Source organism: Streptomyces smaragdinus (assembly GCF_009604385.1).
Lineage (GTDB): Bacteria > Actinomycetota > Actinomycetes > Streptomycetales > Streptomycetaceae > Streptomyces > Streptomyces smaragdinus.
Window position 1 is genome coordinate 113,229 of record NZ_WEGJ01000009.1, and the last position, 56,863, is coordinate 170,091.

A 56,863-nucleotide genomic window follows, 5' to 3' on the forward strand; every position below is an offset into this window, starting at 1 on the left:
GACGTCTCGTGGAGCGTCATTTCAGCGTCAGAATTCAGCCCGTAACGCCCATGGAGCACATCCCGCGCACGACCCAAAACCGCAGGTCAGGCACCCTTCCCCGCTGGCCGCAGGATCACCACGCACTCCACATGATGCGTCATCGGAAAGAGGTCGAACGCCCGCATCCACCGCGGCTCGTAGCCCGCGTCCGCGAAGTACCGCAGGTCGCGGGCCAGGGCCGCCGGGTCGCAGGCCACGTAGGCGATGCGGCGCGGGGTCAGGGACGCGAGGCGGTGGACCGTGTCGCGGCCCGCGCCGGCGCGGGGCGGGTCCAGGACGATCAGGTCCGCCTCCGTGATGCCCGTGCGGGGCAGGACGCGTTCCACCTTGCCGTGTTCGATGCGGACGCGGTCGAGGTCGCGCAGATTGTGGCGGGCGTCCTCCACCGCGCGCTTGCCGGACTCGATGCCCAGCACCGCGCCCTTGTCCCCGACGCGTTCCGCGAGGGCCGCGGCGAAGAGGCCGACGCCGCAGTAGAGGTCCAGGGCCATGTCGCCCTTCTTCGGCATCAGGCCCGTCATCACGGCGTCGACCAGCAGCTCCGCCGCCTTCGGGTGGACCTGCCAGAAGCCGCCGTCGCCGACCCGCCAGGTGCGGTCGATCGCCCGCTCACGGACGAAGGGGCGGCCGTGGACGCGGTGGACGCTGCCGTCGCGCTCGTGGATCCGCAGCACGGAGACCGGCTTGTCCAGCTCCACGATCGGCAGCCGCTGCCCGGGGCGCGGCGTGAGGATCACCTGGCGGTCGCCGGAGCCGGTGGCCGCGATCGCCTCGACGGTGTCCATACCGGGCCAGGCACGCTTCTCGACGCCGAGCTCGGTGACCCCGGGGGCGGCGATCAGGCAGTGGTCGACGGGCTGGACGTCGTGCGAGCGGTGCTTGCGCAGCCCCGCCCGGCCCTCGTCGTCGATCGCGTACTGCACCCGGGTGCGCCACGCGGGCACCTCGCCCCTGGCGACCTTGTCGCCCGGCGCCGGCTCCACGGTGCCGTCCCAGCCGGCCTCCTCGGGCGTCAGTCCCGCCAGCCGCTCCAGCTGCTCGGCGACCACGGCGCCCTTCAGCCGGCGCTGCCCGCCGGGCGCCACGTGCTGCCAGTCGCAGCCCCCGCACATGTCCGGCCCGGAGAACGGGCACGGCGCCGGCACCCGGTCCTTCGCCGCCTCCAGCACCTCCACCGCGTCGGCGCGCAGGAACCGCGCCCCCTCGTCGCCCTCCGTGACCCGGGCGACGATCCGCTCGCCGGGCAGGGTGTGCCGGACGAACAGGACGCGGCCCTCGTCCGTACGGGCGATGCAGTGGCCGCCGTGGGCGACCGGGCCCACCGTGACCTCGTACTCCTCGCCCACGAGGGAAGGCTTGGCGTCTGTGGTCACGGGATGCTCCTGAGCTGGATGGTGCGGACCGTTCAGTCTAAGCCGCTACGAGCGGGGGTCCGCGCCGTTCTTCTTCTGGGGGGCCGCCGGACCGCGGCGGACCGACCCCGGAGCCGTCCACTCCGCGCGCCTGCGGGCCCGGACCTTCGCCGCCTCCGAGGACTCCAGCTGGTACGGGACGGACGTGACCATCACGCCCGGGGTGAACAGCAGCCGGCCCTTCAGCCGCAGCGCGGACTGGTTGTGCAGCAGGTGCTCGTACCAGTGGCCCACCACGTACTCGGGGATGATCACGCTGACCACGTCCCGCGGGCTCTCCTTGCGCAGCCCCTTCACGTAGTCGACGACCGGCCGGGTGATCTCCCGGAACGGCGAGTCGAGCACGGTGAGCGGCACATCGATGCCGCGCTCCATCCACTCGCGCTGCAGCTCGCGCGTCTCGGCCGCGTCGACGCCGATGCTGAGCGCCTCCAGGGTGTCGGAGCGCATCAGCTTGGCGTACTGCAGCGCCCGCAGCGTCGGCTTGTGGATCTTGGAGATGAGGACGATGGAGTGGACCCGCGCGGGCCGTACGACGTCGTCGTCCTTCTCGTCGGTGACGGCGAGCTCGTCGGACACCCGGTCGTAGTGCTTGCGGATGGCGGACATCGTCGCGTAGAAGACGGCCATGCCCAGCACGGCGACGTAGGCGCCGTGGGTGAACTTCGTCAGCAGCACGACCACCAGCACCAGTCCGGTGAAGAACGCGCCGAAGGCGTTGATCGCGCGGGAGCGGTGCATCCGGCGACGCTCGGCCGGGTCGGTCTCGTCGGCCAGATGCCGGTTCCAGTGCCGGACCATGCCGATCTGGCTGATGGTGAACGAGACGAAGACGCCGACGATGTAGAGCTGGATCAGCCGGGTCGAGTCGGCCCCGTACGCGTAGACGAGTATCCCGGCGAAGATCGCCAGCAGCACGATGCCGTTGGAGAACGCGAGCCGGTCACCGCGGGTGTGCAGCTGACGCGGCAGGAAGCGGTCCTGGGCGAGGATCGAGCCGAGGACGGGGAAGCCGTTGTACGCGGTGTTCGCGGCGAGGAACAGCACCATGGCCGTCACCGCAGCGAGGAAGACGAACAGGATCGAGCCGTCGCCGAACACGGCCGCCGAGATCTGGGCGATGACCGGGTCCTGGTGGTAGCCGTCGCCGGCCGGGGAGCCGTTGATCAGGATGTCCTTGGCCGGGTCCTCGGCCATCTTCACGTCGGTGGCCATGGCCAGCAGGATGATGCCGCTGAACATCACGACGGCCAGCCCGCCCATCAGGGCGAGGGTGTTCGCGGCGTTCTTGCTCTTGGGCTTGCGGAACGCCGGTACGCCGTTGGAGATCGCCTCGACACCGGTCAGCGCGGCGCAGCCGGAGGAGAAGGCCCGCAGCAGCAGGAACACCAGCGCGAAACCGGCCAGGCCCTTGTGCTCGGCCACCACCTCGTAGCTCGCGGTGGGGGCGTGCATGTCGTGGTCCAGGACCATGCCCTTGAACGCGCCGACCGCGATCGTCAGCAGCACACCGAAGACGAACAGATAGGTCGGGATCGCAAAGATCTTGCCCGACTCCTTGACGCCCCGCAGGTTCATCACGGTCAGCAGGCCGATGACGGCGAGCGCCACGGCGACCTGGTTGTCCGCGACGAACGGGACGGCCGAGCCCAGGTTCTCGATGCCGGAGGCGACGGACACGGCGACGGTCAGGACGTAGTCGACGAGCAGCGCGGAGGCCACCGTCAGCCCGGCGCGCGGGCCGAGGTTGGTGGTGGCCACCTCGTAGTCGCCGCCGCCGGAGGGATAGGCGTGCACGTTCTGCCGGTACGAGGCGACGACCGTGAACATCAGGACGACGACGCCGAGCGCGATCCACGGGCTGAAGTGGTACGCGCCGAAGCCCGCCACCGCCAGCACCATCAGGACCTCGCCCGGGGCGTACGCCACCGAGGACAGGGGGTCGGAGGCGAAGACGGGCAGCGCGATGCGCTTGGGAAGAAGCGTTTCCCCGTGCTGGTCGCTCCGCAGGGCGCGGCCGATGAGGATCCGCTTGGCTTCGTCGGTCAGTCTGGACACGGGTCGATCGTATGGCCGACGTAAGTGGATCGAGAACGCAACCCCGCCGAGTGCCGGATTCATACGCATGCGGGTGTCCCGGTGTGGCCGGTCGTCGCATACGCTGTGTAGTTTGAACGCGCAGAAGCGCTGAGAGCGACGGCCGGAAGGACGGGCGTGCACATCGTGATCATGGGCTGTGGCAGGGTGGGTTCCACCTTGGCACGGACCCTGGAACAGCAAGGCCATACGGTCGCTGTCGTCGACCAGGACCCCACCGCCTTCCGTCGCCTCGGCTCCTCCTTCGGGGGCCGCCGGGTGACCGGCGTCGGGTTCGACCAGGACACGCTGCGCGAGGCCGGCATCGAGGAGGCGGGCGCCTTCGCCGCCGTGAGCAGCGGTGACAACTCCAACATCATCGCCGCCCGGGTCGCCCGGGAGATGTTCGGCGTGGAGAACGTCGCCGCCCGGATCTACGACCCCCGCCGCGCGGAGGTCTACCAGCGCCTGGGCATCCCCACCGTGGCCACCGTCCGCTGGACGGCGGACCAGATGCTGCGCCGGCTGCTGCCGGCCGGCGCCGAGCCGCTGTGGCGCGACCCCAGCGGGCGGGTGGAGCTGGCGGAGGTGCACTACACGAACGCCTGGATCGGCCACAAGGTCGCCACGCTGCAGGAGGAGACGGGCGTACGGGTCGCGTTCCTCACCCGGCAGGGCGAGGCGATGCTGCCGACGTCCAAGACCGTGCTGCAGGACGGCGATCTGGTGCACGTCATGCTCCGTACCGACGAGCTCGAGCAGGTCGAGGCGGCGTTCGCCAAGGGACCGGAAGAGGATGCACACCGATGAGGGTCGCCATCGCCGGCGCCGGCGCCGTGGGCCGCTCGATCGCGGCGGAGCTGCTGGACAACGGGCACGAGGTGCTGCTGATCGACAAGACGCCCTCGGCGATCTCCGTCGAGCGGGTGCCGCGGGCGGAGTGGCTGCTGGCCGACGCCTGCGAGATCACGTCGCTGGACGAGGCGGCGCTGCAGCGGTGCAACGTGGTGATCGCGGCCACCGGTGACGACAAGGTGAACCTTGTGGTGTCGCTGCTCGCGAAGACCGAGTACGGGGTGCCGCGGGTGGTGTCCCGGGTCAACAACCCGCGGAACGAGTGGCTGTACAACGAGGCCTGGGGGGTCGACGTCGCCGTCTCCACGCCCCGGCTGATGTCCGCCCTCGTGGAGGAGGCCGTGAGCGTCGGCGACCTCGTACGGCTGCTGCGGTTCTCGCACGGCGACGCGAACCTCGTCGAGCTGACGCTGCCGCCGGAGTCGGCGCTGACCGGGACGCTGGTGGGGGATGTGTCGTGGCCCCAGGACACCTCGCTCGTCACGATCATCCGGGGCAGCCGGGTGCTGACGCCGAAGCCGGACGACACGCTGGAGGCGGGGGACGAGCTGCTGTTCGTGGCCGCGCAGGACCGGGAGGAACAGCTGGAGGAGCTTCTGTCGGTACGGCAGGGGTCGTAGAACGAACTGAAACGCCGGCCGGATCCAGCCCGGCCGGCGCTTGAGGCCAGAGGCGCGAAGCGCCGATTCGGGGGTCCGGGGGCGCAGCCCCCGCAACCCAACCGCAGCGTTCGCGTCAGCTCTCGGCGCGCTTCGCCGCCGCCGCCCGCTCCTTCTCCGCGGCCTCTTCCGCCTCCATCTCCGCGATCACGTCGATCGGCGGCGGGGCCTTGGCCAGGAAGATGTACGTCAGGTACACGCACAGAAGCATCGGCGGGATACCCAGGGCCACCCGGAGCCAGCCCAGCTGCGTCGCGTCGCCCCAGAAGTAGATGGGGAACGTGATCGCCGACTTGGCGAGCAGGATCAGGCCCCAGGCCCAGCTGGACTTCGTGTACGCGACCTTGCGGCCGGGGTTACGCGTCCGCCAGGAGAGGTTCTCCCGGAACACGGGGCCCAGGATCAGCCCGATCAGCGGCACCCCGGCGGCGGCGGTCGCGCAGTACGCCACGGCCAGGCCCAGCGTGTAGAGCATGCCGGGGAGGTAGAAGTTCTTGGCGTCGCCGGACATCATCGCGAAGACCGCGCCGATGGCCACGCCGAAGACGCCGCTGAAGGCGTGCTTGACGGTGTCCCGGCCGATCAGCCGGATGACGGCGAGCACCGCGGACAGGCCCAGCGCGATGTACGCCGCGAGGTGGATGTCCCGCTCGACGGTGTACGCCAGCACGAAGACCAGGCCGGGCAGCGTGGTCTCGACCATGCCCCGTACGCCGCCGAAGGCCTCGAAGAGCGCGGCCCGCGTCGCCGCGTCCACCCCGTTGTCGGGGGCGTCCGGGGCGTTCGGGGTCCCGGGGCCGTCCGGGCCGGTGACCGGCTCCACCGGCTGTTTGTCCAGGGATGTCAACGCCTACTCCTGTCCGGTGGGTCGCAGTTCGTACTTCGGGTTGAAGAGCACGCGCCTGCCCTGGCTTATCGATACCCGGCCGGAGACGATCATGCGCCGGCCCGGCTCGACACCGGCGATGGAGCGGCGGCCCAGCCAGACGACGTCGAGGGAGTCCTCGCCGTCGGTGAGCTCGGCCTGGAGGGCGGGGGTGCCCGCCCGTGGCTGCATGGTGACGGTGCGCAGCGTACCCGCGACCTTGACGACCTCGCGGTCGTGACACTGGCTGATGGGCGCGCAGTCCTTCAGGGCGGCGTCCTCGCCGGGCAGGACGTCCTCCTCCGGCACGGATTCGGCGGCGGAGATTCGGCTCAGCATCCGCCGGAACCTGCCGGCCGGGGGATGCGCACTGCGCGGACTCATGCGGGCAGGGTACCTGGCCGGGGCCCCCGATTTCACCCGCCGAATACCGTGGGTGACCCCCTAGTGCTCTTCGACGATCTGCCCGTCGACCAGCTCCAGCACCCGGTCCGCGAGGTCCAGCAGGGCCGCGTCGTGGGTAGCGACGACCGCGGTCACGCCCTCGCTGCGGACGACCGCGCGCAGCAGCTCCATCACCGCGTGGCCGGTGTCGGCGTCGAGCTGGCCGGTGGGCTCGTCGGCGATGATCAGGGCCGGCTTGTTCGCCAGGGCGCGGGCGATCGCGACGCGCTGCTGCTGGCCGCCGGAGAGCTCGCCGGGGCGCTGCTCCATGTGGTCGTCGAGGCCGACGAGGGCGAGCAGCATCCGGACGCGCTCGTCGCGCTCGTGCGGGTCGGTGCGGCGCAGGCGCATCGGGACGCCGACGTTCTCCGCGGCGGTGAGGATGGGGATCAGGCCGAAGGACTGGAAGACGAAGCCGATCCGGTCCCGGCGCAGCTCCAGCAGCCCGCTCTCGCCGAGTCCGGCGAGCTCCGTGCCGTCGAGGGCGATGCGGCCGCCGTCGGGGGTGTCGAGGCCGCCGACGAGGTTCAGCAGGGTGGTCTTGCCGGAGCCGGAGCGGCCCTTGAGGGCGACGAGCTCGCCGCGGCGGACGGTGAACGACACCCCGCGCAGCGCGTGCACGGCCGTGTCACCGCTGCCGTACGTCCGGCGGACGTCCTCGACGACGACCATCGCGTCCCCGTCCGGCCCCCGCCCCTCCAGCACCGCGCCCCGCTGCTGCCCGATTCCTGCGCCCATGGGCTGACTCCCCCCGTGTACGGCTGTTCTACGGCCCGACGCTACAGCCCGCCCACGACGCCGTGGAAGGCGGGCGGACGCCCCCGTGACCGATCCGCAAGCTCCGGGGCACGGGAAAGGCCCTCCCCGGGCGGAGAGGGCCTTCCCGTTGACTTCAGCGAACCTCGGTGATCTCCGGCCCCCGCTGCAGCGAATCGATCCCGCCGGCGAACCGCGACGCCTCGGCGTCGTCCTGCTGCACCCCGTCCGGCACCATCTGCGCGTCGGTGGGCAGCTTCAGCACGATCGGGTCGCGGGGCGCCATGGGGGACTCACCCCGTACGACGACGGCGTCCCGGAAGATCGACTCGAGCACCCCGGCGGCGGCCGGCTGCACGGCGCCCTGCCCGGAGATGACGCCGCGCAGGAACCACCGCGGCCCGTCGACGCCCACGAAGCGCACGACCTGCACGCCGCTCTTGCCGTCGGGCAGCTGCACGGGCACCTGCGCCCGCAGCTCCCAGCCCAGCGGCCCCTCGATCTCGTCGACGATGCCACCCTGCTGGGTGATCCCGGAGGCGATCTCGGAGCGGACCTCGCCCCAGATGCCCTCGTTGCGCGGCGACGCGAACGCCTGCAGCTGGATCGCGCTGTCCCGGAGCACGACCGTCGCGGCGACGATGGACTCCCCGGCCACCTCGACGCGCAGCTCCATCCCGTCCACGCCGGGCACGAACACCCCGCCGAGGTCGATCCGCCCCTCCCCGGGCTTCTCCACCTCGCTGATGTCCCACGGCCCGTCGGGCCGGGGCGCGGGAGGCAGGGAGTACGAGGTCTCCTCCACCTCTGTCTCCGCCGCCTTCTCGTCGGCCTTCTTCAGGCCGTCCGCGTCGGCGGCGTCCTCTCGCTGCTTACGACGACGTCCGAACACGTCACAGTCCTTCCCGGTCGGCAACGACCGAAGCGTACCCATGGCCGGTCCCCGAATCCCCCAGCGAGGCGTGTCCTCCTGTGGATCCGTGTCCGCCCTCACCCCTGGCGGAGCCGGGAAGCTCCGCCACCTCATGGAACCGCACGGTCTCCACCCGCTGGACGATCAGCTGGGCGATGCGGTCGAACCGCTCGATCCGCACGCTGCGCCGCGGGTCGAGATTCTGCAGAATCACCTTGACCTCCCCACGGTACCCGGCGTCCACCGTTCCGGGGGCGTTGACCACGGTCACCCCGCACCGGGCGGCGAGCCCGGAGCGCGGATGGACGAACGCCGCGTACCCATCGGGGAGGGCGATCGAAACCCCGGTGCCGACGACGGCCCGCTCACCGGGGGCCAGCTCGACGCCGTCGGTCGTGACGAGGTCCAGTCCCGCGTCGCCCGGATGCGCGTACGACGGCAGCGGCACCTCGGGGTCGACGCGCCGGATCAGGACGTCGACGGGCTCACGGGTCACGGGTTCACCTCGAAGGCGCGGGCGCGGCGCACCTGGTCCGGGTCGGCCATGGCGGCCTTGATCTCCGTGTCGCGGCCGTGGGCGATGAAGTGGTCGACCTTCACCTCGATGAACAGGGCGTCCGCGCGGACGGCGATGTCGCCGTCGGGGCCGCCGAGCCGGCCGGTGGCCGTGGAGTAGATCTTGCGGCCGTCGACGCCGGTGACATGGGCGTCGAGGTAGAGCTTGGTGTCCACCGGGACGGGGCGCAGGAAGTCCGTCTCCAGCCGGCCGGTGACGGCGATGGTGCGCAGCAGCCAGCTGAGGGCGCCCAGCGTCTCGTCCAGGGCCGTGGCCAGCACCCCGCCGTGGGCGAGGCCCGGGGCGCCCTGGTGGGCCTTCTTGACGGTGAACTCGGCCGTGACGCTGACGCCCTCGCCGGCGCGGGCCGCGAGGTGCAGACCGTGGTCCTGGCCGCCGCCGCAGCCGAAGCACTCGTCGTAGTGGCTGCCCAGCAGCTCGCCGGGCGCGGGCGCGTCGGGATGGCGCCGGGGGGCGGCGGCGCCCTCGGGGGGCCGCAGGGTTTCGTTACGGGGACTCACGGTGCCAGACCCTACCGGCTGACGTGCAAAGCTTTGGTCATGGAGTCTTACGACGAGCGGCTGAGCGCGCCGCGTACCTGGTGGGTGGTCGCCGCCCTGGTGGGCCTGAGCCTGGGCCTGATCTTCCTGCCGTTCGGCGTCCTGGCCTCGCTGGCCGCGATCGTGTGCGGGGTGGCCGTCGCGGCGGTGTGCGTCTCGGCGTACGGATCGGCGCGGATCAGGATCGCCGGCGACTCGCTGGTGACGCCCACGGCCCGGATCCCGCTGACCGCGCTGGGGCCGGCGGAGGCGCTGGACGGGGCGGCGGCCCGCGACTGGCGTACGCACAGGGCGGACACCCGCGCGTACATGCTGCTGCGCAGCTACATCCCCACCGCCGTCCGGATCCCGGTCGTCGATCCGCAGGACCCGACGCCGTACCTCTATCTGTCGACCCGGTCGCCCCAGCGGCTGGTCAAGGCGCTGGATTCGGTGCGCCCGGCGGACTGAGCCGGGATCGCGGAGCTGTCCCACGGGATCTGGCGGGGCCTGAGGTCCGCGCGGACGCGGGCGGCCAGCCGGCGGGTGTCGCGGCGGTTCATGTACGCGCCCGCGGCGGCGCCGACGAGGAACGGCACCAGCACGGGCAGATTGCGGATCAGCCGTTTGAGGACCTGCTGGCGCAGCTGCTTGGCCAGCTCGCTCCCGAGCAGCGTGTGGACGCCCTTGGCCCGGTTCGCCGTGTGACCGCCGTCGGACGCCCACACGGACACGTAGGCGTAGGCGCGCTGCGCCTTGCTGCCCGGGGCCCGCAGACCGTAGACCTCGTGCAGCTCCGCCAGGAGCTTGATCTCGATCATGGCGACCCCGAGCACCTCGCCGGCCAGCTCCGCCGGCATGGCCGGCGGGACGGGCAGCATCGACGCGGCGCCGACACCGGCGCCCACGCCCGAGGTGCCTTTCACGGCCCCGGCCACGAGCTTGTCCGCAAGCTCCTCCGGGCCGAGGCCGGGAAACTGCCCGCGCAGGGTCGCGAGGTCTCGGACAGGGATACGCGGCGCGTTGTCGACGATGGCGTCCGCCGCCAGGCCCAGTGCCCGGCGGGCGCCGCGCACCGTCGCACGCGTCACTCTGCGGGCACGCCCCTCGGGGCGTGCCGTACCGTTCCCGTCCCCGCCCGCCACGGCTGCGCGCCGCCTGTCAGGCTGCGCAGTCGCGGCAGATGGGGTTGCCGTTCTTCTCCGCCGCGAGCTGGCTGCGGTGGTGGACCAGGAAGCAGCTCATGCAGGTGAACTCGTCCGCCTGCTTGGGCAGCACCCGGACGGCCAGCTCCTCGTTGGAGAGGTCGGCGCCGGGCAGCTCGAGGCCTTCGGCGGCCTCGAACTCGTCGACGTCGACGGTCGAGGTGGCCTTGTCGTTCCGCCGGGCCTTGAGCTCCTCGATGGAGTCCTCGTTGACGTCGTCGTCGGTCTTGCGTGGAGTGTCGTAATCCGTAGCCATGGTGGTTCTCCCCCTCTGGGTGGTCTGTGGTGTCTCCAGCGCTCGTAACGCGTGAGAGGCCGGACTTGTGCCCGACCCGAGGCGGAGATTTTGCCTCACATCAACGTCTGTTATGCGATCGACACCCGCCGGGACCCCTGAAGAGGTGATCCTGGGAGGTGGCGAACGGGACCGTACACGATCCTGCTGGCCCGCGCTCGCATGCCATCCCCGGTACTTCCCGTGAGCGACGCCCGGGTAAACCCGGATCAACCCGGGAAAATTCCGGACATCCCCGATCACTCAGCGCAGTCGCCCCCGCTGCCACGGCCTGTGATCGATCACACACCATAACCGGGCCTCAGACGGGCAGCACGACACGGACGACCAGGCCACCGCCGTCGCGGGGCTCGGCGACGACCGTGCCGCCGTGCGCCCGCGTGACGGATCGCACAATGGACAGTCCGAGCCCGACACCCTTGTCGCTGCCGGTGCGCTCGGTACGCAGTCTGCGGAACGGCTCGAAGAGGTTGTCCACCTCGTACGCGGGGACGACCGGCCCGGTGTTGCTCACGGTCAGCAGGGCCAGCCCGGCCTGCGCCTCGGTGGTCACCTCGACCCAGCCGTCCCGGGGCACGTTGTACCGCACGGCGTTCTGCACCAGGTTCAGCGCCACCCGTTCGAGGAGTACGCCGTTGCCCTGGACATACGCCGGCTGACGGACCCCGCGCAGCTCCACGGCCTTCTTGTCGGCCTCGGTGCGGACCTGGTCCACCGCCTGCGAGGCGACCTCGGCGAGGTCCACGGGCTTGCGGTCGACGATCTCGTTCTCCGAGCGGGCCAGGAGCAGCAGGCCCTCCACGAGCTGCTCGCTGCGCTCGTTGGTGGCCAGCAGCGTCTTGCCCAGCTGGGTGAGGTCCGGGGAGGCCGCGGGGTCGGACATCTGCACCTCGAGGAGGGTGCGGTTGATGGCCAGGGGGGTGCGCAGCTCGTGCGAGGCGTTGGCGACGAAGCGCTGCTGGGCGTTGAAGGCGCGGTCGAGGCGGTCGAGCATGTCGTCGAAGGTGTCCGCGAGCTCCTTCAGCTCGTCGTCCGGGCCGTCCAGCTCGATCCGCTTGTGCAGGTCGGAGCCGGCGACGGAGCGGGCGGTACGGGTGATGCGGCCCAGCGGGGAGAGCACCCGGCCGGCCATCAGATAGCCGAGGGCGAACGCGAGGAGCGTCATGCCGAGGAGGGCGAACAGGGAGCGGCGCAGCAGGGAGTCCAGGGCCAGGCGCTGCTGGGTCTCGATGCAGACCTCCTGGATACGGTTGAACTCCTGGACGGTCATGCTGGGCGCCGTCTGCGCCTGGGCGCAGTCCGTCAGCGGCTTGACCTCCAGGCCGCCGGGAATGTTGGACAGCCGGAAGTTCGTGGCGCCGCCGTCGTGCAGGGCCTGCGCCGCGAGCAGATAGATGATCGTGAGCAGCACCATGCCGGCCATCAGGAACAGCCCGCCGTACAGCAGCGTGAGCCGTATCCGGATGGTGGGGCGCAGCCACGGGTGGGCCTGGGCGGGCTGCGGGTCCCAGGTGGGCTTGGGGGGCGCGGGCCTGCCCTGCGGGGCGCCGGCGGGGGGCCGCGGCGGGGCGGTCGGGGCGGGGGCCGGTTCGGCGGGGACGTCGGTCACGGCGGTCAGATCCGGTAGCCGGAGCCGGGCACGGTGATGATCACGGGCGGCTCGCCGAGCTTGCGGCGCAGGGTCATCACGGTGACGCGGACGACGTTGGTGAACGGGTCGGTGTTCTCGTCCCAGGCCTTCTCCAGCAGCTGCTCCGCGGAGACCACGGCGCCCTCCGAGCGCATCAGCACCTCGAGGACGGCGAACTCCTTCGGCGCGAGCTGCACCTCGTGGCCGTCGCGGAAGACCTCGCGGCGGTTGGGGTCGAGCCGGATGCCGGCCCGCTCCAGCACGGGCGGCAGCGCCTGGGTCGTACGGCGGCCCAGCGCGCGGACGCGGGCGATGAGTTCGCTGAAGGCGAAAGGCTTGGGGAGATAGTCGTCGGCGCCCAGCTCCAGGCCCTCCACGCGGTCGCTGATGTCGCCGGAGGCGGTGAGCATCAGCACCCGGGTGGGCACGCCGAGTTCGACGACCTTGCGGCACACGTCGTCGCCGTGCACCAGCGGCAGGTCGCGGTCCAGGACGACCACGTCGTAGTCGTTGAGGTCGATCCGGTCGAGCGCCGCCGCCCCGTCGTACACCACGTCCACGGCCATGGCCTCGCGGCGCAGCCCGGTGGCCACGGCATCGGCGAGCAGCTGCTCGTCCTCGACGACGAGTACGCGCAAGGGGGTGTCCTTCCCAACGGGCGCCCGGCAGGGACGCGGCGGGGCGGCCGGGATCCGGGCGCCGTGCTGTGTCCATCCTGCCTGCAAAGGCCGTAAACCGGTCGTAAGCCCGGACGGATCGGGGCCCCGCGGGGACGGGCCGTGCGGACCGTGACGGGAAAATTCCGGGGAGCGATGTTTCCCGGGCGCGCGGCTTGGGGAGGACGACTGCACACCCGCCGATCACACACGTCCGGCATACCCGTGAGGCACGGCATCCAGAGCTGTAGCCGCCGGACTCCCTCGTGATCACCCGCCGTCGGCACACCCCCGTGCCCATCGACCTACCGCCGAGGGGGCTCACATGGACGCATTCACCGCTGGCCTTTTGCAGCGCATAAGGAACACCGAGTCGGACATCGACCGCGCCCGTGAGTCGGGCGACGACTTCCTGGTCGACCTCGAGACCGCCGAGCTGGAGGACCTGCGCAGGCTCGCCGCCGACCACGGTGTCGAACTCGCCGGCCGCAACTGACCCCCTGACCGCCGAGCCACCCCACGCCCCCGGTGCGACGTGCACCGGGGGCGTCGTACGTCCGGGGCTCAGTCGTGCCACGCCCCCAGCTCGTCCAGCAGCCGCTGCAGCGGCTCGAACACCCCCGGCGACGCCGCGACCGCCAGCTCGCCCGACAGCGGCTCCCCCGGCCGCGCGCCCGTGAGCGCCCCGGCCTCGCGGGCGATCAGGTCGCCGGCCGCCAGGTCCCACGGGTTCAGCCCCCGCTCGAAGTAGCCGTCGAGCCGCCCCGCGGCCACGTCGCACAGGTCGATCGCCGCCGACCCGCCCCGCCGGATGTCCCGCACCCGCGGCAGCAGCACCCGTACGACCTCCGCCTGCGTCGCCCGCCGGTCCCGCAGATAGCCGAACCCCGTCCCGATCAGCGCCTGCGCCAGCGGCGGCGCGGGCCGGCACCGCAGCGGGACACCGTCCGCGAACGCACCGCCGCCCAGCACCGCGTGATACGTCTCACGCCGCATCGGAGCCGCCACCACGCCGGCGATCCGCTCCCACGTCCCCGGCACCTCCCCCCGGGCCTCCACAGCGACGGACACCGACCAGTCGGGCCGCCCGTAGAGGTAGTTCACCGTGCCGTCCAGCGGGTCCACGACCCACCGCACCCCACTGCTGCCCTCGACGCTCGTGCCCTCCTCGCCCAGGATCCCGTCACCGGGCCGCTCCCGGGCGATCAGCCCGGTGATCAGCTTCTCGGCGGCGAGGTCCATCTCGGTGACGACGTCGACGCTGCTGGACTTCGTCGCGGCGACCCCGAGGTCGTCCGGGCGCCCGTCGCGCAGCAGCTCGCCGGCGGTCCGGGCGGCCCGCAGCGCCAGCTCCAGGAGTTCCTCCCTCACCGCGCCGCCTCCGCCGTCTCCGGACCCGCCACGACCGGCTTCCAGGCCCGCCCGGGGCAGCAGCCCGCCCGGCACACGTCGTGGCTGGGCCCCAGCGCGCCCAGCGCGCACCGCTGCGGCGTCCCGCCCCGCTCGGCGGCGGCCCGCTCCAGCACCAGGTCGCGCACCGCGGCGACGAACCGCGGGTCGGCGCCGACGGTGGCCGAGCGCACCACCGGCAGGCCCAGCTCCGCGGCCTTGGCGACGGCCTCGGTGTCCAGGTCGTAGACGACCTCCATGTGGTCGGACACGAACCCGATCGGGACCATCACGACGGCCGGCGCCCCCGCGGCGTGCACCGTCTCGAGGTGGTCGCAGATGTCCGGCTCCAGCCACGGGATGTGCGGGGCGCCGCTGCGCGACTGGTAGACGAGCTCCCACTCCCGCGCCACCCCGGTGGCCTCCCGGACGGCGTCCGCGACGAGCCGGGCCGCGTCCAGGTGCTGCGCGACGTACGCGCCGCCCTCGGGGCCGGAGCCGTCGGCGGCCGTGAGGGGGATGGAGTGCGTGCTGAACGCCAGCCGGGCGCCGGCCCGCACGTCCTCGGGCAGCTTGCCGAGGGCGTCCAGGACGCCGTCGATGATCGGCTCGACGAAGCCGGGGTGGTTGAAGTAGTGCCGGAGCTTGTCGACCTCGAGCTCGACGCCCTCCTCGGCGCGCAGGGTCGCCAGCGCCCCGGCCAGATTCTCGCGGTACTGCCGGCAGCCGGAGTACGAGGCGTACGCGCTGGTCACCAGCGTGAGCACCCGGCGGTGACCGTCGGCCGCCAGCTCGCGCAGGGTGTCGAGGAGGTACGGGGCCCAGTTCCGGTTGCCCCAGTAGACCGGCAGGTCCAGGCCGTGTCCGGCGAAGTCCTCGCGCAGCGCCGCCAGCAGCGTGCGGTTCTGCGCGTTGATCGGGCTGACCCCGTCGAACAGGAAGTAGTGCTTGCCCACCTCCTCCAGCCGCTCGCGCGGGATCCCCCGCCCGCGGGTCACGTTCTCCAGGAACGGGACGACGTCCCCGGGCCCTTCCGGACCGCCGAAGGAGAGCAGCAGCAGGGCGTCGTACGGTCGTACGTCGTGCGATTCGGACATACGCCGATCCTGCCACCTCCCCGCACCGCGGGCGGCGGCAGCCGGGGCGGAGTCCGGCGGTGCTCCTCGTGACCTGGGGTGATCCGTCCGCCGTTTAATCTGGAACGATCCGTCGCCCCCTGTCCCCTGTGAGCCGAAGTTGCTGGGTCCCTACCGTGCCGTCTACGCCCGCCCGGGCACCGTGGCCTTCTCCGTCGCGGGCTTCGTGGGCCGGATGCCGATGGCCATGGCCGGCCTCGGCATCGTCACGATGATGTCCCAGCTCACCGGGCGGTACGGGCTGGCGGGCAGCATCACGGCGACCCTCGGGTTCGCCACCGCGCTGCTCGGCCCGCAGATCTCCCGGCTCACCGACCGGTACGGGCAGCGGCGCGTGGTGCGCCCGGCGGCCCTGATATCCGTGGCCGCGCTCGGCCTGCTGTGCCTGACCGCCCGGGAGGGCTGGCCCGACTGGCTGCTGTTCGTCTTCGCGGCGGTCGCCGGCTGCATCCCGAACGTCGGCTCCCTGGTCCGCGCCCGCTGGGCCCTGATCTACCGCGACGAGGGCGGGGACCGGCTGCACACGGCGTACGCCCTGGAGTCCGTCGTCGACGAGATCTGCTTCATCGTCGGCCCGTTCCTGGCCATCGGCCTGTCCACCGCCGTCGTCCCGGAGGCCGGGCCGCTGCTGGCGGCGGGCTTCCTGCTGGTGGGCGTCTGGTGGCTGACCGCCCAGCGCGCCACCGAGCCGCCGCCCCATCCGCCGGGCCACCGGGCGGGGCCCAGCGCCCTGCGCGCGCGGGGCATACCGTGGCTGATGGCCGCGTTCGTGGCGACGGGGGCGCTGCTGGCGGGGACCGAGGTGTCCACCGTGGCGTTCGCCGACGAGGAGGGCCGCAAGGCCGCCGCGAGCGTGGTGCTGGCGCTGTGGGCGCTGGGTTCCGGGACGGCCGGGCTGGTGTTCGGTCTGGTACGTCCGAAAGGCCCGCTGTCCAGGCGCTTCCTGCTGGGCGTGACGGCCATGGCCGTGAGTATGATCCCCCTCCAACTGGTCAGTAGCCTGTCGCTGCTGACCGTGGCGCTCTTCCTCTCCGGCATGGCCGTCGCCCCCACGATGGTGACGACGATGGGCATGGTGGAGAAGCTCGTCCCGCCGGCCCGGCTCACCGAGGGCATGACGTGGGTGGGCACCGGACTTTCGGTCGGCGCGGCGTTCGGCTCGGCGGTGGCCGGCTGGGCGATCGACGGCGGCGGGTCCCGGGCCGGTTTCGCCGTCCCGGGGGTCTCGGGAGTGCTCGCGGTCGCGGTGGCGCTGCTGGGGTACCGCCGGCTGCGGTCGGCGCCCGCGCGGGAGGGGTCGGACATTGGCAGCGGACAGGAGCACGTGGCGTAACTGGGCGGGGAACGTCTCCGCGACGCCGGCCGGGAGCGTCACGCCGGCGAGCGCGCAGGAGGTCGCCGAGGCGGTCGTCGCGGCGGCCGGGCGGGGGCAGACGGTCAAGGCGGCCGGTACGGGGCACTCGTTCACCCCCATAGCCGCGACCGACGGGCTGGTGATCCGGCCCGAACGGCTGACGGGGATCCGGGCGATCGACCGGGAGGCCGGCACCGTCACGGTGGGCGCGGGGACGCCCCTGAAGGTCCTCAACCGGGAGCTGACCGCCGAGGGCCTGTCCCTGACCAATATGGGCGACATCATGGAGCAGACCGTCTCCGGCGCCGTCAGCACCGGCACCCACGGCACCGGCCGGGCCTCCGCCTCGCTGGCCGCGCAGGTGGTGGGCCTCGAGCTGGTCACGGCCGACGGCCGCGTGCTCCAGTGCTCGGCACAGGAGAACGCCGAGGTCTTCACCGCCGCCCGGCTCGGGCTCGGCGCGCTGGGCGTGCTCACCTCGCTGACGTTCGCGGTGGAGCCGGTGTTCCTGCTGACCGCGCGGGAGCAGCCGATGGGGTTCGACGAGGTGACCGGGCGGTTCGAGGAACTGGCGGCCGGCAACGAGCACTTCGAGTTCTACTGGTTCCCGCACACCGCCAACTGCCACACCAAGCGCAACAACCGCAGCGAGGGCCCGGCGAAGCCGCTCGGCGCCGCCGGCCGCTGGCTGGAGGAGGAGCTGCTGTCCAACGGCGTGTGGGAGGTGGCCTGCCGGGTCGGCCGGGCCCTGCCCGGGACCATCCCGGCGATCGCGAGGGTCTCCAGCCGGGCGTGGTCGGAGCGGACGTACACGGACGTGCCGTACAAGGTCTACACCAGCCCGCGCCGGGTGCGGTTCGTGGAGATGGAGTACGCCCTGCCGCGCGCCGCCGCCGTCGGGGCGCTGCGCGAACTGAAGGCCCTGGTCGACTCGTCGGACCACCGGATCAGCTTCCCCGTGGAGGTGCGGCTGGCGCCGGCCGACGACCTCCCGCTGTCCACGGCGTCCGGGCGCGACACCGCGTACATCGCGGTGCACATGTACCGCGGGACGCCGCACGAGGAGTACTTCGGGGCCGTGGAGAAGATCATGACGGCGCACGAGGGGCGACCGCACTGGGGGAAGCTGCACACGCGCGACGCGGAGTATCTGGCGTCCGTCTACCCGCGGTTCGGGGAGTTCCTCGGCGTCCGGGAGAAGCTCGACCCGGGCCGGGTCTTCACCAACGCGTACCTCCGGCGGGTCCTGGGCTGAGCCCGGGACGGGTCCGTGCCGCGCTGTGATCCTTCGCACGTACCGCGCAGGTTTATCCGCGGGCCGGCCCCGCCGGTGATCACGCTCCGCCACCAGGGGCACTCCGGGCGAAAATTCCCTCTTTCGGCGCACAGACGGACAGAAACGGGCAGCGACTCGGATCACTTGATTCCGAATCGGTTGATTCTGTGACGGACCGCGCTCGGTTTGCCCTCGCTGACGTGCGGGGAGGGATCAACTCCCGCACTCCGTGAGAAGTTAGGCGGCGCGGCGGCCCGACCTTCCGGCACGATTGGAGCCCGAATGGAGTACTGTGACGAACCCGTGCTCCGGAGTCCCGTCCATGGGTGACCCCACCGGTCACTCAGCGTTGCAAATCGGTAACCGTGTCATAACGGCGCTTCGGACCCAAGGTCCGACACGCCGGGCAACTCGGCAATGTTGTGGCAGGCCGAACCCGGGCAGGCCACACTCGACTAGCGGAACTCGATCAGCGGAAGCAGCGACGCACACGTGACGTCGGCAGGCACGACCCGGGAGGTCCCCATGCCCGAACTGCGCGTCGTGGCCGTCAGCAACGACGGCACACGGCTGGTGCTGAAGGCTGCGGACGCCACGGAGTACACCCTTCCGATCGACGAGCGGCTGCGCGCCGCCGTCCGCAACGACCGGGCCCGTCTCGGCCAGATCGAGATCGAGGTCGAGTCGCATCTGCGGCCCCGCGACATCCAGGCGCGGATACGGGCCGGTGCCTCCGCCGAGGAGGTCGCGGCGCTGGCCGGCATCCCCGTGGACCGGGTGCGGCGCTTCGAGGGCCCCGTGCTCGCCGAGCGCGCGTTCATGGCCGAGCGGGCGCGCAAGACACCCGTGCGCCGGCCCGGCGAGTCCACCGGCCCCGCCCTGGGCGACGCGGTCGCCGAGCGGCTGGTGCTGCGCGGCGCGGAGAAGGACACCGTCCAGTGGGACTCCTGGCGGCGGGACGACGGCACCTGGGAGGTGCTGCTGGTCTACCGCGTCGCCGGTGAGCCGCATTCGGCGGGCTGGACCTACGACCCGCCGCGCCGCCTGGTGCAGGCCGTGGACGACGAGGCGCGTTCCCTCATCGGCGACACGGACGACGCCCCCGAGCCGTCGTTCCCGTTCGTGCCGCGGATCGCCCGGCTGCCCCGGCCAGACCGGGACACCGACGGCTCCGACCGGGAGACCGGCCAGGGCCGCGACGGACGCGGCGTGCCCGGGAGCGGCAAGGACAAGGGCGGGGACTCGCTGACGAGTCTGCTGGAGGCGGTGCCCAACTTCCGCGGCGATCTGGTGGTGCCCGAGCAGGCACCGGCCGCCGAGGTGCCGGAGGCGCCCGTACAGCAGCCGCCCGCCGAGGTCGAGGAGCCGCCGGCGCCGGCCGCGTCCGCGGGATCGGCGGGGTCCGCGTACGCGGACGTGCTGATGCCGCGCAGCGTGCGCGGGCACCGGGACCGGCTCACGGGCCAGACGGACCGGCAGGCGGAGGCGGACGGCGTCCGCCCCGGCAGGCGGGCTTCGGTGCCGTCGTGGGACGAGATCGTCTTCGGGTCGCGGCGGAAGAAGCCGGAGTAACGGGCCGCGTAACGACCGCGAAGGGCCGGGATTCCTCCCGGCCCTTCGTCGTACGGACCACCGTCGGCCCGCGTCAGCCCGCGTCGGGGCCCGTCGCCACCGGGCGGGACGGGTCGCCCGACCACTCCGACCAGGAGCCGACGTACAGCGACGCCTCCACGCCCGCCACCGCGAGCGCCAGCACCTCGTGGGCGGCCGAGACGCCCGAGCCGCAGTACACGCCGACCTCCGCGCCGGGGACCGCCCCGAGGGCCGCGAAACGGGCGGCCAGGTCCGCCGGGGGGCGGAAGGTGCCGTCGGGGGTGACGTTCTGGGTCGTGGGCGCGTTGAGGGCGCCCGGGATGTGGCCGGCGACCTTGTCGATCGGCTCCGTCTCGCCCCGGTAACGCTCCCCCGCCCGCGCGTCGAGCAGCACCCCCCGCCGGGCCAGCACGGCGGCCTCGTCGGCGGTCAGCAGACCCCGCACGCGCGGCTCCGGGCGGAAGTCGCCGGGGGGCGGGGCGGGGGTGTCCGTGGACAGCGGGCCCTCCCAGGCGTCCACGCCGCCGTCCAGCACGCGGACGTCGGGATGACCCGTCCGGCGCAGCATCCACCAGGCGCGGGCGGACGCCCAGCCCTGCCAGCCGTCGTACACGACCACGCCGCGTCCGGCGGACACCCCGGCGCGCCGCATCGCCTCCCCGAAGGCGCCGGGCGGCGGCAGCGGATGGCGGCCGGCCGGCCCGGGCGGACCCGCGAGCTCGGCCTCCAGGTCGACGTACACCGCGCCGGGGATGTGCCCCTCGTCGTACGTCTCCCGTCCGGGCGGACCGCCCATCCGGTAGCGGACATCGAGCAGCAGCGGCGGTCGCGGGCCGGCGAGCTCCGCGGCGAGTTCGCGGGCGGAAACGAGTGGGCTCATGAGATGCATCATCGCGCAACCCCTATCCGCACATCCGCGGGACTCGAGCTCAGCTCGACGTGAGCGCCCGGACACCCTCCGGAAACGTCGCGGAAACCTCATCACGGACATTTCTCCGGCCCTTTGACCCCAATTCGCCGCACAGGGGGCGCGTTTTCCTCCGCCGGATGGAAATATCGTCCCCATGACCGAGGGAGCGACCGACCCGACTGCCCCACGGCCCCCTGGCACACCCTGCTGGGTGACCCTGCTGGCCCACAGTCTTCCCGCCGCCCAGGACTTCTACGGCGCCCTGTTCGGCTGGGAGTTCGAGTCCGGCGGAGACGTCCGCGTGGGCCCGTACACCCGGGCCATCCGAGCGGAGTCAGCGGGCCACGAGGTGGCGGGCATCGGCGAACTGTCGCCGGAGACCCGCCAACCGCCGGTGTGGACACCGTACTTCACCGTCCACGACGCCGACGAGGCGGCCGCCGGCGTGCGCAGCACGGCGGGCACGGTCGCGGTCGGCCCGCTGGACCTCGGCGAACGCGGCCGGATGGCGATGTGCGCGGACCCGGCCGGCGCGGTGTTCGGGCTCTGGCAGCCCGCCACGCACCGCGGCCCGGTCCGCACGCCACTGCCCGGCACCGCCGTGTGGAACGAACTGTGGGCGCCGGAGCCGTCGATGATGTCCCGGTTCTACGAATGGCTCTTCGGCTACGCGGTGGACAAGCAGGCGGACGGCTCCGTCATGCTCCTCGCCGCGGGCGAGGTGGTCGCGGCGATCCGCCCCATCGCGCCGACACTGCCGCCGCACACGCCGCCGTTCTGGGGCACGCACTTCGCCGTGACGGACGTCGACGGGTCCGCCGCGAAGGCGCTCGCCCTCGGCGGCCGCGTGCTGCGCGAGCCCTACGACGGCGCGGGCGGGCGGCGGGCGGAGGTCGCGGACCCGGAGGGCGCGGAATTCACGCTGGTCGCGTCTCGGTGAGCCGGTCCGGGGTTTTCGGAACTCCGGACGGGCCCCGGCGCGTTACGGTGCCGCCGTGGACCTCTTCGCACGCTCCTGGGACGCCCTGCGCGCGGCCGTCGGCCGGCTCGACGACGCGGACTTCGCACGGCCGTCCGGTTGTTCGGGCTGGCTCGTACGGGATCTCGTGTGCCATCTGGTCATCGGCGCGCAGGACGTCCTGATCACCCTCGTCACACCTGCCGAGGCCGAGCCGACGGCGAACGCCGCGGGCTACTGGAGCCTCGTCGGGCCGCCGACGGGCGAGGACCCGCTCGACGCGCTGATCCCCCGGCTGGCCGCCGCGTACGGCGATCCGCGGCTGCTCGTGTTCCATCTGGACGACGTCGGCGCGGCGGCGGGGCGGGCGGCCGCGCTCGCCGACCCGGCGGCCCGGGTCGGGACGCAGGGCAAGGTGCTGACCGTCGGCGACTTCCTGACCGCGTACGTCCTGGAGTGGACGCTGCACCACCTGGACCTGCCGGCGCCGGCCGGCGCGCCGCCCGCCGAGACGCTGGCGGCGTCCCGGGCGCTGCTGGAGGAGATCGCCGGGGTGACGTTCCCCGCCTCGCTCCCGGACCGGGACGCGCTGCTGGTCGCCACGGGGCGGCGGGCGGCGACACCGGCGGAGCTCGCGGCGCTGGGGGAGGTCGCGGGGCGGCTGCCGCTGTCGCTGGGTTAGCGGCGGCGGGACTTGCCGCGGGGGGCGGCGGGCTTGCGTCTGGGGGCGGGCTTCTTCTGGGGTTTCTGCGGCTTGTCCGCGGCGGTCTCCTGGCGGCGGCCTCGGGAGCTGTTGACCGTGCGCCCGCGGACGACGCCGATGAAGTCCTCCACCCGGTCCGTGGTCGCGTCCTCGCGCCAGGACAGGGCCACCCGGGACTCGGGCAGGCCCTCCACGGGGCGGTACGTGAGGTCCTTGCGGTGATGCAGCCGCGCCAGCGACTGCGGTACGGCGAGTACGCCCACGCCCGCCGCGACCAGCTGGACGGCGTCCGCGGTCGTCTCCGGGCGCTCCGCGGCAAGGCGGCCCGGGGGGTGGTCCCAGTCGAGGGTGTCGTCCAGGGGGTGCAGGACCAGCTCGTCGGCCAGGTCTCCGGCCGTGAGGGTGTCGGCGGCGGCAAAGACGTGGTCCTTCGGACAGACGACCACCGTCGTCTCGGCGTACAGCGGGATCGCGTGCAGGTCCGTACGGTCGACCGGCAGCCGCAGGAAGCCCGCGTCCAGCCCGCGCTCCCGCAGCACGCCGGGGGCCTCGGCGGCGGTGACCTGGATCAGCTCGAGCGGGATCGCGGGATAGCGCTCCTGCCACACCCGAACCCATTTGCCGGGCGTCACACCGGGCACGTAACCGAGGCGGAACACGGGGGGCTGATCGTCGGCGCTCACGTGCCCAGCGTATGCCCTGGTCCGGGCAGCGCGTCGCCGCGGGCCGCGGGCTCGTATCCTGGTCCCATGAACGCGCAGCCGAACGCCCAGACCATGAAGCCCGCCACGGCGGCCAAGAAGCTGGGCGTGTATCTCGACGCCACCCCCGAGGACTTCCGGTCGGGGACGGTGTCGCGCGCCGAGCTGAACGCCCTGCAGACCGATCCGCCGGAGTGGCTGCGCACCCTGCGCCGCGAGGGCCCCCACCCGCGGCCGGTCGTGGCGGCGAAGCTCGGGGTGTCCATCTCGGGCCTGGCGCGCGGGGGCGTCACCGAGGCGCTGACGACGGCGCAGATCGACGCGCTGAAGACGGAGGCGCCGGAGTGGCTGCTCCGGGAGCGGGCCGTCCAGGAGGAGGTCCGCAAGGAGACCGCGCGGATCAAGGCCAAGAAGGCGGAGAAGGACCAGGCGGCCTGAGATCCCGTCCGGCGGTCACCCGGCGGCAGTAGCGTGACCGCCATGACGCCACCCCGACGCGAGACCCTCACCGGCGGCACGGCGAACGCCGGCGCGGTCTACCGCCACGGCACCGCGGTGGACCGCCCGGCCCCCCGCACCGCCCCCGCCCTGCACACCCACCTCCGCGCCCTGGCGGCCCACGGCTTCACGGCGGCGCCCCGACCGCTCGCCCTCACCCCCGACGGCCGCGAACAGCTGACCTTCGTCCCGGGCGACGTCGCCCTCCCCCCGTTCCCGGACTGGGCGATGACGGACACCGCACTGGAGTCGGTGGGCCGCCTCCTGCGCCGGCTGCACGACACCGCCGCGGCGATCCCCCCGGACCCGGCGGCGGACTGGCCCCGCGCCCTGGCCGACCCGTCCGGCGGACCGATCCTCTGCCACAACGATGTCTGCCCGGACAACGTCGTCTTCCGCGACGGCCGCGCGGCGGCCCTGATCGACTTCGACCAGTCGGCCCCCGGCCGCCCCGTCTGGGACGTCGCCATGACGGCCCGCTACTGGGCCCCCATGCTCGACCCGGAGTCCGCGGCGGCCCTCTACCCCCCGGGCCTGGACCCCGTAAAACGCCTGCGCGTCCTGGCCGACGCCTACGACCTCTCCCCCGACGACCGTGCCGCCCTCCCCGCGGTCGTCGAACAGGCCACCGCCGTCTGCCGGACCTTCGTCGCCGACCGGGTCTCCGCCGGCGACCCCGCGTACATCCGCTCCCTCGCGGACCGCGGCGGCTGGCGGCGCTGGGACCGCATCCAGGACTGGCTGACGGCCCACCGCGACACGTTCACGGCGGCCCTGGCCGCGTAGGGACCGCCGCGCCGCCCGGCGGGAAACGTGGCCGACCGGCCCCTCACGGACCGGTGACGGGAACGGTCACCGTCGTCCCGTCGATGTCCGAGGTGCGAATGGTGAGGACCAGCCGCCACGCGCCCTTCGGGGCCAGGGTCGTCGAGGCCGTCCAGTGCCCCGGGCCCACCGACTCCAGGTCCAGGGCCAGCGGTCCGACATCGCGGGCCGGCAGGGACACGGCGGCGGTGAACTCGGCGGGCCTCGCGGGCGTGTCACCGGCGGCGGTCAGGGTCAGGTCCACGGCCGTGGAACCGTCCGGCCGCGGCGTCAGCACGGCGGTGGCCGTGCCGCTGCCCCCCGGCCCGCCGGTGTCGTACGCCGCGCCGCGGGTCACGGCCGACGGGCGGACGGCCCGGTCCGAGGGCGGGGACGAGCCGGCGAGCAGGACGGAGAGGGTGAGGACGACCGCGCCGATCGCCGCCTCCACGGCAAGGGTCCGGCGCATCGACCGCAGGGCCGCCGGGGCGAAACCGGCGCCACGGCCGGGCGCGTGCCGCCGGGTCCAGGCCCGGGCGCGGCGGGCCACGGCGAGGAGGACGACGATCACGGCCAGTTTGACCAGGAGATACCTCCCCCAGCCGGTGCTCGGCAGATCGTCCGCCGAGTCCACCTGCCGCAGCAGCAGCACGGTGCCGGTGGCGACGAGGACGACCACACACCAGCCGGCGAGCCGCGAGAACAGGCGCACGGCCGCGACGAGGGCGGACGACGGCGGGACCGGCCCGCCCCCCGGCAGCAGAGCCGCGAGCGCCACCAGCCCGCCGAGCCACAGGCCCATCGCCGTCAGATGCACCACGTCGGCGGTGAGGGCGAGCGGGACGTACCGGCCGGCGGCGGAGTGACCGGTGGCGGCGAAGGTGGCCGCCAGGGCGACGAGCGGCACGAACGGCAGGTACGAGACGGGGCGGGCCCACCGGCCGCCGGGGGACGGCACCGGCGTGACCCGGGGGTCGGCGGCGGCCAGGGTGAGCCCGGCGGCCAGAAGGACGCGCAGCGCCTCCGCCGCACCCGTCCGGCCGGACAGCGTGGCGGCCAGCGGGTCGGGGTCGAGCAGCGACGCGAGGCCGGTTCCGGCGGCGTACGGGCCCTGGGCGAGCAGGCTCACCGCGGCGGACAGGGTGAGGGCGATCCCGCCGGCGCGGGTCTGCCGCACGAGGGTGGCCCGGCCGGCGGACGTGCCCGGCAACAGGGCCGCTCCCGCGGCTCCGACGAGCAGCGCCAGGCCCGCGTAGCCGACGCCCCGGGCCACGCGCACCAGGACGGCGACCGCCGGATCGGCTCCCCGGTCGGCGCCGGCCAGCGGGGCGGCGGCGCCCGGCGCCTCCCCGACGGTGAACGCGAAGGCGCCGTGGACGGGGTGGGAGTCGGCGGAGGTGATGCGCCAGGCGACGGTGTACGTGCCCCGGCCCAGGCCGGGCCGCAGGGTCGCCGCGAGGGTCCCGGCGTCGCCGGGCACGGGGGCCGCGTCGCCCCGGTCCACCCGGGTCCCGTCGGCGGCCAGTACCCGGATCGCGTCGGGCGCGGCCTGGACGGGTTCGCTGAACCGTACGTCCACGGTGGCGGGTGCGCGGTGCAGGGCCGCCCCGGCCGCGGGAGCCGTGGAGACCACTTCGGCGTGGGCGAGGGCGGGGGCGGCCGACAGGGCGATCAGGGCCGTCGCGGCGAGCAGCGCGGCGGGCAGCAGACGCCGCAGGTGTCTCATGACCGGCGGCCGCGGGTGACCAGCGACAGGGCGGCGCCCCCGAGCGCCACGGCCAGGGCGGCGACGCCCAGGAACCGGGCGGTGCCGTCGTCCCCGGCCGCCGGGGCGGTGACGGCGGCGGTCTCCTTCGGGGCCGCAGAGGCGGTCGCGGGCCCGGCGAGCCGCAGGACGGGGGCCGGACGTTCGGGCTTGCCGCCGTCCGCGGCGGGCAGGTCGATCCAGCGCACGACCTCCCCGTCGTCGTACGTCTGCAGGGCCTTGAAGACCATGCTGTCGCCGGCCTCGGGCAGCGGGCCGAGGCTGACCTCGAACTCCTGGAACTGGCCCGGCCGTATCTCCCCGCCGCTCCACACGATGCGGGACACCGCGTCGGTGATCTCGCCGCCGTGCGCCTTCAGGGGCGTGGACAGTTCCCTCCGCCGGGTGGTGACCGTCCATCCGGGGAGGGGCTTGACGGAGACCGAGGCCACGGGCTGCTTCTCCGGGAGGGCGATCTCGACCCGCACGGTGGCGGAGTCGGGCCGCTCGTCGGGCACCCGGAAGGTCAGCTTGCTGTAGCCGCCCGGGGCGGCCGACTCCGGCGTGACACCGACATGGGCGGCGGCCGGCCCGGAACCCGCCAGCAGCACGAGGCCCGTGGACAGGGCGGCGACGGCTGCTCGGCGCAGGGCGTACTCGGTCATGGGATCTCCTCGGGGAGGGGCCGGAGTCCGGGGCGGGGACTCCGCTGAATTTTTACTATAAATACCACCCCGCGAGAGAACAAGAACCCCACGTCACACGCCACTTGGCGACCCACCCAGCCGGTCGCGTGGTCCAGAACACACCACACTCGGTTAATTTTTCTGATAAAAATCTTACGTAACTCCCCCTCGCACAGAGGAAGTCGACATGACGCGAACCAAGATCCTGGCCGGCCTGGCGTCCTTCTCGGTCGCCCTGGCCGTCCCCTGGTGGACCGTCCCCCAGGAATCTGCCCCCGCCCCCGCGGCCGCCGCCGCCCGTGACACGGCCACGGACGACCCGGCCTCCCCCGACGCGCCCGACCCCCACGCCGCCATGGACTGGAAGGCCATGGACAAGGAGATGGCGAAGCGCGACAAGTCCTTCCCGGCCAAGACCAAGGGCACCGGCGCACAGCCCCTCGCACCCAAGATCCTGGCGGACGGCACCAAGCAGTTCACCCTCACCGCACAGAACATCAAGTGGGAGGTCGAACCCGGCAAGACCGTGGACGCGATGGCCTACAACGGCCAGATACCCGGACCCGCCATCCGCGTGGACGTGGGCGATCGGGTACGGGTGATCCTGAAGAACGAACTCAGGGAATCCACCGTCATCCACTGGCACGGCATCCCCGTCACCAACAAGATGGACGGCGTCGCCAACGTCACCCAGGACCCGGTCCCCCCGGGCAAGAGCTTCACGTACGACATCACGGCGAGCCGGCAGTCGGTGGGCTGGTTCCACTCCCACCACGACGGCGTCAAGCAGGTGACCTCCGGCCTGTGGGGCACCTTCCAGATCGGCGACCTGCCGCTCCCGGGCAACGTGAAGCCCGACAAGGAGATCCCGTTCTCCCTCCAGGACAGCGGCGCCCTCGGCCTGACCTTCAACGGCAAGTCCTTCCCCGCCACCGCACCGGTGAGGCTGAAGAAGGGCCAGTCACTCCTCGTGCACTACTACAACGCCGGCGACATGCCGCACCCCATGCACCTGCACGGCCTGGACCAACTGGTCGTCGCCAAGGACGGCTTCCCGCTCGAGGACCCGTACAAGGCCGACACGATCCTGATCGCCCCCGGTGAGCGCTACTCGGTACTGATCAAGGCCGACCAGCTCGGCACCTGGTCCTGGCACTGCCACATCCTCTCCCACTCCGAGAGCTCCAAGGGCATGACCGGCATGTTCACCGAACTCATCGTCACCTGAACCGCCGTACGGACCTCCCGAGCCCACCCATCCGATCCACGCGGCCGCCCGACCGGCCGCAGACTGGAGCAACCGTGTCCATCAGCACGGATCCCCCCTCGGCAGACACCCCGTCGAACCGACTCCTCCGCCTCGCCCGCCCCCTGACGCCCGTCGTCAGCGTCGCCCTCACCCTGGGCCTCCTCGCGGGTCTGATCCTCGTCGGCGTCTTCCGGTCCGACGACCCCTCGGGCGCCGCCGCCCCGGGCGCCGGCCCGCACACCGTCGCCGCCGCCGGCACCGGCACGGACGTCGCCCCCGTCAGCTTCGACATCGAACTCGGCGACCTCTACATCAAGCCCGCCGCCATCGAGGTCCCCGCCGGAGCCGAAGTGACCCTGCACGTCACCAACAAGGGCTCCCAGGACCACAACATCGCCCTCGAGGGCGCCGACCCGCAAACCTTCGAGTCCGGCACCACCGGCGAACTGACCTGGGCCCCGTTCACCGAGTCGGCCGTGGCCTGGTGCACCGTCGCCGGCCACAAGGACGCCGGCATGGTCCTGGCCGTCAACGTCAAGGGCGCGACCGCCCCCGCCCACTCAGGCGACACCAAGTCCGCCGCCGCGGACAACGACGCCGTCATCGACGCCAACGCCAAGCCCTCCCCGAAGTGGAAGGCCGTCGACCCGTCCCTCCCCGCGGCCGACCCCGCCCGGCTGCACCAGGTCACGTTCACCGCCAGGGAGAAGAAGAACGAAGTAGCCCCCGGCGTCACCCAGTTGCAGTGGACCTTCAACGGCACGGCCCCCGGTCCCACCCTGCGCGGCAAGGTCGGCGACACCTTCCGCGTCACCCTGAAGAACGCCGGCACGATGAACCACTCCATCGACTTCCACGCCTCCCTCGTCGACCCCACCGTCGAGATGCGGCAGATCAAGCCGGGTGAGTCGCTGGTCTACGAGTTCAAGGCCGAGTACGCGGGCATCTTCACGTACCACTGCGGCGCCGCGCCGATGATCCAGCACATGAGCAACGGAATGTACGGTGCGGTGATCATCGACCCGCCGAAGCTGCCGAAGGTCGACAAGGAGTTCGTCCTCGTCCACTCCGAGCTGAACCTCGGCCCCGAGGGCGGCGTCGGCGACCTCAAGAAGATGCTGGCCGGCCAGAGCGACGGCGTGGCCTTCAACGGCTACTACAACCAGTACGCCTACGCGCCCATCAAGGTGGCCGTGGGCGACCGCGTCCGCATCTGGGTCGACAACGCGGCGATCAACGAGCCGCTCGCCTTCCACATCGTGGGCCAGATCTGGGACACCGTGTACAAGGAGGGCGAATACCTCCTCAAGCGCACCGGCGCGGGCGGCTCCCAGACCCTCGACCTGAGCACCACCCAGGGCGGGTTCGTGGAGTTCACCGCCGCCAAGGCGGGCACGTACACCATCGTCAACCACGTCATGAAGAGCCTCTCCCGCGGCGGGGCCGGCACCTTCGTCGTGGGCGACGGCGGCGGCGCGGCGAAGGGCGCCACCGGCCACTGACATCCGCGCCTCCCACCGAACGGCCCGACACCCGCACCCCGGGCGCCGGGCCTTCGGCCCGCGCGCCTCCCCGGCGTCCGGCCGCGACCATGACCCCTATGAGTTTTTCACAATCATTTGTACAATTACCTCATGTCCGGTCCACAGCCCCCCAGAAAACCCGCAAACGCGACCCGCGCCGCCGTCCTCGACACCGTGCGCCGCTCGCGAACGCCGATGACCGTGCCGGACATCGCCGCACGACTGGATCTGCACACCAATTCCGTACGCTTCCATCTCCAGCGGCTGATCCGGTCGGGAGAGATCCACGAGGACCGGGCTGACCCCGACGGCCCGGGACGGCCCCGCATGGTCTACACGGCGATGCGGCCCGCCCCGGCACCGGACGCCGAACCCGCCCCGGAGAGCAGCGGATACCAGCTTCTGACCGAAATGCTCGCCGGACACCTCGCGGCCACCTCCGACGATCCGGGGGCCACCGCGAGCGCCGTGGGCGAGGCCTGGGGACGCTATCTGGCCGCCCGCCCCGTCCCCTTCTCCCGTACGACGGAGGAGGAGTCGATCACGCGGATCACCGAACTGCTCGACCGCGCCGGATTCTCCCCCGCCCGTGACAGCGCGGACGGCCACCGGCTCGAGCTGCGCGTCTGCCCCTTCCGGACCGTCGCCGACCGCCGGCCCGGCGTCGTCTGCGCCATCCACCTCGGCCTGATGCGCGGCGCCCTGTCGGAGTCCGACGCCCCTCTCGAGGTCTCCCGCCTGGACCGCTTCACGGCCCCGCACTCCTGCATCGCCCAACTGCGCCCCTCCACCGCCGCGGACAGCGCCGGGGACGACGACGTGGAGGCCCTGCCCGGCTGGGCGGGCCGCGTCGCCGGCTGACCCGTCGAGGATCCGCCGCAGGGCGTGTTATTCAAACGCGCGTACGTTTCGCGAGGACGAGCCGACCGGTCCGGCTCACCCCGAGGCCGGCCTCAGGCGGGCGTCACAGGCAGCACGTCCGGCGACAGCGCCCCGGCGCCGGCCGTGGCGCGGGTGGTGCGCTTGCGGTGATGCCGGCGGCACAGCACCTCGTACCCGATCTCCCCCGCACCGTTGGACACGTCACCGACCACGACCTGCTCCCCCTCGACCACCATCACCCCGCCGACCGTACGGGCGTTGTGCGTGGCCCGCGCCCCGCACCAGCACAGGGCCTCCACCTGGAGCGTCTCCACCCGGTCGGCCAGCTCGATCAGGCGCTGGGAGCCGGGAAAGAGCTTGGTGCGGAAGTCCGTGGTGATACCGAAGGCGAAGACGTCCAGATCCAGGTCGTCGACGATCCGCGCCAGCTGGTCTATCTGCGCCGGCAGCAGGAACTGCGCCTCGTCCACGATCACGTAGTCGACCCGGCCGCCCTGAGAGAACCGCCTCACCACATACCCGTACAGATCGAGATCCGCCTCGGCCTCCACCGCGTCGGTCACCAGCCCCAGCCGCGACGACAGCTTCCCCTCACCGGCCCGGTCGTCCCGCGTGAAGATCAGCGCCTGCAGACCCCGGGCGGAGCGATTGTGTTCGATTTGTAGCGCCAAAGTTGACTTCCCGCAGTCCATCGTCCCGGAGAAAAATGCCAGCTCAGACACCCGACAGACACCCCACGAACGACAGACCCCGCCCCACACAACCAACTCGAACAACAGAAGACAAACGCCACACCAGCCGAACGATGCCCCAACCAACCGATGGCGAATACCCAAGCAAGCCGGTCGACTTTCCGCAGTCCATCGTTCCGGAGAAAAACGCCAGTTCGGACATCTGGGGAAGGTGGCCCTTTCAGCGTGGTCGAACAACCGCCCCAGTCTAGGTCAGGGCGAACAGTGGTCGGCGCGGAGTCCCGGAACGGGGCTATCCGCGGATCTCGATCAGCGGCACCAGCTGCTCCCGCGGCGTCAGCGTGCCGTGCATTCCGACCAGCGAGGATTCGTTCGGCTCCGTACGGGTCGCGACGATCGCGATGTCGTCCGCGGCCGCGACGATCACATCGCCCAGCCGCTCGTACACCCGGTCGTCGATCCGGTCGCCGAACCACCCCAGCGCGATCGCCTCGTCCCGGCCCGCCACCCAGGCCCGCTCCCCCAGCACGTCGCGCCAGACGGCCAGGACGTCGGACGCGGCGCCGGGGACGGCGTAGACGTGGCGGGCGCGGCCCTCGCCGCCGAGCAGGGCGACGCCGGCGCCGAGTTCCCAGTCCTCGTCGAAGTCGTAGCGGGCCTCGGGGGTGAAGGGGATGTCCGTCATGCCGTGGTCGGCCGTGACGTACAGGGCGGAGCGGGGCGGCAGCTGTTCGGCGAGGCGCTGGGCGAGGCGGTCGGCGTACATCAGCTGGCCGCGCCAGGCGTCGGAGTCGACGCCGTAGCGGTGGCCCTTGCCGTCGACCTCGCTGTAGTACGTGTACACCAGCGACCGGTCCGCCGCGCCGAGCTGCGCCGCCGCCAGGTCCATCCGCTCCTCGCCGGAGATCCGGCCGTGGAAGCGGCCGCCGCTGAGGGCGATCTTCGTCAGCGGGGTGTGCGCGAAGTCGGGCGCCGACACCTGGCAGGTGTGGACCCCGGCCCGCTGCGCCAGCTGGAAGACGGTCGGGTACGGCTGCCAGACGTGCGGGTCCGTGTGCGGCTTCCAGCGGAGCTGGTTCATCAGGGCGCCGGTGGCCGGGTTGCGGACGGCGTACCCGGGCAGGCCGTGCGCGCCCGGGGGCAGGCCCGTACCGACGGAGGCCAGGGAGGTCGCCGTGGTGGACGGGAAGCCCGCCGTGATGGGGTCGCCGGTGGCGTGCGCGTACAGGAACGGGGCCTCGTCCGGATGCTCGCGCAGCTGCTGCCAGCCGAGGCCGTCGATGAGGAAGACGCAGGCGCGGTCGACCGGCTCGAGCGGCAGGATCGCCGTCGGACCGGGCACGCCGAGGCCCGCCGCCAGGGTCGGCAGCAGGTCGGCGAGGCCGGCGTCCCCGTAGCGGGGGACGGGGGCGTGGGCGGGGTCGAGGGGGGCGGGCCAGTCGGCGCTCGGGGCGGCGCCGGTCACCGGGCTGCGGCCATCAGGCGGCGGGGCCGGAGGCCTGGGAGGTGATCTCCGAGAGCGACTTGGCGAAGGCCAGCGCCTGCCGGACGGTCTCGGGGCCGTCGCCGGCCTCGCTGACGCGCAGGCTCAGGTCGTCGGCGGTGGAGGAGCCCGTGTAGCCGTGGTCCGCCTCGCAGTTGGGGTCGCCGCAGGACGCCGGCTCCATGTCGAGCCGGCTGACGGCGCCCCAGCCCACCGTGAGGACGACCTCGCGGGGCAGGGTGCCGGGAGTGTACGACTCGGGGTTGGCGACGACGCGGCTGAGGACGACGGAGGAGATCCGGGAGAGCTTGACGCTCTCCGTCGACGTCGTGGCGTACGGGGTGGGGCTGGTGCTGTCGGCGGCCTGCTCGTCGGTGTGGCTGACGATGAACCGGCTCTGGGTCAGAACGAGCACCGTGACGTGGCGCCGGACCTCGTTGGAGTCGAAGGTCGTCTCCTGATGGACCAGGTAGTCGCTGACCGGCTCCCCGCCGACGGCGGCCTCGACCGCCTCGGCCACGAGGGCCGGGTAGTAGCCGCTGCGCTCGATCGCCTCACGCAGGCCTTGGGTCGGGGTACCGGTCTTTGCCATGGGGCCCAGCATAAGGGGTGAGACGTGGGGTGACGGCACCCCGCGGGACCCCTGGCCGGGGGTCAGACGCGGGTCGCGTAGCCGCACTCCGCGCGGGCGTCGTCGTCGATCTCGCTCCCCCGGTCGTACGGGTCGGCCCCCGGGCCGTCCACGGGGTCGCCGATCGCCTCCTCGTCGTCGAACTGGGGGTGGAGGAACCCGTCGTAGACGCCGCACGCCGAATTGCTGATGTCGGCCTGCCACCCCACCATCCGCAGCTTCCCGACGCTGTACTGATCGCGCTCTTCGGCGGGCACATTGCCCGGATCAATCATGGCCATGTCGATTACGCGTCGTACGATCACGCGGGTGACGCCCGAGCGGCCGGGGCGCCTCACGGCGTAGACGAACGAGTAGTCGGCGTGGACCTGCACACCCCGGTAGTCACTCTCCCGGAAGGACATCGCGCCCTCAACCTTCACCTTGTCGGTGGCCAGCTCGACCTGCCCCGGTTTGAAACGGGTGGTGTAGACCGTGGGGTCGTAGTAGTCGTCGGGCTCCTCCAGCGCGCGCTCGATCTCGTAGAGCGTCACGTTGTCGCCGGGGTCGAGGGACGAGAGCAGCCGGCCGGGGCGGCCCCCGCGCAGGGTGCCGGGATCGATACCCGTGTCGACGAGGACGTCCTTGACCTGCCGCAGCGCGTCACCGACCTGCTTCGCGCTCAGTTTCCCGACGGCCTTCGCCTTCGGCAGCTTGATCGCGTCGGCCCCCTCGTACCACCCCTCCGCCGGAGACCCCGCCCACGGATCGGACTCACTCGGCTCGTACGGGTCCGCCTGCTCGGCCGGGGGCTTCGCCAGCTCCCGCCGCACCGCGTCGAAGAAGTCCGGCAGCCACGAAGCCAGCGCCACCGCCCCCACGACACACGCGATCACCACCCCCCGGCGAAACCGCCGCCGCTCCCGGCCTGCCTTCGGCTCCGCGGCGGTGATCCGCGCCGCGGCCTCGGCGCGCAGCCGCTCGCGGACGCGCTCCTGGCGTTCCTCGTAGGTGAGGCCCGAACCGCTGCCCGCGGCAGGCGTGTCGACGTCGTCCAATTCCCGCTCTCTCCACCCCGGACGCGGCGTCGCCGACGCAAGTCCCCCCAGCTGAGGGCAGAGTTCTAGCGCGTCAACCCGAACCGGCGCAAGTGTGTTCAGTACGCGGGCAGCGTCCGCGGTCCCAGGTCCGTGCGCGGCGGCGGCGGGGCGAGCGTCGCCGTGGCCGCCAGGACCGCGACGCCGGTGGCCGAGACCACCACCGGGGAGAGCTCCACCGCGATCACCTCGGGGTGGTCGTCCACCAGCCGCGACAGCCGCAGCAGCAGCTCCTCCAGCGCGTCGGTGTCCACCGGCGCCGCCCCGCGCCAGCCGAAGAGCAGCGGCGCCGCCCGGATCGTACGGATCAGCTCGGCGGCGTCCCGGGGCGTGGCGGGGAGCAGCCGGTGGGCCACGTCGCCCAGCAGCTCGGCGGGCGCCCCGGCGACGCCGAAGGACAGCACCGCCCCGGCGCCGGGGTCGACGGCGGCGCGGACCAGGGTGTCCACGCCGCGCGGCACCATCGGCTGGACGACCAGGCCCAGGTCGGCGCCGAGGGCGGACGTGAGTTCGGTGTGGGCGCGGCGCAGGTCCTCCTCGTCCGCCAGGTCCAGGCGTACGCCGCCGAGGTCGGGGCGGTGGCGCAGATGGGCGGCGGTGGTCTTCAGGGCGACGGGGTAGCCGAGGGCGGTGGCCGCGCGGGCGGCCTCGTCGGCGGTGGGGGCGGGGGCGGACGGGCAGACGGTGATGCCGTAGCGGGCCAGCAGCCGGGCGGTGTCGCCGGCCGTCAGCCGCAGCGCGGTGCCCTCGCCGGCGGCGGCGAGGAGGGTTGTGATGTCGGCGCCGGCGCCGTCCTCGTCGAGGTCGTCGAACTCCGGCAGCGCCCGCCCCGGCACGGTCGCCGCGCGGCGCCAGTCCGCGTACCGGACCGCCTCGGCCAGGGCGCGGGCGGCGCGCTGGCCCATGTCGACGGCGGGGATGTCGCCGAGCGCGGCGGGCAGGCCGTCCATCGCCAGGTGGACCACGACGACGGGCTTCACGGCGCCCTCGGTGGCCTCCCGCAGCACCGCCGCGAGGGCCCGGGTGTCGGCCTCGGTGGCGACGGCGGCGGCCGCCGGGACGTCGGGGTCGTGCACGGAGGGGATGGCGGTGACGACGACCGCGTCGCAGGCGTCGTCGGACAGGGCCTCGGCGAGGGCGGCGCGGACGTCGGCCGGCTCGGCGGCGGTCGTCAGGTCGCGCGGCGGCAGCGGGCGCAGGCCCTGGGTGAGGCAGGCGTCGTAGGTGAGCAGGCCCAGGGACTCGGAGTTGCCGAGGATGGCGACGCGCGGTCCGGCGGGCAGCGGCTGCCCGGCGAGCAGCAGGCCGACGTCGGCGAGCTCGGTGACGGTGTCCACCCTGATCACACCGGCCTGGCGCAGCAGCGCGGACACCGTCTCGTCGGGGATGCCGCTGGGCGCGACGTGGTGGCCGGCGGGGGCGGCGCCCGAGTGCCGGGCGCCCTTGATCACGACGACGGGCTTGCGTTCGGCCGTACGGCGGGCGAGGCGGGTGAACTTGCGGGGGTTGCCGATGGACTCCAGGTACATGAGCACGACGTCCGTGCCCTCGTCCTCGTCCCAGTACTGCAGGAAGTCGTTGCCGGAGACGTCGGCCCGGTTGCCGGCGGAGACGAACGACGAGACGCCCGCGCCCGGCCGGCGGCCGAGCTCCGCCAGCACGGCGATGCCGATCGCCCCGGACTGGGTGAACAGGCCGATCCGGCCGGGGCCGGGGAGGTACGGCGACAGGGACGCGTTCAGCCGGGTGCCCGCCGCCGTGTTCAGCAGGCCGAAGGCGTTGGGGCCGATGATCCGCATGCCGTACGTACGGGCCAGCCGCACCAGGTCGCGCTGCGCGTCCTGGCCCGCCGGGCCGGCGTCCGCGAAGCCCGCGGAGAGCACGACGAGCCCCTGGACGCCCTTCTCCCCGCAGTCGGCGACGACGTCCGGCACCGCCTTCGCCGGTACGGCCACGACCGCCAGGTCCACGGGGCCGTCGATGTCGCGGACGGAGCGGTGGGCCCGTACGCCCTCGGGCTCCAGCCGCTCGTCGGTGAACGCCGAGTTCACCGCGTACACCTCGCCCGTGAAGCCCCCGTCCAGCACATGGCGCAGCACGGTGCGCCCGACGCCGCCGGGGCGCCGGCCGGTGCCGATCACGGCGACCGAGCGGGGGGACAGCAGGCGCTGCACGGAGCGGGCCTCGGCGCGCTGTTCGCGGGCGCGCATCACGGCGACGGAGCGGTCGGTGGGCTCGAGGTCGAACTGCAGCCGGACGACGCCGTCCTCGAAGGTGCGCTTCTGGGTGTAGCCGGCGTCCGTGAAGACCTTGATCATCTTCATGTTGTTGGGCAGCACGTCGGCGGTGAAGCGCCGGATGTCGCGTTCGCGGGCGCAGGCGGCGATGTGCTCCAGAAGGGTGGAGGCGATGCCCCGGCCCTGGTGCTCGTCCTGGACGAGGAACGCGACCTCCGCCTGGTGCGGGCCGCCCTCGCCGGGCGGGAGGCGGTCGTAGCGGACGGTGGCGATGAACTCGTCGCCGGTGGTCGCGCAGAGACCGACGCGGTCGGTCCAGTCGTGGTGGGTGAAGAGCCGGACGTCGCGTTCGGTCAGCCGGGGGTACGGGGCGAAGAACCGGTAGTACTTCGACTCGTCGGACACCCGGGCGAAGAACGCGACCAGCCGGTCGGCGTCCGCGGGCACGATGGGGCGGATCCGCGCGGTGCCGCCGTCGCGCAGGACGACGTCGGCCTCCCAGTGCGCGGGATATGCGGGGCCGGTCGTCTCACCCATGGACACAGCGTACGGGGGATCGGGTCGCGGTCGCCGGGAGGGCGGTGCACTCTGGGGAAGGCGCCGTCACTACCCGGGAGGGCAACACCATGGTCGAACGCCGTGTCACCGTCGGCTGGCCGGAAGGGCTGCACGCCCGGCCGGCCTCGATCTTCGTACGGGCGGCCGCGGCCGCGGGGATCCCGGTGACCATCGCGAAGGCGGACGGCAGCCCCGTCAACGCCGCGTCGATGCTCGCCGTGCTGGGGCTGGGGGCACGCGGCGGCGAGGAGGTCGTACTGGCGGCGCAGGACGCGGGGGCGGAGGCGGCGCTGGAGCGGCTGGCGAAGCTCGTCGCGGAGGGGCTGGAGGAGCTGCCGGAGACGGTCTGATTTCCCCGGCGCCGGATTGTCCCGGTGAATTCCCGTCGTATACGGGAATGGTGTTACGCCCGCTCGCCGCTCACGTTTACGGAATGTTTCCGGGAACTCACACCGCCCGCCGGCCGGCGCAATTCGTAGGCCGCCGCCGACCGTTCCACATGCAGCGCGGCGACCGCCCGGGCCCGCTCCGCGTCGCCGCGCGTCACGGCGTCCGTGATGGCCCCGTGCTCCGCCCAGGACTCCACCGCCCGGTGGTGCGAGGCGCCCGCGTACACCCAGGAGATCTTCCGCCGCAACTGCACCAGCGGCGCGGCGAGGCTGGGGCTGCCGGTGGCCTGCGCGAGGGTCTCGTGGAACCAGGCGCCCAGCGCCGCCAGCTCCGGCAACTGCCCGCGCCGCGCCCGCTCCTGGCCGAGGCGGACGAGGCCGTGCAGCACCTTGAGGTGCGCCTGGGTGCGCCGCTCGGCCGCGCGGGCGGCGCCCAGCGGCTCCAGCAGCGCCCGGATGTCCAGCAGATCGGCGGCGTCCTGCGCGGTGGGCTCGGCGACGCAGGCCCCGACATGGCGCCGGGTCGTGACGAAGCCCTCCGACTCCAGCGTGCGCAGCGCCTCGCGCACGGGGACGCGGGAGACGCCGTACCGCCGGGCGAGATGCTCCTCCGTCAGCCGGGAGCCGGGCGGGAAGTGGCCCGCGACGATGGCGTCCCGGATCGCCGTGCACACCGCGTGCGAGGATCCCCCGCTCACCTCGGCCCTCCCCGTCTGCCGCCGAATACCCGGATGCGTACCGCCCGTTACCGAGAATACCCGGGGAGACCCGATACGCGACGCCGTTCGAATTACCGCGGGAATTCCGCCGGCCGGAAACAGCCGGGCCCCGCACCCGGGGAGAGTGCGGGGCCCGGCGGAGAGAGTCAGCCCTTGACGACCGTCACCTCGCCGATGCCCAGCGCCCGCACCGGGCCCTCGATCTGCGCGGCGTCGCCGACGAGCACCGTCACGAGGCGGTCCACCGGGAACGCGGCGATCGCGGCGGCCGTGGCCTCCACCGTGCCGGTCTCCGCCAGCCGGATGTACTGCGTGGCCTGCCAGTCGTCCGGCAGATGCTGCTCGACCTGCTCGGCCAGGGTGTCGGCGACGGCGGCGGCCGTCTCGTACTTCAGCGGCGCCACCCCCACCAGGTTCTGCACCGCGACGTCGCGCTCGGCGTCCGTCAGCCCGTCGGCGGCCAGCGTGCGCAGCACCTGCCACAGGTCCTCGAGCGCCGGACCGGTCACCTCGGTGGCGACCGAGCCGCTGATGGCCAGCAGCGACGCGCCGCCGCCCGCCTCGTCGGAGCGGATCACCTGGCCGAAGGCCCGCACGCCGTAGGTGTAGCCCTTCTCCTCGCGCAGCACCCGGTCCAGCCGCGACGTCAGCGTGCCGCCGAGGCAGTACACGCCGAGGACCTGCGCCGGCCACACCCGCTCGTGCCGGTCGGGGCCGACGCGGCCGATGAGCAGCTGCGTCTGCACCGCGCCGGGACGGTCCACGACGATCACCCGGCCGGTGTCGTCGCCGGTGATCGGCGCCGGCGCGGACGCCTCGCCGGCGCCGCCGGTCCAGGCGCCGAGGGTGGTCTCCAGGGCGGCGCCCAGCTCGACGTCCGTCAGGTCGCCGACGACGACGGTCGTCGCGGTCGCCGGGCGGATGTGCTTGTCGTAGAACGCGCGGACGGCGGCGGCGTCGATGCGCTCGACCGTCTCCACCGTGCCCTGGCGGGGGCGCGACATCCGGCTGTCGGCGGGGAACAGCGAGGCGCTGAGGGCCATCGCCGCGCGCCGGGCGGGGTTGGCGAGCTCGTGCGGGATCTCGTCGAGGCGGTTGGCGACGAGCCGCTCCACCTCCGTCTCGGGGAAGGCGGGCGCGCGCAGGGCGTCGGCGAGCAGGCCCAGCGCCTTGGGCAGCCGGGAGGCCGGGACCTCCAGCGACACCCGGACGCCCGGGTGGTCGGCGTGCGCGTCGAGGGAGGCGCCGCACCGGTCCAGCTCGGCGGCGAACTCCTCGGCGCTGTACTTGTCGGTGCCCTCCGACAGGGCCCGCGCCATGATCGTCCCGACGCCGTCCAGGCCCTCGGGCTCGGCGTCCAGGGGGGCCGGGACGAACACCTCGACGGCCACGATCTGCTGGCCGGGGCGGTGGCAGGTCAGCAGCGTCAGCCCGTTGGGCAGCGTGGAGCGCTCGGGCGCGGGGAACGCCCACGGGGTGGCCTCACCCGGCTGGGGCTGCGGGTGGAACGTCATCTTGCTGGTGGTCACTGGCCCGCCTCTTCTTCCTGCGCGAGGTCTTCGACGTCGGTCTGCTCGGCGTCCGGCGCCGTCGTCGCGGTCGGCTCGTACACGAGCACCGCACGGTTGTCGGGACGCAGCCGCGCCTGCGCGACGGCCTGCACCTCCTGCGGGGTGACCTCGAGGATCCGGGACACGGCGGTCAGGGCGAGCTTCGGGTCGCCGAAGAGGACGGCGTAGCGGCACAGTTCGTCCGCGCGTCCGCCGACCGTCGCCAGCCGGTCCAGCCACTCGCGCTCGATCTGCGCCTGCGCCCGCTCCATCTCCTCGGGGGTGGGCCCCTCGGCGGCGAACCGCGCCAGCTCCTCGTCGACGGCCGCCTCGATCTGCGGCACCTCGACGCCGGCGGACGTCTTGACGTCCAGCCAGCCCAGCGACGGGGCGCCGGCCAGCCGCAGCATGCCGAAGCCGGCGGCCACCGCGGTACGGTCGCGGCGGATCAGCCGGTTGTACAGCCGGGAGGACTCGCCGGAGCCCAGCACCGTCAGCGCCAGGTCCGCGGCGTCCGCCTCGCGGGAGCCGTCCTCGGGCAGCCGGTAGGCGGCCATGAGCGCCCTCGAGGGGACCTCCTCCTCGAGGACGACGCGCTGCTCGCCGCCCATGACGTCCGGCAGGGAGCCGTCGCGCGGCGGCTGCTTGCCGTCGTGCGAGGGGATGGAGCCGAAGTACTTCTCCACCCACTCCAGCGTCCGGTCCGCGTCGATGTCGCCGACGACCGACAGCACGGCGTTGTTCGGCGCGTAGTACGTGCGGAAGAAGTTCTGCGCGTCCTCCAGCGACGCCGCGTCCAGGTCGGCCATCGACCCGATCGGCGTGTGGTGGTACGGGTGGCCCTCCGGATACGACATCGCCGTGAGCTTTTCGAACGCGGTGCCGTAGGGCACGTTGTCGTACCGCTGGCGGCGCTCGTTCTTCACCACGTCCCGCTGGTTGTCCAGGCCCGCCAGGTCCAGGGCGTCCAGCAGGGAGCCCATCCGGTCGGCCTCCAGCCACAGCGCCAGCTCCAACTGGTGCGCGGGCATGGTCTCGAAATAGTTGGTGCGTTCGAAGCTCGTCGTGCCGTTGAGTGAACCGCCGGCCGCCTGGACGAGCTCGAAGTGCCCGTTGCCCTCGACCTGTCCGGAGCCCTGGAACATCAGGTGCTCGAACAGGTGGGCAAGGCCGGTGCGCCCCTTCACCTCGTGGCGCGAGCCGACGTCGTACCACAGGCACACGGCGGCGACCGGGGTGAGGTGGTCCTCCGAGAGGATCACCCGCAGCCCGTTGCCGAGCGTGACGTCCCGGAGTTCGTCTGCCGTGCGCCCGCCGGCCTGCGGGGTCGGGGGGGTGTCCCCCCGGGGAGGAGCTGTACCCATGGGCCTGGGAGTCCCTTCGATCGTCTGCCGTGCCGTGCACGAATGCGTGCTGTCCACTGTATGACGGGTCCCTCGCCCGAGGGGGTTCGCCGGGGCGCCGCACCCGGCTGTCGGTGGTTGGGTCCACAATGGTCGGCGTCGCTTGTTGGGAACACCGCGAAAGCCCGGATCGAAGGAGCAGCGCCGAGATGGCCCGCCGCAGCACCAAGGCCCCGCCGCCGGAGGAGTACGAGGAGCGCATCCTCGACGTCGACGTCGTCGACGAGATGCAGGGCTCCTTCCTGGAGTACGCCTACTCCGTCATCTACTCGCGTGCGCTGCCCGACGCCCGCGACGGACTCAAGCCGGTGCACCGGCGCATCCTGCACCAGATGAACGACATGGGGCTGCGCCCCGAGCGCCCGTACGTCAAGTGCGCGCGCGTCGTCGGCGAGGTCATGGGCAAGCTCCACCCGCACGGCGACTCGGCGATCTACGACGCGCTGGTGCGCCTCGCCCAGCCGTTCTCCATGCGCCTGCCCCTGGTCGACGGCCACGGCAACTTCGGCTCCCTGGGCAACGACGACCCGCCCGCCGCGATGCGGTACACGGAGTGCCGGCCGGCGCCCGCGGCTTCGCTGATGGTCGAGTCGATCGACGAGGACACGGTCGACTTCCAGGACAACTACGACGGCAGCGAGCGCGAGCCCGTCGCCCTCCCCGCCGCCTTCCCGAACCTGCTGGTCAACGGCTCGTCCGGGATCGCGGTCGGCATGGCGACGAACATGCCGCCGCACAACCTCGGCGAGGTCATCGCCGCCGCCCGGCATCTGATCCGCCACCCCGGCGCGGACCTCGAGACGCTGATGCGGTACGTACCGGGTCCGGACCTGCCGACCGGCGGGCGGATCGTCGGGCTGGACGGCATCAAGGACGCGTACGAGACGGGCCGCGGGACGTTCAAGATGCGCGCGACGGTCTCCATCGAGGACGTCACGCCGCGCCGCAAGGGCATCGTCGTCACCGAACTGCCCTTCTCGGTCGGCCCGGAGAAGGTCAAGGCCAAGGTCAAGGATCTGACCAACGCGAAGAAGCTGCAGGGCATCGCCGATCTGAAGGACCTCACCGACCGGGCCCACGGCCTGCGTCTGGTCTTCGAGATCAAGAACGGCTTCAACCCCGAGGCCGTGCTGGAGCAGCTCTACAAGCTGACGCCGATGGAGGAGACCTTCGGCATCAACAACGTGGCCCTGGTCGACGGCCAGCCCCTCACCCTGGGGCTGAAGGAGCTGCTGGAGGTCTATCTCGACCACCGCTTCTCCGTCGTGCGCCGGCGCAGCGAGTTCCGCCGTACGAAGCGCTCCGACCGGCTGCATCTGGTGGAGGGGCTGCTGGTCGCGCTCCTCGACATCGACGAGGTCATCCGCATCATCCGCGGCAGCGAGAACGCGGCGCAGGCGAAGGAGCGCCTGATCGCGCACTTCTCCCTGTCGGAGATCCAGACCCAGTACATCCTGGACACCCCGCTGCGCCGGCTCACCAAGTTCGACCGGCTGGAGCTGGAGGCGGAGCGCGACCGGCTGACGGAGGAGATCGCGGCGCTGACGGCGATCCTCGACTCGGACGCGGAGCTGCGCAAGCTGGTGTCGGGCGAGCTGGCGGCGGTGGCCAAGAAGTACGGCACCGAGCGGCGCACGGTGCTGCTGGAGTCCGCGGGCACGCCGGTCGGCGCGGTGCCGCTGCAGGTGGCGGACGACCCGTGCCGGGTGCTGCTGTCGTCCACGGGGCTGCTGGCCCGGACGGCCAACGGCGAGCCGCTCACGGTGGAGGACGCCAAGCGGTCCAAGCACGACGTGATCGTCTCCGCGGTGCCGTCGACGGCGCGCGGTTCGGTGGGCGCGGTGACCTCGGCGGGCCGGCTGCTGCGGCTGGCGGTGATCGATCTGCCGCAGCTCCCGGACACGGCGGGGCCGCCGACGCTGGCGGGCGGGGCGCCGGTCGCGGAGTTCCTCACCCTGGAGGACGACGAGCGGCTGCTCTGTCTGACGACGCTGGACGAGTCCTCGCCGGGTCTGGCGCTGGGGACGCTGCAGGGCGTGGTGAAGCGGGTCGTGCCGGATTATCCGGCGAACAAGGACGAGCTCGAGGTCATCACGCTCAAGGACGGCGACCGGATCGTGGGGGCGACGGAGCTGCGTACGGGCGAGGAGGACCTGGTGTTCGTCACGTCCGACGCCCAGCTGCTGCGGTACCAGGCGAACCAGGTCCGTCCGCAGGGGCGCCCCGCCGGCGGCATGGCGGGCATCAAGCTGGCGGACGGGGCCGAGGTCATCGCCTTCGACGTCGTGGATCCCGCGGCGGACGCCGTGGTGTTCACGGTCGCGGGGTCCACGGGCGCGCTGGACGGCGCGTGGGTGCAGACGGCGAAGCTCACGCCGTTCGACCAGTTCCCCCGCAAGGGCCGCGCCACGGGCGGCGTCCGCTGCCAGCGCTTCCTGAAGGGCGAGGACCGCCTCACGTTCGCCTGGTCGGGCGCCACGCCGGCCCGCGCGGCGAACAAGAACGGCACCCCGGTCGACCTCCCCGCCCCGGACCCCCGCCGCGACGGCTCGGGCACGCCCCTGGCGAAGACGGTGACGGTGGTGGCGGGGCCGGTTTAGCCGCGCCGGGAGGCGGGCCCACGGGGTCCGGCAACGCGATGTGCGCGGGCGGTGCTTCGGTGCACCGCCCGCGCCCTGCGCATTCCTCCTCCGGAAGGTACCCCCAGAGGGTAGATCTTCCTGTGTCATGGGCATTAGTCCAATGTCAGACCCGTATCAGGACATGACACCTTCATGCCGACCGGAGCACTGGACCAGAGCCGCTCCAGCCCTCCCGACGGCCGCTCATCGCGCTGCGACCCCTGAGGGGCACCCCACGCCCTCCCCTGCCCAGCCACGGGTCGCCCGGAGGATCGGGGGGGTCCCCCACAATGAGCAACGCCCCGCACGGCCACCACCGCTCGATCGGCGCCGCCTTCGCCGTCGCCCTGCTGGCGTCGGTCGGCGTCATCGCACTCGTCTCGACGCTGAGCCTGGCAATCGCCAAGGCAATGAAATCGATCGCCGGCGACGACGTCTCCTTCGACCCGGCAAACGCAGTTTTCTCAGGCCTGGCGTTCGCGGTGGTCGTGGTGGCGCTGACGCTTCAGCAGCGCCAACTACACCACCAGAACGAGCGGTTGACGGATCAGCTGGAGGAGATGACAAAGTCCAACGGTCTGGCAAAACGTAACGAACTCATCGAGATGCGTCGCCTGCATATGGAGATGATCGGCAAGGCCCTAGACAACCCCGAGCTGGTACCTGTGCTGGACACCTACGACGAAGAGATCCCGCTGGAGCTGCAGCGCCAATTCCTGTATGCGAACCTGCTGTTCTGCCACCTCCTGAACCTCTACACACTGGGACAGATAAGCGAGCCGGAAGCTTACGGATACCTCCGGACTACCTGCCACAACGAAATCTTTCGTCAGTTTTGGAAGGCAACGCGGGAACATCGCCGTAGCCTGCGCTACGAATCAGAGGAAGCGTACCTGGGACGAATAGTGGACGGGATCATCAGCCGGATGGAGCAGCAGGGCGACTGGTGGAACGTATAGCAACCTCTAGTCGCAAAATACGGTCATATGGGACATACGACACGTTTCGACGTTAAACCTCGTCGGCCTATGATTTTCACCACGTCGCCGCTAAACTTACGCGGGCAGACGTCGCCGCCCCGGCGCCCGTGCGTCGTCTGGGTGTGGGCATATCAGCCCATGTAGGCGGGGTGATTGTGGCGCCCACACCACACGCGGCGGCGCCTCAAAGAAAGGCGCGCGTGAAGCGTGGATATCGTACGGCGGGTAGGCAGCACTCCTCAGCAACGCGGAAGCACAAATGGTCAAAATTGTCCCGATATTTTCGAACTAAAGGACGGCCGGTTCGCGATCATCGGGACAGAGGCCACCGCTGAGCTCGACGCCCGGCTCCCCCCGGACGCCTCACGCGCCAACTACGAGAGCATCGTTGTGATCTCCCGGCAAACACTCCTCGACGCGGCACGAGACCTTGAGGCGAGGCGCATGCTCGACGCGACCGCATAGTACGACCGGGACGTGGCCTGAGGATGCATCCGCCCCTATCGGCACGGTGCACCCCCTGACCACGTCCCGGTCCACGACCCAGGACCCTGGCCCACCCGAGGCAGGCGATGCGCAGCGGGTTTCACCGCCCACCCCGGGTACCACCACCCTCCCCTCAGAGGCGCAGCCAGACCGCCGTGTCCTGAGGGAGGTGGCCGGTCGACGCGAGGGGGCCGCTCGCGAGCAAGACCGCGGTGTGGGGCGGGAGCTCAAACGCCTCCCCCGCAAAGTTCACCGCGCACACCAGCCCCCCAGGCCGGGTGAACGCCAACACCCCCTCCGGCGTATCGACCCACGTCATCGCCCCGTCCCCGAACCCCTCCTCCGCCCGGCGCAGCCGCAGCGCCTCGCGGTACAGCGTCAGCATCGACGACGCGTCCGCGGACTGGCCCTCCACCGCGTACTCCCCCCAGCCGGAAGGCTGCGGCATCCACGGCGGCGCCCCCGCCGACGGACCGAAGCCGTACGACGGACCCGACGGGGTCCACGGCAGCGGGACGCGACAGCCGTCACGGCCGGGGTCGACACCGCCCGAGCGGAAGTGCATCGGGTCCTCGATCCGGTCGAGCGGGATGTCCGCCTCCGGAAGCCCCAGTTCCTCCCCCTGGTAGAGGTACACCGCCCCCGGGAGGGCCAGGGACAGGAGGGCCGCCGCACGGGCGCGGCGCGTGCCCAGCGCGAGGTCCGTCGGCGTACCGAAGCGCTTGGCCGAGAACTCGAACCCCGTCCCCGGGGACGGATCCGCCCGCCCGTACCGGGTGACCGTCCGCGTCACGTCGTGGTTGCACAGCACCCACGTGGCGGGCGCCCCCACCGGCGCGTGATACGCCAGCGTCTGGTCGATGGACGTACGAAGCTCCGTCGCCCGCCACGGCCGCGCCAGGAAGTCGAAGTTGAACGCCGTATGGAGTTCGTCGGGCCGCAGGTAGCGGGCGAACCGCGAAGGGTCCGGCACCCAGAGCTCCCCGATCAGGACCCCGCCGTACTCGTCGGCGATCGCCCGCCACGACCGGTAGATCTCGTGGAGCTCGTCCCGGTCGACAAAGGGATGCGGATCACGCCCGGGAACGAAGTCCGGCAAGGAGGGATCCTTGGCGGCCAGCGCCGCCGAGTCGATCCGCACCCCCGCGGCCCCCCGCTCGAACCAGAACCGCAGCACCTCCTCGTGCTCCACCCGCACCTGCGGATGCGCCCAGTTGAGATCCGGCTGTCCCTCGTCGAAGAGGTGGAGGTACCACTGCCCGTCCGCGACCCGCGTCCACGGCACCCCGCCGAACTCCCCCACCCAGTCGTTCGGCGGCACGGACCCGTCCTCCCCCCGCCCCTCGCGGAAGTGGAACAGTGACCGTTCCGGGGAGCCGGGCCCGGCGGCGAGGGCCGCCTCGAACCAGGGGTGCCGGGCGGACACGTGGTTCGGCACGATGTCGATGATCGTACGGATGTCGAGTTCCCGCGCCTCGGCGATGAGCTTCTCCGCCTCCGCGAGCGTGCCGAACGCGGGGTCGATGGAACGGTAGTCGGCGACGTCGTAGCCCCCGTCGACCATCGGCGACCGGTACCAGGGGTTGAACCACAGCGCGTCGACGCCGAGCTCGGCCAGGTACGGGAGTCTGGACCGGACGCCGGCCAGGTCCCCGGTGCCGTTCCCGTCGGCGTCGGCGAAGCTGCGGACATAGACCTGGTAGATGGCGGCGTCGCGCCACCAGTCGGGACGGTTCTCCGCCACGGCAAGGGTTCCTTTCGGGCAGGCGGGGGCACGGTCATGGCACAGCGGGGCGAACGGCCTGGTCAGCCCTTGAGGCCGCCGGCCGTGAGACCGCTCATGATGTTCCGCTGGAAGACGAGGAAGAACAGCAGCGTCGGGACGGACGCGATGGTGAGCGCGGCGATCAGGGTGTTCAGCGGCACGCCCGTCGACAGCGAGTAGATCCCGATGTTGAGGGTCTGCGCCGCGGGGTCCGGCAGCGTGAGCATCGGCCAGAGGAAGTCCTTCCACACCCCGACGACGGCGAAGATCGACACGACGCCGAGGATGGGCCGGGACATCGGCAGGATCACGGACCACAGGGTGCGGGCCGCGGACGCCCCGTCCATGGCGGCGGCGTCCATCAGCTCCCTCGGGATCGAGTCGAAGAAGCGCTTGAGCAGGAAGATGTTGAAGGCGTTGGTGACGGACGGCAGCCAGATCGCCCAGGGGCTGTTGAGGAGGTTGCGCTCCACGATCGGCACGTCGATGACGGTCAGGTACTGCGGGACGATCAGCACGGTCGCCGGGATCATCAGCGTGGCGAGCATCGCGCCGAGGATCACCTTGCCGAAGACGGGCCGGAGTTTGGACAGGGAGTAGGCCGCGGCGACGTCGAACACGAGCTGGAAGGCGAGCGCCCCGAAGGCGTAGAAGAGGGTGTTGCCGAGCAGCCGGGCGAGGTCCATGAGCTGCCAGGCGTCGGAGTAGTTACCGGGTTCGACGGTGTGCGGGACGGCGGTCGGCGGGGTCTGGATGACCTCCTGGGTGCTCTTCAGTCCGCCGGAGACCATCCAGTAGAGGGGCCCGAGGAAGATCACGGTGAAGAGGCCGAGGACCAGGGCGAGGACGATCCAGTACGTGATCCTCCCGCGCCGGCGGGCGAGCTGGGCCGGGGAGATCAGGGTCCGCTGACGGATTTCGACGGCTGCCATCGCGTAACCCCTAACCCTCGTCGCCGGCGCGGCTGAGGCGTGTGTACGCCGCGGAGAACGCGGCGAGCAGGACGAGCAGCACCAGGCCGAGGGCGGCCGCGGCGCCGTAGTTGTTGAAGCTGAAGGCGTACTGGTAGATGAGGTAGACGACGGTCGTGGTGGAGCCCTCGGGGCCGGCGCCGCCGGTCAGCAGGAAGGGTTCGGTGAAGACCTGCATGGTGGCGATGATCTGGAGCAGCAGCATCAGGGAGAGGATCAGCCGGGTCTGCGGCACGGTGACGTGCCAGATCTTGCGCCACAGTCCGGCCCCGTCGAGTTCGGCGGCCTCGTACAGCTCGCCGGGTATGCCCTGCAGGGCGGCGAGGTAGATGAGGGTGGCGCCGCCCATGTTCATCCAGGTGGAGGCGAGGACGATGCAGAGCATGGCGGTGTCGCTGGATTGCAGCCACTGTTGTTCGGGCAGGCCCACGGCGCCGAACGCGGCGTTGAACAGCCCGTACCCCGGGTCGTACAGGTATTTGAAGAGGAGTACGGAGGCGACCGGCGGCAGCATCACCGGCAGGTAGACCAGCAGCCGCAGATAGCCCTGGCCGTGGCGGAGTTCGTTGAGCAGGACGGCGACGAGGAACGGGACGACGAAGCCGAGCAGCAGCGCCAGCCCCGTGAACAGCAGGGTGTTGCGCCACGCCTGCCAGAAGGCGGGATCGTTGGCGATGTAGCGCAGATTGTCCAGGCCGACCCAGACCGTCCGGCCGTCCTCGGTCTTCTGGAAGGCGAGGAAGAACTCCCGGACCATCGGGTACCAGGAGAAGAACCCGAAGCACAGCACCGCGCCGATCAGGAAGCCGTGCGCGGAGACGTTGCGCCGGAAGGCGCGGGCGAAGGCGGCGCGGCCGTCCGTGGCGGGCCCGCGGGCGGGGCCGTGGCGGACGCCGGCGGGGGACTTCGGGGCGGTCAGGGCGGACATGGGACGCTCCCGGTGGAGTCGGGCGGGGCCGGAGCTGCCGCTCCGGCCCCGTCAGCCGGTTACTGGTTCGCCAGGACCTGGTTGACCTGGGTCTCGGCGGTGCTGAGGAGCTTGGCGACGTCGGCGTTCTTGTTGGTGAGGACGCCGGACATCACGTTGTCGAGGACCTTGTAGATTTCCTGCGCCTTCGGCGGCTCGGCCTTGCCGGGGACGGGGTTGTCCATGAAGGCCTTGAAGTTCTCCACCGGCATGGTGGAGTTCTCGCCGCGGGTGGCGTCGTCCTGCGTCTTGGCGTCCCCGGTGAAGAGGTTGGGCTGCGGCAGGCCCACGGGCAGGCCGTCGGCCTTGGTGCGAGCCCAGTCGAACTGGCCCTTGCCGGGGGTGAGGAACTTGAAGTTCAGCCAGGCGATGGCGGCCTTGATCTTGTCGGGCGAGCTGCCCTTCTTGATCATGTAGTCGTTGCCGCCGAAGAGGGTGGCCTTGGCGCCGGGGATCGGGCCCATCCCGAAGTTCTCGTACTTGGCCTTCAGGTTCTGCACCATGTACGTGATGTCGTCGGGGGCGGCAAGGAACATGCCGAGCTTGTCGGCGGCCATCTGCTTCTGCAGGTCGCCCCACTTGAGCAGCTGGGTCTTGCCCATGCTGTCGTCGTCCCAGCGCATCGCCCGCAGGTTCTCGACGACCTGCTTGCCGGTCTCGTCGTTGAACGCGGCCTTCGTCCCGTCGGCGCTGACGACCTCCCCGCCCAGGCCGTAGGTGGCGGCGGTGAAGTGCCAGCCGCCGGTGTTGGCGGCGCTGTACTCGCCGTAGCCGGCGACACCCTTGCCGAGCGCGGCGATCTTCTTGGCGGCGGTACGCACCTCCTCCCAGGTGGCGGGCGGGGTGTTGGGGTCGAGGCCGGCCTCTTCGAAGAGCTTGCGGTTGATCAGCAGGCCCATCGTGTAGTTGCTGTACGGGAGGCCGTACTGCTTGCCGTCCTTCTTCATGACGTCCATGACGCCCGGGTCGATGCCCTTGAGCGCCGGGAGGGTCTTGTCGTTGACGTACGCGGAGATGTCCTCGGCGCCGTCGTTGTCGAGGACCTGCTGGAGGTCGGTGAAGTACGTGTAGAACACGTCCGGCTGCGACTTGGCCTTCAGCATCGCGGTGAAGCGCGGCGGCTCGAGGCAGGGGTCGGTCTGCTTGCCCTGGATCGTGACGTTCGGGTACGTCTTGTTGAACTCGGCGACGTCCTCCTTCCACTCCTTCAGCTCGGCGGCCTTGGTGGCCGGCGGCATGCAGTCGATGGTCAGAGTCACCTTGGTCTTCGGGTCGAGCGGCGCGCCGGCGTCGGCCGCGGCGGGCTTGCTGTCGTCACCGCCGTCGTCGTCGCTGCTGGAGGTACCGCAGGCGGCGAGCAGCGTCGCGAGGGTGGCCGCCGCGGCGGCGACCGCCAGGGTTCTGCGGTGTGCGGACGGGCGTGGAAACGTTCTGGTGGTGCGGAGCCGGGAGCTGATCATCATTGGTCCCCTTCGGACGGCTGCGGCACGGCTGGCGTACAGGGGTGTGGCGCGGGACACTCAACCACGGGGATCAGCTCGACGCAATATCTCGTGCAGTCTCTGCAAAATTACGACTAGATCTCGGATGTTCACGACGACTCGTTGTCGCGGCACAAAAACGGCGGCGCCCGGGCGCCGCCGTTCCACCGCGGGGCGCGTCGCCGCGCCCCCTCGTCCTACCCGCGCCGGATGCCCGTCGACCCCCGTACCACCAGCTCCGGTTCGAAGAGCAGTTCGTCCGCCGCCACCGACGAGCCCTCGATCTGCGCGGCCAGCAGCTCCACCACCGAGCGGCCCATCGCCTCGATCGGCTGGCGGACCGTCGTCAGCGGCGGGGCGGTGCAGTTCATGAACGCCGAGTCGTCGTACCCGACGACCGACACGTCGCCGGGGACGTCCAGCCCCGCCCGGCGGGCCGCGCGCACCACGCCCAGGGCGAGCGGGTCGCTGGCGCAGATGAAGCCCGTGACCCCGTCGGCGATCAGCCGGGCCGCCGCGGCCTGACCGCTCTCCAGCGAGTACTGGGCGCGCGCCACCTGGGCGTCGGGCAGGGCGAGTCCGGACGCCGCCGCCTCCTTGCGCGCCGCGTCCAGCTTGCGCCGCGAGGGCATGTGGTCCTGCGGGCCCAGGACGAGCCCGATCCGCTCGTGGCCCAGCGACGCCAGATGCCGCCACGCCTGTTCCACGGCGACGACGTCATCGCAGGCGACGGTCGGGAACCCGAGGTCGTCGATGGACGCGTTGATGAGCACCACCGGGATCTTCCGGTCGGCGAGCCGCTTGTAGTGGTCGTGCGCCGCCTCGGCCTGGGCGTACAGCCCGCCGGCGAAGATCACCCCGGAGACCTGCTGCTGGAGCAGCAGCTCCACGTAATCCGCCTCGGAGACACCGCTCTTGGTCTGGGTGCACAGCACCGGCGTCAGCCCGCGCTGGGCGAGCGCGCCGCCGATCACCTCGCCGAACGCGGGGAAGATCGGGTTCTGCAGCTCGGGCAGGACCAGGCCCACCAGCCGGGCCCGTTCGCCGCGCAGCTGGGTGGGGCGCTCGTAGCCCAGGACGTCGAGCGCGGACAGCACGGCCGCTCTGGTCGACTCCGACACCCCTGGCTTGCCGTTCAGCACCCGGCTGACGGTGGCCTCCGAGACCCCGACCTTCTTCGCAACTTCCGCAAGGCGACGTGTCATAACACGCAAGCTTAGCGCAAGAAACGCAAGCCGTTTGCGTTGTGGAGGAGATTTCCCGGCCGGACAAGGCCGCGCGACCACTACCCCCGCGTACAAAAACCAGCACCTTGATCTCCCTGCCCGGCACCGGCGGAGTTAGGCTCACCTACGTGATCATGTGCGCGACGGCTTCCCGGGAGCTGGCCGAACCACTCGCGGCGACGGCCGCCACCGCCCGGACCTGGCTGCTGCTGGAACAGACCGGGCCGTGGGGTGCGAACGCCCTGCTGGACAGCCACCTCGACCCGGAGCTCGGCCGGGCCCTGGAGGCCGCCGCCGAGGGCACCGGGGTACGGCTCGCCCTCATCCGGCGGCCCGGCCGGCACGCGGACTGCCATCAGCCCGCCAGCCGCCGCTTCTTCGTCGCCCACACCGCCCCCGGCAACGCCTGGGTCCGCCACGGCACGACGGCCGACCCCCGAGAGCTTCTCGGACTCGACTTCGCCGCGCTCGGCGCCGGGACCGAGCCGCCGGGAACGGCGCCGTACGACGGCGACACCCTCGCGTTCGTCTGCACCAACGGCAAACGCGACCGCTGCTGCGCCCTCCTCGGCCGCCCGCTCGCCGCCGCCCTGCGCGCCGCGGGCGGCACGGACACCTGGGAGATCACCCACCTCGGCGGCCACCGCTTCGCCCCCACCCTGCTGCTCCTCCCCCACGGTTACGCCTACGGCCGCGTCTCCGCGCACGCGGTGAAGGAGATCGCCGAGGCCGTGCACGAGGGCCGGGTGGTCCTGGAGGGCTGCCGCGGGCGCTCGACGTGGGACCGGCCGGGGCAGTGCGCCGAGCTGGCGGTACGGTCCCACGCGGGCGTGGCCGGCGCCGACGACCTCACCGTCGTACGGACCGAGGGCGCGAACCCGGCGTGGACGGTGCTGGTACGGCACCGGGACGGACGGTCGTGGTCGGTGGACGTCACCGCGACGGCCGGACCCGAGCCGTCCCCGGCGAGCTGCGGGGCACCGGCGCTGCCCCAACTGCGCCTGACCGCGGGGGAACCGCGATCGCTCCCGCGCTGAGTGTCGGACCCGGCCGCTAGCCTTGCGGACATGGACACCCCCGACGACGTGGCCGCGCAACTCGCCCTGATCGAGCGGGCGCTGACGCTGCCGTTCCCCGAGGCCGAGTCCGGGGAGGGCCACTGGTGGAGCGGGCCCGGCCACCACGTGCTGACGCTGCACCGCACCCGGGACTTCTGGGAGCCCGACGGCCCAGACGACCACGAGCAGGCCGACCGGGAGATCGAGGCGGTCCATGCCGCCCTCACCGGCGCGCTCCGGGCCCGCTGGGGACCGGCCGTGGACGTCGACCTGGCCCCGTATCTCGGCCTCGACGGCCCAGACGACCACGAGCAGGCCGACCGGGAGATCGAGGCGGTCCATGCCGCCCTCACCGGCGCGCTCCGGGCCCGCTGGGGACCGGCCGTGGACGTCGACCTGGCCCCGTATCTCGGCCTCGACTGGGACCTGCAGCCGCCCGGGCACGTCCCGGAGCCGATCGCCCACCTGTGCAACCAGGCAGGCTCGATGGAGCTCTGGCAGCCCCCGGACACGGACCGCTGGCTGGGCGTGGCCGTAGGACAGGCCGACACCGAATTCCCCCTCGAGCTCCTGGCGGCGACAGGCGGCCCGGCGTCCCTCCCGGAACGCCGGACCGCCGCCGACTGGCCGCCGCGCGAGTGGTAGCCCCGCGCCCTACACCGCCCCGGCCCCCGTCAGGGCCCGGACCTCCGTCTCCGCGTGCCGGGCCGGATCCGCCGGGGACGGCGACGTCACCGTGCCCAGCCACCCGAAGAGGAAGCCCAGCGGGATCGACACCAGCCCCGGGTTCTCCAGGGGGAAGAGATGGAAGTCCACCGACGGCACCAGCGCCTGCTCACTGCCCGACACCACCGGCGAGAACACCACCAGCAGCAGCGCCGGGACCAGCCCCCCGTACACCGACCACACCGCGCCCCGCTCCGTGAAGCGCCGCCAGAACAGCGAGAACAGCAGCACCGGCAGATTCGCCGAGGCCGCGACCGCGAAGGCCAGCCCCACCAGGAACGCCACGTTCTGATCGCGGGCCAGCAGCGCCAGCGCGATCGCCACCGCCCCGATCCCGACCGCCGACACCCGGGCGACCTTCACCTCGCTCCACCCCTGCCGCCCGTGACGGCGGCGCAGCGAGGTGTACAGATCGTGCGCCACGGCCGCCGAGGACGCCAGGGTGATCCCCGCGACGACCGCCAGGATCGTGGCGAACGCCACGGCGGCGACAATCGCGAAGAGGATCGTCCCCCCGGTCGAGCCCGCCCCGCCGCCCAGCGCCAGCGACAGATACGGCAGCGCGGAGTTGCCCGACGCGTCGCCCTCGCGCACCCCGTCGGAGCCCAGCACCGCCGCGGCCCCGAAGCCGAGGACGATCGTCATCAGATAGAAGCTGCCGATCAGCCCGATCGCCCAGACCACCGAACGCCGCGCGGCCCGCGCGGTCGGCACGGTGTAGAAGCGCGACAGGATGTGCGGCAGCCCCGCCGTGCCCAGCACCAGGGCCAGACCCAGACTGATGAAGTCCAGCCGGGACACCGTGTCCTGCCCGTACCGCAGCCCCGGGCCGAGGAACGCGCCGCCGTGCCCGCTGCGTTCGGCGGCGGTGTTCAGCAGCTCGTTCAGATTCCCGTGGAAGCGGATCAGGACCAGCACGGTGAGCGTGATCGCGCCGCCCATCAGCAGGACCGCCTTGACGATCTGGATCCACGTCGTCGCCCGCATCCCGCCGAAGACGACGTACGTGACCATCAGCGCCCCGACCCCGGCCATCGCCCAGCCCCGCTGCGCCCCGCCGGAAGCACCCAGCAGCAGCGCCACCAGGCTGCCCGCGCCGACCATCTGCGCCACCAGATACAGCACGGACACGGTGACCGACGAGGTACCCGCCGCGATCCGCACCCGGCGGGCCCGCATCCGGGCGGCGACCACGTCGGCGAGGGTGAACCGGCCGCAGTTGCGCACCAGTTCGGCGACCAGCAGCAGCACGACGAGCCACGCCACCAGGAAGCCGACGGAGTACAGCACCCCGTCGTACCCGTACAGCGCGATCAGCCCCGAGATACCGAGGAAGGAGGCGGCCGACATGTAGTCGCCGGAGATGGCGAAACCGTTCTCCAGGGGTGAGAAAAGCCGCCCGCCCGCGTAGAACTCCTCCGCCGTTCCGTGCCGGCTGCGGCTCGCCCAGCTGGTGATCGCCAGGGTCAGCGCCACGAACACGCTGAACAGGAAGAGAGCGAGTGTCTGGTGTTCTGAAGTCACAGGTTGGAGTCCCGCCGAGTCTGCATCGTCACGTCCCACCGCAGGTCCAGCGCCGCCTGATCCCGGCGCAGCCGGGCGTGCCGGGCATACGCCCAGGTGAGCAGGAAAGTCGTGGCGAACTGGCCGAGACCGGCCAGCAGGGCCACGTTCACCGCGCCCGCCACCTGGCGCGCCATCAGCCCCGGCGCCGCCGTGGCCGCGATCACGTACGCCAGATACCAGCCGAGGAACGCGACCGCCGCGGGGACGACGAACCGCCGGTACTGCGAACGCACCTCCCGGAACTCCGGGCTGCGCTGAACGGCCAGATACACCTCGTCCGTACGGTCACCGGGCGCCGCCCGGGGCGGCGGCACGGCCACCGGCTCCCCGGCCGCGTCACCGTCCCAGTCGCCCCAGTGGTCCACCGGCACGTCGTACCAGGGATCCTCCAGAGAGGCGGGAGCGGATCCGGCATCGGACCCGTCGTACTTGTCCACCGGGCTCTCCTCGGCGTTGGGACTGGCGCTCGCCACGATTCGCCCAGAATGGTCGGCCGCGTTCCCGACGTGCCACACAATCCCGGACCTTCACACAATCAGGTGACGCCCCCTGGCAATCCCGGCGAATCCCGGTCAGGATGTCCGTTCGCGGGCTAGCACGTCCGTACGGCGGTCCCTGGCCGGAAAACGCGGGGGCACCCGGAAAACGGGAGGCGCCCTCCCCGCGCCTTCCCTAGGGTCGGCCCCCGTGCCCTCCCTCCTGCGCGAACGCCCCTTCCTGCTGCTGGCCTCGGCCCGCACCATCTCCGTCCTCGGCAACTCCTTCGCCCGCGTCGCCCTCGCCTTCGCCGTCCTCGGACTCCCCGGCGCCACCCCCGCCGAGCTCTCCCTCGTCCTCGCCTGCCAGGCCCTGCCCGTCGTGCTGTTCGTCCTGGTCGGCGGGGTGATAGCGGACCGGATGTCACGGTCGCGGGTGATGGTCCTGGCCGAGCTGGGCGGTGGCGTGGCCTACGCGGCGCTGGCCGCGATGGTGCTGAGCGGACACGCGCCGCTGTGGGCGCTGTGCGTGCTGGCGGCGTTCGCCGGGAGCGCGAGCACGCTGTTCCATCCGGCGTCCGAGGGCGTGGTGCCGCTGATCGTCGACGAGCGCCGGCTGCAGCGGGCCAACGGACTGCTGCGGATGGGCATGAACAGCGCGACGGTGCTGGGCCTGGCCCTCTCCGGCATCACCGTCGCCTTCCTCGGCGCGGGCTGGGCCCTCGCCGTCAACGCCGCCTCGTACCTGGTCAGCGCCGCCCTCATCGCCGGACTGCGGCTCGCCGAGCCGCCCCGCGGGACGACCTCGCCGCTGCAGGATCTGGCCAGGGGCTGGCGGGAGTTCGCCGCCCGCCAGTGGCTGTGGGCGGTCGTCGTGCAGTTCACCTTCGTCGTCGCCGCCATCAACGCCATGGCCGGCGTCCTGGGCCCGCTCCTCGCGGAGGACGAACTCGGCGGCGCCCGGGCCTGGTCCGCGCTCGTCACCGCCCAGGCCGTCGGCATGGTCGCCGGCGCCGGACTCGCGGCCCGGCTGCGGGTGGGACGGCCGGTCCTGGTGGCCGTGCTGGCCACGTTCGTCTTCGCGGCGCCCATGCTGCTGCTCGGGCTGCGGGCGCCGCTGTGGGCGACGGCGGCCGCGATGTTCTGCTCGGGGATCGCCCACGACGTGTTCGGGGTGCTGTGGGCGACGACCATGCAACGGGAGATCCCGCAGGACGTGCTGTCGCGCGTCGCGTCGTACGACCTCCTCGGCTCGGTCGCGTGCGCCCCGCTCGGGCTCTTCGTCGCGGGACCGATCGCCGCCGTGACGGGCCCGGCTCCCGCCCTCGCCGGCTGCGCCGCCCTCGTCGTCCTGGCCGGCGCGGGCGCGCTGCTGTCGCCGCAGGTACGGCGGCTGCGCGCCGTCCCTCAGCCGGCCTGAAGGGCGGCGCGGAGCTCCCCGGGCGACGCGTTGCCGCCGGTGCACATCACGGCCACCCGCCGGCCCTCGAACC

Annotated in this window: 54 protein-coding genes (1 of these 54 running past the window's edge); 20 read left to right on the forward strand and 34 right to left on the reverse strand. The window is 72.4% G+C overall.

Features of this window, described 5'->3' with window-relative positions; genetic code table 11:
- Positions 1–86 precede the first annotated feature (86 nt).
- Positions 87–1,415, reverse strand: coding sequence for a class I SAM-dependent RNA methyltransferase (locus tag SRB5_RS15230; protein WP_323377940.1), 1,329 nt, complete (start codon positions 1,413–1,415; stop codon positions 87–89).
- 45 nt (positions 1,416–1,460) lie between these two features.
- Positions 1,461–3,512, reverse strand: a complete 2,052-nt coding sequence (locus SRB5_RS15235) for an APC family permease (RefSeq protein ID WP_323377941.1) — start codon at positions 3,510–3,512, stop codon at positions 1,461–1,463.
- A gap of 156 nt (positions 3,513–3,668) precedes the next feature.
- Between SRB5_RS15235 and SRB5_RS15240 the strand changes: the two genes are divergently transcribed.
- Together SRB5_RS15240 and SRB5_RS15245 are read left to right on the forward strand one after the other, a co-directional pair.
- Positions 3,669–4,340, forward strand: coding sequence for a potassium channel family protein (locus SRB5_RS15240; protein ID WP_323377942.1), 672 nt, complete (start codon positions 3,669–3,671; stop codon positions 4,338–4,340).
- Positions 4,337–5,005 carry a potassium channel family protein gene (locus SRB5_RS15245; RefSeq protein ID WP_153452499.1) on the forward strand — a complete coding sequence of 223 codons (669 nt, stop codon included), beginning with the start codon at positions 4,337–4,339 and terminating at the stop codon, positions 5,003–5,005. Before SRB5_RS15240 ends, SRB5_RS15245 begins: the two co-directional genes overlap by 4 nt.
- Positions 5,006–5,120: 115 nt before the next feature.
- Here the strand turns inward: SRB5_RS15245 and SRB5_RS15250 are convergent, their stop codons facing one another.
- The 6 genes from SRB5_RS15250 to SRB5_RS15275 all read right to left on the reverse strand — a co-directional run bounded on the left by SRB5_RS15250 (position 5,121) and on the right by SRB5_RS15275 (position 9,099).
- Positions 5,121–5,891, reverse strand: a complete 771-nt coding sequence (locus tag SRB5_RS15250) for a DUF3159 domain-containing protein (protein WP_153452500.1) — start codon at positions 5,889–5,891, stop codon at positions 5,121–5,123.
- A 3-nt stretch (positions 5,892–5,894) separates the two neighbouring features.
- Complete coding sequence (locus SRB5_RS15255) at positions 5,895–6,293, reverse strand: OB-fold nucleic acid binding domain-containing protein (protein ID WP_153452501.1); 399 nt, start codon at positions 6,291–6,293, stop codon at positions 5,895–5,897.
- Between the two features lie 60 nt (positions 6,294–6,353).
- Complete coding sequence (locus SRB5_RS15260) at positions 6,354–7,025, reverse strand: ABC transporter ATP-binding protein (RefSeq protein ID WP_228390071.1); 672 nt, start codon at positions 7,023–7,025, stop codon at positions 6,354–6,356.
- A 220-nt stretch (positions 7,026–7,245) separates the two neighbouring features.
- A complete protein-coding gene (locus SRB5_RS15265) occupies positions 7,246–8,001 on the reverse strand; it encodes a DUF3710 domain-containing protein (protein WP_407703920.1) in 756 nt (251 codons plus the stop codon).
- 1 nt (position 8,002) lies between these two features.
- Positions 8,003–8,518, reverse strand: coding sequence for a dUTP diphosphatase (gene dut, locus SRB5_RS15270; protein ID WP_323377943.1), 516 nt, complete (start codon positions 8,516–8,518; stop codon positions 8,003–8,005).
- The gene (locus tag SRB5_RS15275; RefSeq protein ID WP_323377944.1) at positions 8,515–9,099 is read right to left on the reverse strand and encodes a PaaI family thioesterase; all 585 of its coding nucleotides are present in this window, start codon (positions 9,097–9,099) and stop codon (positions 8,515–8,517) included. The genes dut and SRB5_RS15275 overlap by 4 nt, the downstream gene beginning before the upstream one ends.
- A gap of 39 nt (positions 9,100–9,138) precedes the next feature.
- Here SRB5_RS15275 and SRB5_RS15280 point away from each other — a divergent pair, with 39 nt between their 5' ends.
- The gene (locus SRB5_RS15280; protein ID WP_153452504.1) at positions 9,139–9,588 is read left to right on the forward strand and encodes a DUF3093 domain-containing protein; all 450 of its coding nucleotides are present in this window, start codon (positions 9,139–9,141) and stop codon (positions 9,586–9,588) included.
- Here SRB5_RS15280 and SRB5_RS15285 read toward each other — a convergent pair.
- From SRB5_RS15285 to SRB5_RS15300, 4 genes are all read right to left on the reverse strand, one after another.
- Positions 9,522–10,208, reverse strand: coding sequence for a hypothetical protein (locus SRB5_RS15285; RefSeq protein ID WP_153452505.1), 687 nt, complete (start codon positions 10,206–10,208; stop codon positions 9,522–9,524). The two genes, SRB5_RS15280 and SRB5_RS15285, sit on opposite strands and share 67 nt — an antisense overlap.
- 70 nt (positions 10,209–10,278) lie before the next feature.
- The gene (locus SRB5_RS15290; RefSeq protein WP_153452506.1) at positions 10,279–10,578 is read right to left on the reverse strand and encodes a DUF4193 domain-containing protein; all 300 of its coding nucleotides are present in this window, start codon (positions 10,576–10,578) and stop codon (positions 10,279–10,281) included.
- Between the two features lie 340 nt (positions 10,579–10,918).
- The gene (locus SRB5_RS15295) at positions 10,919–12,094 is read right to left on the reverse strand and encodes a sensor histidine kinase (RefSeq protein ID WP_407703921.1); all 1,176 of its coding nucleotides are present in this window, start codon (positions 12,092–12,094) and stop codon (positions 10,919–10,921) included.
- 137 nt (positions 12,095–12,231) lie between these two features.
- Positions 12,232–12,885 (reverse strand): response regulator transcription factor, encoded by a 654-nt coding sequence (locus SRB5_RS15300; protein ID WP_153452507.1) that lies wholly within the window; start codon positions 12,883–12,885, stop codon positions 12,232–12,234.
- 343 nt (positions 12,886–13,228) lie between these two features.
- Between SRB5_RS15300 and SRB5_RS35885 the strand changes: the two genes are divergently transcribed.
- Positions 13,229–13,399: a hypothetical protein gene (locus SRB5_RS35885; protein ID WP_194292937.1), complete on the forward strand. Its 171-nt coding sequence runs from the start codon at positions 13,229–13,231 to the stop codon at positions 13,397–13,399.
- Positions 13,400–13,467: 68 nt separating this feature from the next.
- Here SRB5_RS35885 and SRB5_RS15305 read toward each other — a convergent pair whose 3' ends face one another.
- Together SRB5_RS15305 and SRB5_RS15310 are read right to left on the reverse strand one after the other, a co-directional pair.
- A complete protein-coding gene (locus SRB5_RS15305; protein ID WP_323377946.1) occupies positions 13,468–14,274 on the reverse strand; it encodes an inositol monophosphatase family protein in 807 nt (268 codons plus the stop codon).
- Positions 14,271–15,389, reverse strand: coding sequence for a ferrochelatase (locus tag SRB5_RS15310; RefSeq protein WP_153452508.1), 1,119 nt, complete (start codon positions 15,387–15,389; stop codon positions 14,271–14,273). Before SRB5_RS15310 ends, SRB5_RS15305 begins: the two co-directional genes overlap by 4 nt.
- A gap of 139 nt (positions 15,390–15,528) precedes the next feature.
- Here SRB5_RS15310 and SRB5_RS15315 point away from each other — a divergent pair, with 139 nt between their 5' ends.
- The 3 genes from SRB5_RS15315 to sepH all read left to right on the forward strand — a co-directional run bounded on the left by SRB5_RS15315 (position 15,529) and on the right by sepH (position 19,630).
- Positions 15,529–16,761: an MFS transporter gene (locus SRB5_RS15315; RefSeq protein ID WP_153452509.1), complete on the forward strand. Its 1,233-nt coding sequence runs from the start codon at positions 15,529–15,531 to the stop codon at positions 16,759–16,761.
- Complete coding sequence (locus SRB5_RS15320) at positions 16,733–18,037, forward strand: D-arabinono-1,4-lactone oxidase (protein WP_153452510.1); 1,305 nt, start codon at positions 16,733–16,735, stop codon at positions 18,035–18,037. The genes SRB5_RS15315 and SRB5_RS15320 overlap by 29 nt, the downstream gene beginning before the upstream one ends.
- A 513-nt stretch (positions 18,038–18,550) precedes the next feature.
- Complete coding sequence (sepH, locus tag SRB5_RS15325; RefSeq protein ID WP_323377947.1) at positions 18,551–19,630, forward strand: septation protein SepH; 1,080 nt, start codon at positions 18,551–18,553, stop codon at positions 19,628–19,630.
- A 73-nt stretch (positions 19,631–19,703) separates the two neighbouring features.
- Here sepH and SRB5_RS15330 read toward each other — a convergent pair whose 3' ends face one another.
- The gene (locus SRB5_RS15330; RefSeq protein WP_194292938.1) at positions 19,704–20,531 is read right to left on the reverse strand and encodes a sulfurtransferase; all 828 of its coding nucleotides are present in this window, start codon (positions 20,529–20,531) and stop codon (positions 19,704–19,706) included.
- Between the two features lie 241 nt (positions 20,532–20,772).
- Between SRB5_RS15330 and SRB5_RS15335 the strand changes: the two genes are divergently transcribed.
- The gene (locus SRB5_RS15335; protein WP_323377948.1) at positions 20,773–21,501 is read left to right on the forward strand and encodes a VOC family protein; all 729 of its coding nucleotides are present in this window, start codon (positions 20,773–20,775) and stop codon (positions 21,499–21,501) included.
- A 55-nt stretch (positions 21,502–21,556) separates the two neighbouring features.
- On the forward strand, positions 21,557–22,201 hold the full coding sequence (locus tag SRB5_RS15340; protein WP_323377949.1) for a maleylpyruvate isomerase N-terminal domain-containing protein: 645 nt from the start codon (positions 21,557–21,559) through the stop codon (positions 22,199–22,201).
- On the opposite strand, the gene SRB5_RS15345 is transcribed toward SRB5_RS15340, so the two are convergent.
- On the reverse strand, positions 22,198–22,905 hold the full coding sequence (locus tag SRB5_RS15345; RefSeq protein WP_323377950.1) for a LysR family substrate-binding domain-containing protein: 708 nt from the start codon (positions 22,903–22,905) through the stop codon (positions 22,198–22,200). The two genes, SRB5_RS15340 and SRB5_RS15345, sit on opposite strands and share 4 nt — an antisense overlap.
- 66 nt (positions 22,906–22,971) lie before the next feature.
- Here SRB5_RS15345 and SRB5_RS15350 point away from each other — a divergent pair, with 66 nt between their 5' ends.
- Positions 22,972–23,361 carry a DUF5997 family protein gene (locus SRB5_RS15350; protein ID WP_153452513.1) on the forward strand — a complete coding sequence of 130 codons (390 nt, stop codon included), beginning with the start codon at positions 22,972–22,974 and terminating at the stop codon, positions 23,359–23,361.
- Positions 23,362–23,403: 42 nt separating this feature from the next.
- On the forward strand, positions 23,404–24,207 hold the full coding sequence (locus SRB5_RS15355; RefSeq protein WP_153452514.1) for a phosphotransferase: 804 nt from the start codon (positions 23,404–23,406) through the stop codon (positions 24,205–24,207).
- Positions 24,208–24,250: 43 nt separating this feature from the next.
- Here the strand turns inward: SRB5_RS15355 and SRB5_RS15360 are convergent, their stop codons facing one another.
- Complete coding sequence (locus tag SRB5_RS15360; RefSeq protein ID WP_153452515.1) at positions 24,251–25,951, reverse strand: copper resistance CopC/CopD family protein; 1,701 nt, start codon at positions 25,949–25,951, stop codon at positions 24,251–24,253.
- Positions 25,948–26,634: a YcnI family copper-binding membrane protein gene (locus SRB5_RS15365; protein ID WP_153452516.1), complete on the reverse strand. Its 687-nt coding sequence runs from the start codon at positions 26,632–26,634 to the stop codon at positions 25,948–25,950. The genes SRB5_RS15360 and SRB5_RS15365 overlap by 4 nt, the downstream gene beginning before the upstream one ends.
- 208 nt (positions 26,635–26,842) lie before the next feature.
- Here SRB5_RS15365 and SRB5_RS15370 point away from each other — a divergent pair, with 208 nt between their 5' ends.
- The 3 genes from SRB5_RS15370 to SRB5_RS15380 all read left to right on the forward strand — a co-directional run bounded on the left by SRB5_RS15370 (position 26,843) and on the right by SRB5_RS15380 (position 30,288).
- Positions 26,843–27,883: a multicopper oxidase family protein gene (locus tag SRB5_RS15370; protein ID WP_153452517.1), complete on the forward strand. Its 1,041-nt coding sequence runs from the start codon at positions 26,843–26,845 to the stop codon at positions 27,881–27,883.
- Between the two features lie 74 nt (positions 27,884–27,957).
- A complete protein-coding gene (locus SRB5_RS15375) occupies positions 27,958–29,406 on the forward strand; it encodes a multicopper oxidase domain-containing protein (RefSeq protein WP_153452518.1) in 1,449 nt (482 codons plus the stop codon).
- 132 nt (positions 29,407–29,538) lie between these two features.
- Entirely contained in the window at positions 29,539–30,288 is a 750-nt protein-coding gene (locus tag SRB5_RS15380) for a helix-turn-helix transcriptional regulator (protein WP_153452519.1), read from the forward strand.
- 92 nt (positions 30,289–30,380) lie between these two features.
- Here SRB5_RS15380 and SRB5_RS15385 read toward each other — a convergent pair whose 3' ends face one another.
- The 5 genes from SRB5_RS15385 to SRB5_RS15405 all read right to left on the reverse strand — a co-directional run bounded on the left by SRB5_RS15385 (position 30,381) and on the right by SRB5_RS15405 (position 36,965).
- A complete protein-coding gene (locus SRB5_RS15385; RefSeq protein ID WP_323377951.1) occupies positions 30,381–31,031 on the reverse strand; it encodes a thymidine kinase in 651 nt (216 codons plus the stop codon).
- A gap of 262 nt (positions 31,032–31,293) precedes the next feature.
- Positions 31,294–32,466, reverse strand: coding sequence for an alkaline phosphatase family protein (locus SRB5_RS15390; protein ID WP_323377952.1), 1,173 nt, complete (start codon positions 32,464–32,466; stop codon positions 31,294–31,296).
- A 13-nt stretch (positions 32,467–32,479) separates the two neighbouring features.
- Positions 32,480–33,076, reverse strand: coding sequence for a DUF5998 family protein (locus tag SRB5_RS15395; protein ID WP_153452520.1), 597 nt, complete (start codon positions 33,074–33,076; stop codon positions 32,480–32,482).
- Positions 33,077–33,138: 62 nt separating this feature from the next.
- Positions 33,139–34,152, reverse strand: coding sequence for a hypothetical protein (locus tag SRB5_RS15400; RefSeq protein WP_153452521.1), 1,014 nt, complete (start codon positions 34,150–34,152; stop codon positions 33,139–33,141).
- A 98-nt stretch (positions 34,153–34,250) separates the two neighbouring features.
- Positions 34,251–36,965: a bifunctional acetate--CoA ligase family protein/GNAT family N-acetyltransferase gene (locus tag SRB5_RS15405; protein ID WP_153452522.1), complete on the reverse strand. Its 2,715-nt coding sequence runs from the start codon at positions 36,963–36,965 to the stop codon at positions 34,251–34,253.
- A gap of 89 nt (positions 36,966–37,054) precedes the next feature.
- Here SRB5_RS15405 and SRB5_RS15410 point away from each other — a divergent pair, with 89 nt between their 5' ends.
- Positions 37,055–37,336, forward strand: a complete 282-nt coding sequence (locus SRB5_RS15410; RefSeq protein ID WP_153452523.1) for an HPr family phosphocarrier protein — start codon at positions 37,055–37,057, stop codon at positions 37,334–37,336.
- Positions 37,337–37,389: 53 nt separating this feature from the next.
- Here the strand turns inward: SRB5_RS15410 and SRB5_RS15415 are convergent, their stop codons facing one another.
- From SRB5_RS15415 to SRB5_RS15425, 3 genes are all read right to left on the reverse strand, one after another.
- The gene (locus SRB5_RS15415) at positions 37,390–38,073 is read right to left on the reverse strand and encodes a GntR family transcriptional regulator (RefSeq protein WP_323377953.1); all 684 of its coding nucleotides are present in this window, start codon (positions 38,071–38,073) and stop codon (positions 37,390–37,392) included.
- A 167-nt stretch (positions 38,074–38,240) separates the two neighbouring features.
- Entirely contained in the window at positions 38,241–39,608 is a 1,368-nt protein-coding gene (locus tag SRB5_RS15420) for a M16 family metallopeptidase (protein ID WP_153452569.1), read from the reverse strand.
- 11 nt (positions 39,609–39,619) lie between these two features.
- Positions 39,620–41,008, reverse strand: coding sequence for a M16 family metallopeptidase (locus SRB5_RS15425; protein WP_153452524.1), 1,389 nt, complete (start codon positions 41,006–41,008; stop codon positions 39,620–39,622).
- Between the two features lie 188 nt (positions 41,009–41,196).
- On the opposite strand from SRB5_RS15425, the gene SRB5_RS15430 reads away from it, so the two are divergent.
- Both SRB5_RS15430 and SRB5_RS15435 read left to right on the forward strand, forming a co-directional pair.
- Positions 41,197–43,647 (forward strand): DNA gyrase/topoisomerase IV subunit A, encoded by a 2,451-nt coding sequence (locus SRB5_RS15430; RefSeq protein ID WP_153452525.1) that lies wholly within the window; start codon positions 41,197–41,199, stop codon positions 43,645–43,647.
- Between the two features lie 311 nt (positions 43,648–43,958).
- On the forward strand, positions 43,959–44,627 hold the full coding sequence (locus tag SRB5_RS15435; RefSeq protein ID WP_153452526.1) for a DUF6082 family protein: 669 nt from the start codon (positions 43,959–43,961) through the stop codon (positions 44,625–44,627).
- A 640-nt stretch (positions 44,628–45,267) separates the two neighbouring features.
- Here the strand turns inward: SRB5_RS15435 and SRB5_RS15440 are convergent.
- The 5 genes from SRB5_RS15440 to SRB5_RS15460 all read right to left on the reverse strand — a co-directional run bounded on the left by SRB5_RS15440 (position 45,268) and on the right by SRB5_RS15460 (position 51,523).
- Positions 45,268–46,878: a glycoside hydrolase family 13 protein gene (locus tag SRB5_RS15440; RefSeq protein ID WP_323377954.1), complete on the reverse strand. Its 1,611-nt coding sequence runs from the start codon at positions 46,876–46,878 to the stop codon at positions 45,268–45,270.
- A gap of 62 nt (positions 46,879–46,940) precedes the next feature.
- Positions 46,941–47,816, reverse strand: a complete 876-nt coding sequence (locus SRB5_RS15445; protein WP_323377961.1) for a carbohydrate ABC transporter permease — start codon at positions 47,814–47,816, stop codon at positions 46,941–46,943.
- A 25-nt stretch (positions 47,817–47,841) separates the two neighbouring features.
- Positions 47,842–48,798, reverse strand: a complete 957-nt coding sequence (locus SRB5_RS15450) for a carbohydrate ABC transporter permease (protein ID WP_153452528.1) — start codon at positions 48,796–48,798, stop codon at positions 47,842–47,844.
- 59 nt (positions 48,799–48,857) lie between these two features.
- Positions 48,858–50,297 (reverse strand): extracellular solute-binding protein, encoded by a 1,440-nt coding sequence (locus SRB5_RS15455; protein WP_153452571.1) that lies wholly within the window; start codon positions 50,295–50,297, stop codon positions 48,858–48,860.
- A 218-nt stretch (positions 50,298–50,515) separates the two neighbouring features.
- Positions 50,516–51,523 (reverse strand): LacI family DNA-binding transcriptional regulator, encoded by a 1,008-nt coding sequence (locus SRB5_RS15460; RefSeq protein ID WP_153452529.1) that lies wholly within the window; start codon positions 51,521–51,523, stop codon positions 50,516–50,518.
- Between the two features lie 155 nt (positions 51,524–51,678).
- Between SRB5_RS15460 and SRB5_RS15465 the strand changes: the two genes are divergently transcribed.
- Positions 51,679–52,581 carry a sucrase ferredoxin gene (locus SRB5_RS15465; protein ID WP_153452572.1) on the forward strand — a complete coding sequence of 301 codons (903 nt, stop codon included), beginning with the start codon at positions 51,679–51,681 and terminating at the stop codon, positions 52,579–52,581.
- A gap of 30 nt (positions 52,582–52,611) precedes the next feature.
- Positions 52,612–53,247, forward strand: a complete 636-nt coding sequence (locus SRB5_RS15470) for a hypothetical protein (RefSeq protein ID WP_153452530.1) — start codon at positions 52,612–52,614, stop codon at positions 53,245–53,247.
- Positions 53,248–53,256: 9 nt separating this feature from the next.
- On the opposite strand, the gene SRB5_RS15475 is transcribed toward SRB5_RS15470, so the two are convergent.
- Together SRB5_RS15475 and SRB5_RS15480 are read right to left on the reverse strand one after the other, a co-directional pair.
- Positions 53,257–54,852, reverse strand: coding sequence for a solute symporter family protein (locus SRB5_RS15475; protein WP_323377955.1), 1,596 nt, complete (start codon positions 54,850–54,852; stop codon positions 53,257–53,259).
- The gene (locus SRB5_RS15480) at positions 54,849–55,367 is read right to left on the reverse strand and encodes a DUF485 domain-containing protein (protein ID WP_323377956.1); all 519 of its coding nucleotides are present in this window, start codon (positions 55,365–55,367) and stop codon (positions 54,849–54,851) included. The genes SRB5_RS15475 and SRB5_RS15480 overlap by 4 nt, the downstream gene beginning before the upstream one ends.
- 214 nt (positions 55,368–55,581) lie before the next feature.
- On the opposite strand from SRB5_RS15480, the gene SRB5_RS15485 reads away from it, so the two are divergent.
- Positions 55,582–56,790, forward strand: coding sequence for an MFS transporter (locus tag SRB5_RS15485; protein WP_323377957.1), 1,209 nt, complete (start codon positions 55,582–55,584; stop codon positions 56,788–56,790).
- Here the strand turns inward: SRB5_RS15485 and SRB5_RS15490 are convergent.
- A protein-coding gene (locus SRB5_RS15490) for a threonine ammonia-lyase (RefSeq protein ID WP_153452533.1) crosses the window boundary here: on the reverse strand, positions 56,778–56,863 show its 3' end. It continues 874 nt past the right edge of the window; the window shows 86 of its 960 coding nt (coding positions 875–960); the start codon falls outside the window, past its right edge; its stop codon occupies positions 56,778–56,780. The two genes, SRB5_RS15485 and SRB5_RS15490, sit on opposite strands and share 13 nt — an antisense overlap.

What these genes read in the sequence shown, in the direction of transcription:
- SRB5_RS15280 (WP_153452504.1), top strand. Translation starts at nt 9,139, where the DNA reads ATGGAGTCTTACGACGAGCGGCTGAGCGCGCCGCGTACCTGGTGGGTG.
- SRB5_RS15290 (WP_153452506.1), bottom strand. Translation starts at nt 10,578, where the DNA reads ATGGCTACGGATTACGACACTCCACGCAAGACCGACGACGACGTCAAC.
- SRB5_RS15410 (WP_153452523.1), top strand. Translation starts at nt 37,055, where the DNA reads ATGGTCGAACGCCGTGTCACCGTCGGCTGGCCGGAAGGGCTGCACGCC.
- SRB5_RS15420 (WP_153452569.1), bottom strand. Translation starts at nt 39,608, where the DNA reads ATGACGTTCCACCCGCAGCCCCAGCCGGGTGAGGCCACCCCGTGGGCG.
- SRB5_RS15360 (WP_153452515.1), bottom strand. Translation starts at nt 25,951, where the DNA reads ATGAGACACCTGCGGCGTCTGCTGCCCGCCGCGCTGCTCGCCGCGACG.
- SRB5_RS15365 (WP_153452516.1), bottom strand. Translation starts at nt 26,634, where the DNA reads ATGACCGAGTACGCCCTGCGCCGAGCAGCCGTCGCCGCCCTGTCCACG.
- SRB5_RS35885 (WP_194292937.1), top strand. Translation starts at nt 13,229, where the DNA reads ATGGACGCATTCACCGCTGGCCTTTTGCAGCGCATAAGGAACACCGAG.
- SRB5_RS15380 (WP_153452519.1), top strand. Translation starts at nt 29,539, where the DNA reads ATGTCCGGTCCACAGCCCCCCAGAAAACCCGCAAACGCGACCCGCGCC.
- SRB5_RS15310 (WP_153452508.1), bottom strand. Translation starts at nt 15,389, where the DNA reads ATGTCCGAATCGCACGACGTACGACCGTACGACGCCCTGCTGCTGCTC.
- SRB5_RS15395 (WP_153452520.1), bottom strand. Translation starts at nt 33,076, where the DNA reads ATGGCAAAGACCGGTACCCCGACCCAAGGCCTGCGTGAGGCGATCGAG.
- SRB5_RS15355 (WP_153452514.1), top strand. Translation starts at nt 23,404, where the DNA reads ATGACGCCACCCCGACGCGAGACCCTCACCGGCGGCACGGCGAACGCC.
- SRB5_RS15245 (WP_153452499.1), top strand. Translation starts at nt 4,337, where the DNA reads ATGAGGGTCGCCATCGCCGGCGCCGGCGCCGTGGGCCGCTCGATCGCG.
- SRB5_RS15450 (WP_153452528.1), bottom strand. Translation starts at nt 48,798, where the DNA reads ATGTCCGCCCTGACCGCCCCGAAGTCCCCCGCCGGCGTCCGCCACGGC.
- SRB5_RS15460 (WP_153452529.1), bottom strand. Translation starts at nt 51,523, where the DNA reads ATGACACGTCGCCTTGCGGAAGTTGCGAAGAAGGTCGGGGTCTCGGAG.
- SRB5_RS15370 (WP_153452517.1), top strand. Translation starts at nt 26,843, where the DNA reads ATGACGCGAACCAAGATCCTGGCCGGCCTGGCGTCCTTCTCGGTCGCC.
- SRB5_RS15465 (WP_153452572.1), top strand. Translation starts at nt 51,679, where the DNA reads ATGTGCGCGACGGCTTCCCGGGAGCTGGCCGAACCACTCGCGGCGACG.
- SRB5_RS15260 (WP_228390071.1), bottom strand. Translation starts at nt 7,025, where the DNA reads ATGGTCGTCGTCGAGGACGTCCGCCGGACGTACGGCAGCGGTGACACG.
- SRB5_RS15330 (WP_194292938.1), bottom strand. Translation starts at nt 20,531, where the DNA reads ATGAGCCCACTCGTTTCCGCCCGCGAACTCGCCGCGGAGCTCGCCGGC.
- SRB5_RS15350 (WP_153452513.1), top strand. Translation starts at nt 22,972, where the DNA reads ATGAACGCGCAGCCGAACGCCCAGACCATGAAGCCCGCCACGGCGGCC.
- SRB5_RS15255 (WP_153452501.1), bottom strand. Translation starts at nt 6,293, where the DNA reads ATGAGTCCGCGCAGTGCGCATCCCCCGGCCGGCAGGTTCCGGCGGATG.
- SRB5_RS15405 (WP_153452522.1), bottom strand. Translation starts at nt 36,965, where the DNA reads ATGGGTGAGACGACCGGCCCCGCATATCCCGCGCACTGGGAGGCCGAC.
- SRB5_RS15425 (WP_153452524.1), bottom strand. Translation starts at nt 41,008, where the DNA reads ATGGGTACAGCTCCTCCCCGGGGGGACACCCCCCCGACCCCGCAGGCC.
- SRB5_RS15435 (WP_153452526.1), top strand. Translation starts at nt 43,959, where the DNA reads ATGAGCAACGCCCCGCACGGCCACCACCGCTCGATCGGCGCCGCCTTC.
- SRB5_RS15470 (WP_153452530.1), top strand. Translation starts at nt 52,612, where the DNA reads ATGGACACCCCCGACGACGTGGCCGCGCAACTCGCCCTGATCGAGCGG.
- SRB5_RS15455 (WP_153452571.1), bottom strand. Translation starts at nt 50,297, where the DNA reads ATGATCAGCTCCCGGCTCCGCACCACCAGAACGTTTCCACGCCCGTCC.
- SRB5_RS15430 (WP_153452525.1), top strand. Translation starts at nt 41,197, where the DNA reads ATGGCCCGCCGCAGCACCAAGGCCCCGCCGCCGGAGGAGTACGAGGAG.